This is a genomic window from Vicinamibacteria bacterium (assembly GCA_035570235.1).
GTDB lineage: Bacteria > Acidobacteriota > Vicinamibacteria > Fen-336 > Fen-336 > DATMML01.
The window spans coordinates 1-52202 of the sequence record DATMML010000082.1 but is presented as its reverse complement, the minus strand read 5'-3'; the positions used below and the strand labels follow the sequence as shown (position 1 = coordinate 52202).

Below are 52202 nucleotides of genomic sequence, written 5' to 3'. Positions count from 1 at the left end.
GAAGCCTACTTTCTCCAAGCAGCCTGGCGGTCGGTCGACCCTGGGCCGCGGGGGTCCGCGGCAAACTCGAGTCGCCTTCCTCGACGTGTCGGGGCACAAACCCGTGAAGCACGATTGATCAGGGACTTGAGGGAACTGCCTCGAGCCACCAACACCGCCGCTCGTGCGCGCAGGCTGGATGCCCCCACGACACTGCCCGGATGCAGCATGAGCGCATATCGGTTGACCGGGAGCGACCGAAATGCCAGTGACTGCGTCTAACCCACTGACCCTGCGCCGGCCAGATCCAAGGCATTGACCACGCGCATCTCTGCGGAGCCCCTTACGGAAGAGGGGAGGGGCGAATGGCTTCGTCGGTGAACTACCTGACGCGTCGAACCGTGACGCACGCGTCGTGGATTGGATTGCTCGCCCTCTCGTCAATCGCGGGAACAACTCCGCCCGCGGCTCGGCACGGCGAGGACATGACGGCGGCCTTCCCGTCCCTCCGCCCCTTTGTGGTTCGACACGCACACGTCTTCGATGGCCAACGCTTGATTTCCGCCGAGGAGGTCTTGGTCGAAGGCGGAAAGATTCGGGAGGTTGGGAAGGGCTTGAAGGCACCGCTGGGGACCGAAGAGATCGACGCCAGAGGGGACACGCTTCTACCTGGCCTGATCGATTCTCACACCCACGATTGGGGCGATTCGGCGAAGCAGGCGATCTTGTTTGGTGTGACCACGGAGTTGAACATGGGCGCACCGCCACAGTTCGTCGAGACGCTCAGGCGAGCTGAAGCCGCGGGGAAGGCGTTGGACTCCGCGGACCTGCGCTCGGCGGGCAATGTGGTTACACCTCCCAAGGGTCATGGCACCGAATATGGCCTGCCCGTGCCGACACTTACCGGCGCTCAGGAAGCGCAAGCGTTCGTAGATGCGCGCCTCGCCGAAGGAAGCGACTACATCAAGATCATCCTGGAAGATGGGCACGTCTGCCACCTCGAATTCACGCGGCTGTCCGACGAGGACCTCGCCGCCGTCGTGGTTGCGGCGCACAAGCGCGGCAAGTTGGCCGTCGGCCACATCAGCTCTCAAGAGGACGCCCGAAGAGCGATCTCTGCCGGGGCCGATGGCATCGCTCACCTGTTTTCCGACGGCCCTCCGCGGGCGGAGGTCATTTCTCTCTTGCGTCGCCGTCATGCGTTTGCCATCACGACATTGACCGCGATTCAGTCTGGCCTTGGCACACCGAGCGGCACCACGCTGCTGACCGACAGACGGCTCTTGGCATTCCTCTCCCCGGAGGCTCAGGCACACATGAAAGAGCCCATACCTTTCAAATGCACCGGAGAGCTGGCGAATGCCTTCGCCGCGGCGAAACGGCTGCGGGATGCCGGAGTTCCAATCCTCGCCGGGACAGACGCGCCCGCTCCGGGGAGCTGGAATGGCGCGAGCCTGCACGGAGAGCTCGAGCTCCTCGTGAGGGCTGGTCTTTCACCATCGGACGCCCTGGCCGCCGCGACCTCTGTTCCCGCGAGCACATTTCGCCTCAGTGATCGAGGCCGCATCGCTCCGGGCCTGAGGGCCGACCTACTCCTGGTCCATGGCGACCCGACCAGAGAGATCAAGGCCACGCGGGACATCGTCGCAGTGTGGAAGGCCGGTTTCCCCGTTGAACGTGGCCGCGCTGCTTCCCCGACTGCCAAGTGAGGGACGGAGTGCAGCTCCATTGGTTCCCTTGATCGAACGCGACTCAGCCGGTTGGGACCGAGCAGAGGCTGCCCAAGGCTACTGAGCTAGCCAACCCCCGTCGACAGGGAGAGTCGCGCCCGTCAGGTTGACCGCCGCCGCGCTCGTCAGGAAAGCCGCCAACGCACCGATCTCCTCTACGGTCGTGAAACGCCCCGAGGGGTGCTTTTCTTCGACCAGCTCTTTCTCCGCCTGCGCCAGCGGGATGCCGCTATTGCGGGCCCGGCTCTCGATCTGCTTCTGGACCAAGGACGTGAGCACCCAGCCGGGGCAAATGGCGTTGCAGGTGACTCCCGTCTTGGCCGTCTCCAGGGCCACGACCTTGGTGAGGCCCACGAGACCGTGCTTAGCCGCCACATAGGCGGACTTGTTGGCTGAAGCCACGAGACCATGGGTCGAGGCGATGTTGATCACGCGCCCCCAACCCCGCTTCTTCATCCCGGGTATCGCGGCGCGGATGGTGTGAAACGCCGAGGAGAGATTGACGGCCAGGATGGCGTCCCAGCGGTCCACCGGGAAGGTCTCGATCGCGGCCACATGCTGGATGCCGGCATTGTTGACCAGCACATCCAGCCCCCCGAAGCGCGCTTCCGTCTCCGTGACGAGATCGGCGCAGGCCTTCGCGTTCGAGACATCGGCCTCGTTGTAGAGGGCCTTGACTCCGAACTCGCTGGCCAGGGAAGCCCGCAGCTTCTCGATCTCGCCCGGCTCCCCGAAGCCGTTGAGCATGATGGCGCTGCCCTCCCGGGCCAGCGCCCGGGCAATGCCCAGGCCAATTCCGCTCGTGGAGCCGGTCACGAGGGCGCTGCGTCCTTTCAGCATCACCGACCTCCTCTGACTACCTGGCCTATCCGAGGCCGTTTCTCAATCGCGGCTCCCGGCTAGGCTCCGGTAGAGACCTCCCAATTCCCCGACGATTCCCCGCCGGAAGGAGAGAACGCAGACGACGAAGATCGCTCCCATGATCACGTTGACGAAGGAGCCGACTTTGTCCGCCAGCTCGTTCTGGAGGGTCACGATGCAGAGGGCTCCCACCACCGGTCCCAACGCCGTGCCCATGCCCCCGAGGAGCGTCATCAGCACAACCTCCCCCGATGTGCGCCAATCGGCGTCCGTCAAGGTGACGAAGGAGAAGACGATCGCCTTCGTCGATCCCGCCAAGCCCGAGAGTCCGGCCGAGAGAACGAAGGCCAGGGTCTTGTACCGATCCACGTCGTATCCCAGGGACACCGCACGCGGTTCGTTCTCGCGGATCGCTTTCAGCACCTGACCAAAAGGGGAGTGAATGGCGCGATTGATCAAAGCGTATCCCGCCACGAAGATGGCAAGAACCACGTAGTACATTTCGAGATCGTCCTCCAGGTTGATGACCCAGAGGAGCCGACCCCGGGGAATGCCCTGGAGGCCGTCCTCACCGCCGGTAACGGGAGCCTGCAGAAAGAGGAAGTAGAGCATCTGGGCCAGGGCCAGGGTGATCATGGCGAAGTAGATTCCCTGGCGACGGATGACGACGCTGCCGATGACAAACCCGAGGGCCAAGGCCGAAGCCGTGCCGGCAAGAATCCCCATCCCCGGCGTAAGGCCAACGATCTTAACCACATAGGCGGTCACATATGCGGCGGTCGCGAAGAAGGCGGCGTGGCCAAACGAGAGGAGCCCCGCGTACCCGAGAAGGAGATTGAAGGCGCAGGCGAAGAGGGCAAAACACAGAGCCTTCATGAGGAACACGGGATAGACGATGAAAGGCGCCGCGACCCCTATCGCGAGCAGAACCGCCCAGCCCACGAGCTCCCCGTGCTTCATTCCTCGGAGCGCTTGACCGAACGCGACCCCCGGCAGCCGGTTGCGACCAGCAGAGGCTGCCCAAGGCTATCGGACCTGCCTCGGCGGCGGTTCGTGGTACCGTGGCATCCTGACTCGCCCACATGACGGGCGCTACGGCCAGGAGGGCCGAAGGTTAAGCACGTGGAGCGTCGAGACCCCCGCCGACGTTTGGCGGACGCCGCGGGAAGCGTGAACGGCACACTCAGGACGCCGACTCCGACCTGCCAAAGAGACCCGACGGTTGCACGAGGAGAACGAGGGCCATGATCAGGAAGATGATGGTGTTGGAGGCCTGCGAGTAGAACACCTTCGTCAAGCCCTCGATCAAGCCAAGGCCAATTCCGGTGACGATGGATCCGAGAATCGACCCCATGCCCCCGATCACGACCACGGCAAAGACCACGATGATGAGGTTCGATCCCATGAGGGGGCTGATCTGCGTTGCAGGCGCGGCCAGCACCCCCGCGAGCCCGGCGAGCCCCACGCCGATCCCGTAGGTTACGGTGATCATGGCGGGAACATTGATCCCGAAGGCCTGCACCAAGCGCGGATTCTCGGTCGCCGCGCGCAGGTAGGCGCCGAGAGTGGTCCGTTCGATCACCAGCCAGGTGCCCAGGCACACGCCCAAGGATGCGCAGACCACGAAGGCGCGGTACTTGGGAAGGTACATGAAGCCCAAGTCCAAGCCTCCTTGGAAGGCCTCGGGGATCGCATAGGGGAGCCCCGACACGCCGTACCGATACCGGCAGAGTCCTTCCATGATCAGGGCCAAACCGAAGGTGAAGAGCAGACCATAGAGATTGTCGAGCCCATACAGTCGACGGAGCATGCTTCGCTCGATGGCGACCCCGGCCAGGCCGACCACGAGCGGCACCAGCAGCAACGATCCCCAATAACCGACCCCGAACTGATTGAGCGCAATCCAGGTGAGTACCGCACCCATCATGTACATCGCCCCATGGGCGAAGTTGATGATGTTGAGCATGCCGAAAATGATGGAGAGGCCCAGGCTGAGCAAGGCGTAGAAGCAGCCGTTGACGAGCCCCAGCACCAGTTGGGCCAAAAGGGCCGGCAGCGGGACGCCGAGGATCTCCCTCATGTCAGATCACGGACGGGCCCTCCGGTGGACCCGCTAGTGGCTCGTGACGAGCGGGCAACGGGACTGGGCAAGGGGCTGGAAAGCCTCCTCGCCGGGGAGCGTGGTCAATAGCTTGTAGTAGTCCCAGGGGTACTTGGATTCGCTCGGCGCCTTTACCTCGAACAGATAGAAGTCGTGAACCATCCGCCCGTCCCGCCGGATCTGGCCGTTCTTGACGAAGGCGTCGTTCAGGGAGGTCTCCCCCAGTTTCTTCCTGACCGCGTCGGCGTCGTCGGTTCCCAGTGCTTGAACCGCCTTCAGGTACTGAAGCGTTGCCGAATAGGTGCCGGCCTGAACCATGGTCGGCATCTTGCCGGACTTCGCTTGGAAGGCCCGGGCGAACTTGCGCGTTTCGTCATTCATGTCCCAGTAGAAGCCGCTCGCAACGAACATTCCTTGCGTGGCCTGAAGACCAAGAGCGTGGATGTCGCTGATGAACACGAGCAGGCCCGCGAGCGTCTGTTTCTTGTTGATCCCGAATTCCGCGGCCGTCTTGATCGTGTTGATCGTGTCACCCCCCGCATTGGCCATGCCAATGACCTTGGCATTCGAGGCCTGCGCTTGCAGCAGGTAAGACGAGAAGTCGGGGGCGTTCAGGGGATGAAGAACCGAGCCCAGGACCTGCCCTCCCGCCGCCTTGATCGCGTTGGCAGTGTCGTCCCGCAAAGAGTGGCCGAAGGCGTAGTCGGCGGTAATGAAGAACCAGCTGGTGCCGCCCCGCCGCACGACCGCCTGACCCGTGGTGCGGCCGGTCGCGTAGGTGTCGTAGGTATAGTGAATGGTGTAGGGGTTGCAATCTTCGTTGGTCAGCCGCGTCGAGCCGGCGCCGGTGACGATGAAAACCCGGTGCTTCTCGTTGGCGACTTTGCTGACCGCGATGGCCGCCCCCGAGTTGGGGACATCGACGATGAGGTCTACCCCCTCCCGGTCAAACCATTCGCGCGCCCTGTCCGCCGCCACGTCGGCCTTGTTCTGGTGATCCGCGGAGACCATCTGTATCGGTTTTCCCAATACCTTGCCGCCGAACTCGTCGATCGCCATCTGCGCGCCGACGACCGACCCGGGGCCACTGAGGTCCGAATAGAGTCCCGACATATCCGTGAGCACGCCGATCTTGACCATGTCGCCGGAGATCCCGGGCTTGCCCTGGGCCGATGCCAAGGTCGCCACCAGGAGCGCAACTGAGCCCATGCCTGCGATTCGTTCCATTGGAGTCTCCTTCCGCCTCGCGGGGTGACGGGATTTCCGTATCCCCCCGCGGGCGCTACACGCCCAGTAGTTCCCTCAGCAGCTGGCGGTTACCCTCCACCTCGTCCTTTCCAATCTCGGCGACCACATGTCCTCGCTCGATGACGTACATTCGGTCCGCCAAGGAGGCCGCGAAATGGAAGTTCTGCTCCGCCATGATAATGGTGAACTCCTTCTGCCGAAGCTGCAAGATCACCTCACTCAGTCGCTTCACGATGACGGGCGCCAACCCTTCGGAGATCTCGTCCAGGAGCAGCAGGCGCGCACCCGCGCGGAGAATCCGCGCCAGGGCCAGCATCTGCTGCTCGCCGCCCGAGAGCAGATTCCCACGGACGCCACGCTGCTCCTTCAGATTCGGGAACAGCGCGTAGATCTCCTCGTCGCTCATTCCCTCGCTGGTCACCTTCGGCGGCAGCCTCAGGTTCTCTTCGGCGCTCAAGCTCGAAAAAATGCCTCTATCCTCTGGGCAATACCCCACCCCGAGGCGGGCAATGCGGTGGGGGGGCCACTCGACGATCTCTCGGCCATTGAGCATGATGGAGCCGCTGCGCTTCTCGACGAGCCCCAGAATGGCCTTGATTGTTGTTGTGCGGCCGGCCCCGTTGCGACCGAGGAGCGTCACCAGCTCGCCCCGCCCCACGCGGAAATCCATTCCGTGGAGGATGTGGGACTCGCCGTAGAAAGCGTGCAGGCCGGCGACGGTCAGGCACTCGACGGCCCCCCCGCTAGCCACGGGCCGCGCCCATGTAGGCCTCGATCACCTGGGGGTTCGTCGACACCTCCGCATAGCTCCCTTCCGCGATCACCACTCCCCGCTGGAGGACTGTGATCCGGTCACAAAGATCCGACACCACGCTCATGTTGTGCTCGATCATGAGGACCGTTCGTTTGGCGGCGAGCTTGCGGATCAGGCCCTTCACACGGTCCACGTCATCGTGCCCCATTCCCTGTGTGGGTTCATCGAGAAGAAGGAGCTCGGGATCGAGGGCCAAGGTGGTGGCGAGCTCCAACGCCCGCTTCCGTCCGTAGGGCAACTCCACCGCGACGACGGTTGGGTACGACTCCAGGCCGACCTCCGTCAACAATTCCATTACCCGAGCGTCCAAGAGCTTGAGAGAGACATCGCTCTGCCAGAAGCGAAAAGACGTGTTCGACTTGCGCTGCAGGCCAACGCGGACGTTCTCCAGGACCGTGAGATGCGGAAACACGGCCGAGATCTGGAAGGAGCGCGCGATGCCGCGGCGGGCCACCTCCGCCGGCAACTCGCGCGTGATGTCATGACCGTTGAAATGGACGCTTCCCCGGGTCGGCGCGAGGAATTTCGTCAGCAGGTTGAAGACGGTCGTCTTGCCGGCGCCGTTGGGTCCAATGAGCGCGTGTATCGCCCCTCTCTGAACCCTGAGGTCCAAGCCTCTCAGTGCCGCAAAGCCCTTGAACTCCTTGACGAGCCGTCGGGTTTCGAGAATATAGTCAGCGGCCATGGCGCTCACGACTCCGCTTCTTCCAGCGGGCCTCCGCAAAGCCCCGGCAAGGATGTCTATCTGGCTGCAGCGGGGTCAGTTACGCAGCCTTCTTCCCCCCCCTCCGCAATGGAGGCGGCGTCACGTTCCCACCACGGGAAGGCGTCGTCAACTCTCACCTTACCTTGGAGCGCTTGATCGAACGCAACCCCCGGCAGCCGGTTGCGACCGAGCAGAGGCTGCCCAAGGCTAACTGGACCTGATTTGGCGGCGGTTCGTGGTAGCGTGGCATCCTGACTCGCCCACATGACGGGCGCTACGGCCAGGAGGGCCGGAGGTTAAGCACGTGGAGCGTCGAGACCCCGCCGGCGTTTGGCGGACGCCGCGGGAAGCGTGAACGGCATGTCGAGGACTCCGCTTCGGGTGACCCGCGTGTCCTGGCGTTACGAGGTCGAAAGGTCAGCGATACCTGTCCGTTGAAACGAGCTTCACGTCTGTTCGTCAAAGCGGCCCGCACTCTGTGAGCCCCTTCCTCAAGCAACACGCGGTGGGCGCCTGGGTGCGACGGCTGCGTACCGAGCAGAGGATGTCTCTAAGGACGCTCGCCACTCGCACGCAGTTCTCCCCCAGTTTCATCTCCCAGGTCGAAAACGGCGTGGTGTCGCCATCCATCGCCTCGATGGAGAAGATCGCCAACGCCCTGGGCGTGACTCTGGGGGAGTTCTTCGTAGCCGCGAGAGAAGGCGAGGCGGGGCTGATCGTGCGCGCAGCAGATCGGCTTCAGATGTCTAGTCTGTGGTCGCTCGGACGAATCGAGGCCCTGGGTCCGATGACGGGCCGACGGCTGGAGCCCGTCCTCATCACTCTCGACCCGGGCGGACGCAGTGGGAAGCACCCCTATGCCCACACCTCGGAGGAATTTGCCTTCGTCCTCGAGGGAGAGCCGACCCTGACCCTCGGTCCCGAGGAACACGTGCTCGCACCCGGCGATGCGGTGACGATACGCGCCCAAGAGTTGCGCCGCTGGGAGAACAAATCCAGCACGGTAGTCCGCATTCTGATCGTCTCGGCCCGCTGATTCGCCAGCCCGGGCTCCTGTCCAGGCCCACTGTACAAGCGTTCAGGGCCCTTGCTACCCCTGTTGCTGGGGGCTATTCTGCACGTCGTTTGATATTGCCTTCGCGCATCCCGACGACCGTGTCGCTCGGGATCGCCACCACGCCATAGAAGACTTGCTGCAGGCCACCGCAATACGCGTCCTCGGCCTGCCCAGATGGTAGCCCTACCTCTCAGACTAAGAGTTGGCCGTGGCCGTACACCAGACCCGCCCCTGACTAAGTCCTCCGCTTCCGGAGGCCTGGACCCTCTCCCCGGGGACTATCGCATCTTGGGGTCACCAGCGGCTCGTCGTTCGCGCGTCCTTGGCGCAGCCGTTTTGTTGACCTCGCTCGCCGTGTTCCTCGCCATCGCCCATGCCTACGGGTACACGCGAATCGGCGGCCTTCGACACTGGGTGCTCCACGACGACTTCATGATCGCGCAGCGGTACGCGAGGAACTTGGCGCAGGGCCACGGCCTCGTCTTCAACCCGGGGGAGAGGGTGGAGGGCTTCAGCGACCCCTTGATGGTCCTGACCGTCTGTCTTCCCCTCGAATGGCTGCATATCGAGGGACGCAAATTGGGGTTGTTCGTCTGGACCGTCAACGGAGTTTTATCCAGCTTGATCGCCCTCGGTCTCGTCTTCGGTCTGCGCGGCCGCGGCCGCCCGCGAGTGGCGGGCCTGATCGCAGCAGCCGTCTACGTGAGCTTGGCCCATCACGGCTTCTTCGCTCGCGCGGGAATGGAGGTCTACTTCCAGGCTTTGTGTCTCATGGTCGTGGTCGCGCGCCTGCGTGACGGTGGCCTCGCCTTCTATCTGGCCTTGGCCGCGCTGCCAGTCGCCCACGCTATTGACCTGCCCTTTTGGGGCGGGGCTGCGCTCGTGCGGTTGTGGGAGGAGCGACGGCGCTGGCGCGACGAAACCCGCGCTCTGGCCCTGGCCGCGGCCCCCATGTTCGGCTATTTCATCTTCCGCCTCTCATACTACGGGCAGATCTTTCCCAACACCTACTACCTCAAGGCGGGAGAGATCATGGCCCCGATGCATGGCATTCGATACCTCCTCGATGGCGCCGCCTGGATCGCTCCCCTCCTGGGCCTCTTTGCCCTCGGCTGTTGGAAAACACGGGGGCAAGGAGCACTGTCGCTCCCCGCTCTCGGCCTCGTCTTCGGCCCCTACCTTCTCTTCGTGATCAAGCTGGGGGGCGATAACTTCCAGTGGTACCGCTTCGTATTCATCCTCGTCCCTGCCCTCCTCGAGCTCACGGTGGAGGCGCTGGGGTCGCTCGAGAGCGTTCCGTGGGCCGCAGTGCTGCTCACCGGCGCCGGCCTCCAGCTCGTGGCCAACGGATGGGGATACCTTCGCGCTCACGAGGACAACCTGTGGCTCCTCGCCTGGGACCGGGGCCGTGTGGCCTTGGGCTACGGCATCAAGGACAACACCGAGCCCGGCCAGACCGTGGCCCTTTTCGGGATCGGGAACGCCGCCTATTTCGGCGAGCGCTACGTGATCGACATGCTGGGGAAGACCGAGCCTCACATCGCGCGCAGGACTCCGAGGAGGGGATGGCGGGTGGGCCACCAGAAGGATGACCCCGACTATGTCATGAGCCGCCGGCCCGATTTCGTGGAGATGACCTACACGGCCGAGGAGCTGGCGGATTTGGGCCACCTGGAGCAGGAGCGACACGGCCGTTGGGGATACTTCTCCGACCTCGCTCTCAACCCGACGTTCCGCCGGGACTATAGCCAGGTGGGGTCGGACCTGGGCCTGATGCCGATCTACGTCCGGAACGACCTGCTTCCCGAGCGCTGGGTCGCGCTGCCCGAGCTGGTAGGCCGATGACGGGGGGACCGTGCCCTAGGCGCCGGCCCACCTTCTGAGCCTCGTGTCAAGATCAACTGTACAAGTGTTCAAGACTCTTGCTAGGCCCCTTGCTGGAGGCTATTCTTCGCGTCGATTGAAGCATCGGTTGCGACCGGTACCGGACTTGTGCCGCGCCAAGGAGAGACGACGGTGACTAGCAACTCCGCGATGAGCGAGGTCGTGATCCTCAGCGACATCCCGGAGAAGCATCCCGGCAAGGCCGCCATAGAAGACAGCCTTCACGCCGCCGCAAGGCGCGTCCCCGGCCCGTGGAAGGTCGAAGTCCTGCAGGTTGCTTCGGGATCCTGGTGGCTTGTCTGCTTCGAACGCCCGACCGATGGCTTCCGATCGACGATCCTCCTTTCCCCCTGGGAACATGATCTCGAGCACATTTCCCGGGACGTTGGCGAACTTCTAGCTCGAGCATGATCGATCCGTTTTTCACGCCCGATAAGGCCGGCCACCGGATCCAGGAGAATGACGCAAGCCGGGAATCTGGGCGACAATTGTCCGCAATGTCTTGGTTAGGAGGCTGCTGATGGTTCGTCGACGCTACTCGTTGGTCGGGTTGGGAAGTACCCTCGCGCTCGGCTCTATCCTTGCGGGCTGCACTGGAAGCACCCCTTCAAAGGCGACCCCCGCCCCCACTCCCGCCCCCACCGCGACCCCCGCTCCCGCAGCCACGCCGTCCGCCTTCGTCTGCCCCCTGGGCCCCAGCAGCAATCCGGACGCGCTCGTCAACCCGTGCCCCGTACTGAATCCGCGGCTTGCCGACCTCGTGGGCGGGGCGATCGACCTTACCATCGCGAAGCATCCGGAGCTCTTCAACCTGCATGATCTCGCCGGCGGTAATCCCCGCGTGCTAGACCGTCAGAAGTACCACGAGGCGGTCGCGGCCGCCATCGATGCCGCTGGCGGGTGTGTCCTCATCGAAAAGGAAGAGCTCGCGGTCAAGAACACCAACGACTTCAGCGAGCAGTGGAACATCTACACGTCCGTGGGCTTCGTCCGCCGGAAGTACGTGACCACCTGCAGCCCGGCTTGGTTCTGATTCCCCGCCGGCCAAGACCGCGGCCGGGGCGGGACTCAGGGACCGACGGCCTTGCCGCGACCGCGCCTCCCCGGGAGACGAGCGATTTCCTCGCGGGCCCAGGCGAACGTCGGCACTCCTCCTGCTGCCATGGCGGTGGTCACGAGGAGGCCTGCTGGCGTCCCAAGCGCTATGAGAGCACCAAGGGCAGGGTAGGAACGGGACCTCGGTGTCGATTGCAGCAGGCCCGATGGCCGACCGAGGTTCTCTTGAGCCTGCCGACCGGCACGGCCTCCCTTAGCAGCGGTGGTCGTTAGCATCTAGGCTTCCCGAACGCCATAGGTGGAGCGCATGCCCCCGCCGAAGGAGGTCGCCTTCTTCAGCGACCTCCTTGCCATCAGCGGCGAGCTCTTTCCACCGGCCGGCCAGTCGCTGGCACCGGCTCCGCTTCGATGTCATCGATTACATTCGCGATCGAAGGAGTGGAATTCGTGGCCGCCCAGAAAGCAGCGCAGAAGGCCAAGCTCACCAACAGGAGACCGGTCCAGGGGAAGCCATTGAGGATGAAGAGGACCCAAACGACCGACATCGACAATGCCAGTGTGACCACGCGGCCCCGTCGGTTCAACACCGAGTTTTTCACGAACGCTCCCTCCGCCACGAAAGAGTGGCTCTGGCTGAGAAGAAACCGTGATGAAATTGCGTCCCCAAGCTTCCTACTGTGCAATCGGTCGCGGTGGCGGCAGGATCGCGGCCGCTTCGGACGGCGTCAGCCGGGAGCGATCGCAATAGCCGTGCCCGCTCAGACACGCCGTGTGGTTCCGGGTACGCTCGGCGGCAGCCAGTGTGTAGGCCTCGGATCGACTCAGGAGCGAGTAGTCACAGGCGTCCCGGCCGTCCGTGCAATCCGACATATTGCGGCGGTGAATCGCAATCTCCACTGCCGCCACTTCCCCCTCCGTCAGCTTGGACCGCTCGCAACCATCCCAGCCGTAGCTGCATTGCGAGACGTTCCGTTGGTGCTCTTCGCGCGTTAAGTCTGCCGCCTCCAGCGGAGTCAGGCTCGAGTGGTCGCAGCTCGCAAGGCCGGCTTTGCAATCGGAGACCATGCGCTGCCGTTGCGCACGGGCTATTTCCGCGACTTGCGCGCCAGTGAGGGTGGAATCGTCGCAGGTTCCGATGCCATCCTTGCAATTGGAGATCTGTCGCTGACGCTCGGCCAACGCTACTTGACGGGCATCCGATCCCGTGAGCCGTGAACGATCGCAGGCGGCGATGCCGTCCCTGCAGTTCGAGACATTGCGATCGTACTGGGCAACGGCCACGGAGATCGCCTCGGCCTCGGTCAGCTTTGAAGGCTCGCAGGAATGCGCGCCGTTCCGGCAATTCCTAACATTACGGGCGTGCTCGGCTGTAGCCACTTCCGTCACTCCCGCCAGTGTCAACTGAGAGCGGTCGCAGGATGGCCAGGCGTTCTTGCACGCCGACAGGTTTGCCGCCGAATCGAATGTCCCTGCTAGCAGGAGACCGGGCCACAAGCTCAGGCAGACTAGTTGTGCCCATACACTTCGCGAAAGATTGCGGTTCATACTTGATCGCCTTTCATGTAGCCATCGTCCACCCTTTTCGGTGGACGATGGCTGTCCGAATTGCTCGACCGCCCTCGCGGGATGAAGTCCTCAGTACATGTCGCCGCCGCCGCCTGGCATCCCGGCCGAGCCTTTCTCACCCTTGGCTTCCGGGATCTCGCAGATGATGGCCTCAGTGGTGAGCAGCAGCGATGCGATAGACGCCGCGTTCTGCAGGGCGGAGCGGACGACTTTGGTCGGGTCGATCACGCCCGCATCGACCAGATCCTCGTACTTCTCCGTTAGGGCGTTGAAGCCCTCGTCCGCCTTCATCCCCCGGACCTTGCCCAGGACGACCGCCCCTTCGTGACCGGCGTTGCCGGCTATGAGGCGGAGTGGCTCCTCCAGCGCACGCTTGATGATGTTCACCCCGACGGCCTCGTCGCCCTCGGCCTTCAGGCCCTCGACCGCCTTGACGCAGCGCAGGAGAGCCACGCCTCCGCCGGCGACGATCCCCTCCTCGACGGCTGCCTTGGTGGCGTGCATGGCGTCCTCGACGCGGGCCTTTTTCTCCTTCATCTCCGTCTCGGTGGCCGCTCCTACCTTGATCAGGGCGACGCCGCCCACCAGCTTCGCGAGCCGCTCCTGGAGCTTCTCGCGGTCATAGTCGGATGTCGTCTCCTCGACCTGGGTGCGGAGCTGCTTGACCCGACCCTCGACGTCCTTGGTCTTGCCAGCGCCTTCGATCAGGGTGGTGTTGTCCTTGTCGATGGTGATCTTCTTGACCTTGCCCAGGTCGTCGATCTTGAGGTTCTCGAGCTTGATGCCAAGGTCCTCGGTGATGGCCTTGCCCCCGGTGAGAATCGCGATGTCCTCGAGCATGGCCTTCCTGCGGTCACCGTAGCCCGGCGCCTTCACGGCGGCCACGTGCAGCGTACCGCGCAGCTTGTTCACGACCAGGGTGGCCAGGGCCTCGCCTTCCACATCCTCAGCGACGATGAGAAGGGGCTGGCCCAGCTTCGCAACTTGCTCCAGAACGGGGAGGAGGTCCTTCATATTGGAGATCTTCTTCTCGTGGATCAGAACCAGGGCATTCTCGAGCACGCATTCCATGCGCTCAGGATCGGTCACGAAATACGGGGACAGGTAGCCGCGGTCGAACTGCATCCCCTCCACGACCTCGAGCGAGGTCTCCATGGACTTCGCTTCCTCGACCGTGATGACGCCGTCCTTCCCGACCTTCTCCATGGCCTCGGCAATGATGTTCCCGATCGTCTCGTCGTTGTTGGCGGAGATGGTGCCCACCTGGGCGATCATCTTTCCCTTTACGGGCTTACTGAGCTTCTTCAGTTCCTCGGTGACGGCCGCCACCGCCCTCTCGATGCCACGCTTCACCTCCATAGGGTTGGCGCCGGCGGTCACGTTCTTGCTGCCCTCGCGGTAGATCGCCTGGGCGAGCACCGTCGCGGTGGTCGTGCCGTCGCCGGCGACGTCGGAGGTCTTGCTCGCGACCTCCTTCACCATCTGGGCACCCATATTCTCGAGTGGCTCCTTGAGCTCGATCTCCTTGGCCACCGTGACACCGTCCTTGGTGATCAAGGGGGAGCCGAACTTCTTGTCGAGGACGACGTTCCGGCCCTTGGGGCCGAGGGTCACCCTGACCGCGTCCGCCAGGCGGTTGACCCCACGCAGGATCGACTGCCGAGACTCGTCTCCGTACGTGATCTGCTTCGCCATGTGCGGATCTCCTATGTCTTTTAAAGATGATTACGCCAACACCGCCAAGACTTCGTCCTCGCGGAGGATCAGGACCTCTTCGCCGTCGATCTTGATCTCTGTTCCGGTGTACTTCCCGAAAAGGATCTTGTCGCCTACCTTGACGTCCAGGGCGATCTTGGTGCCATTTTCGAGGATCTTGCCATTTCCGACGGCCAGGACTTCGCCTTCCTGGGGCTTCTCCTTGGCCGTGTCAGGGATGATGATGCCTCCCTTGGCCGTCTCTTTTTCCTCGATGCGGCGAACCAGCAGGCGATCGTGAAGCGGACTTACTTTCATGGTCTGTCTCCTTTCGATCAGAGAAACCCCGCCCGGGAACCTGAAAGGGGCGGATCGTTCCGCCCCTCAGAAGGACAGGACTTTACTGGGTCGTTGGTGTCGGGAACCTCGAAGGTGTCACGGCAGCGGGAATCTTGTGGAATGTCGAGTTGGAGACCTCATACGTTTCGATCTCAGGGGTTCCCTCGACGACCGTCGCCAGGAGTTTCGCGACTTCTGGATAGGCTCCCCGACCGTAGGCGGCCGCATCCTCGGTCCGATCCCACAAACTGATACCGAAGGCATCCTTGCCTCCGGCAGTGATGAAGGTGATCTCGTCCTGAAACCCCTTCTGTTTCCGAAGCAGCGGAATGATCTCCTTGTCGAGCCGCCGCGTGAGTTCAGCAACGCTATTGGGCTTCAGGTGCATGGAGACTTTACGTGCGAACATTTGAACCTCCTTGGTCGTGGCCAAGGGGGCATTCCAGATAACCAGCTTCACTTGAATGATCTGAAAGACGCCCTCAGGTAATTAACCACTTTAGTGAACTTTACTTGCTATGTCAAGTCAATTCTGAGATCATGCTCTTTAGTTAATTAGATATGGTTAACCGAGCATCAGGGCCCATTTACGAGCGCGTTCAACCTCTGGGGTGCTCCCCCAGCTCCCCGCACCTGAGCCGAGTCCTTCCGTGGACACACAGATTTCGCGAGGGGGAGTCCGGACCCGAGTACCTAGACGGTCAGCTCAGTCGAGGACTATGGCCAACTCAACGCGCCAATCCGTCCTCGTGTTACCAACACCCAGAGCTCGCCCCTGGAGGTATCCCGTGGACGTTTGTTTACTGATTCGACAGAGGCTTCTGGAATTGGGCCTCGAGCAGAAAGACCTGGCCACCGCCGCCGAGGTTACAGAGTCCTACATCTCTCAGCTCCTGGCGCGCAAGAAAATGCCCCCCGCGCCTGACCGAACGGATATCTACGAAAAGATGGCCCGATTATTGAAGCTCCCCCCGGACAAGCTGTCGAAGCTGGCTGATCTCCAGCGCAAGGGCGAGCTCAAGAGAAGTTTGGGTGACCCACCTGCGCCCTTGTTCAAAGAGGTTCGTGAATTGATTCTCCGCAAATGCGCGCCCGCAAAGGAGGGAGAGATCCGCGGGATTTTCGAGAAGCAGCCCTTCGGCGAGCTCGAACGTCTGGTCACGCAAAAGCTGTTGGACGTAGCCAAGAGAGTCGCTAAGGAAGAACTAGATAGCGAGAACTGGCTCCACCTGGTGGCCCGGCTCAGCCACCGCAGCTACGAAGACATGCGCGTCAGCGTCCTCGAGTTCCTCGACACCGACATCTTCAACGTGTCGGTCGAAAACTGCGTTTCTTTCCTGGATCCGCTGATCGAATCCTGGGATGTCGACCTTGCGAGCTTCAGTGTGGAGATCGTGCTAAACCGGCGGCTGGCTCCCGGCTCATCCAAGAGGTTCGAGTTCGTGGAAAGGGAGCTCGACCAGCCCTCCGCGGAGGAGCCAGGATTCAAGGAGTTCCTTCGCGATCCTCACATGAGTGGCGATGCTGCCCAGCACGAAATCGAGTTCTTGCGGGGGCTGAGGTTCACGGGAAAACGGCCGACCGCGCTCTATTACTACCGGGAGCTTCAAAATCTCAGAGACCCACTTCATTTTCATGGAGCTACCGCGGGCAACGCGGCCCGCGGGGGCTGAATGGCCCCACTCCTCGCCGCGTCCGCTGGTACTGATCTCGATCTTGGCCCTTGACCCGGCCTCCAACCGCCGACTCTCGAGTGGACTGGCGTGACCGTGGTTTTCTCCTATCGCAGGAGCTCTTGGAGCGGGCAGGAGCACTCTACCCTGGGGGTGCGTTTTCGGGCTGGTTGGTGCATCCCGAGGGGTCATGGACGGGGGCTCGCGCTTGTCTTCTTGCCGTGAAGTCCGGCGCGGTCGTCTCGAGCGGTGCTACGTGACCGCTTTGGGCTTCCAATAGTAGATGGCAAGCGCTACGGCCGTGATTTCAGATCCTCCCGAAAGAGCCCTTCGAGCTCGCCGAAAGGAACCGCACCCTCGAAGCCTGCGAAGCTGCCTTTCTCGGCCAGCGCCCGCGCCGCGCGGATGAAGCCGGTCCAGGCGGTGCGCGCGAGCGCGGAGCCTACGCTGATGCGTCGCACACCGAGCTCCGCGAGCTGCGACACTGCAATACCAGTGTTAGAGCTGATCAGGACGTTGACGGGCTTCGGCGACACGGCCAGGACGACAGCCCTGATCGCGTCCGGCTCGCCCAGGCCTGGCGCGAAGAGCACGTCGGCGCCGGCTTCCGCGTAGGCCTGCAGGCGCCGGATCGACTCTCTCAGGGGCTCCCGCTGGCCTACGAGGTGGCACTCGGCGCGACCGGTCAGGAGGACGCCCGAGCCCGAAGTGTCGATGGCCTCGCGCGCCGCCTGTATGCGCTCGACGCCGAGCGACAGCTCGTAGAGCGGTCTACTCTCGTCGCCGGTCGAGTCCTCGATGGACAGCCCCGCGACGCCCGTTTGGACGCAGAGTCGAACGCTCTCTGCGACACCCTCCGGGGAGTGGGAGTAGCCCGCCTGGAAGTCGGCACTGACCGGAAGGTCGGCGCCGGCCACGATCTCAGCGATGTGGGCCAGCATCATGTCCCGGGTCACGGCGCCGGTATCCGGCAGACCGCGCGAGAAAGCGAACCCGGAGCTGGTCGTGGCCAACGCTTTGAATCCTAGATGGCGCAGGTAACGGGCGCTGCCGATGTCCCACGGATTCGGTATAAGGAAGCAGCCGCTTTCATGGAGCTTGCGGAAAGCGGCGCGGTGCGCCATCAGGTTTGGCACGGTCAGGCTCCCTTCCTGTGGCCCTGCAGCGCGGTCACGGACGGGCCACGGCCCCCGGACCCCCCGACTCTAAGCGTGGAACAAACCCCGAAGGGAAGGGGGTGTCGCATCATCGATATACTATTACGCAGCAACGCATTGGCGACTGCCGTCTTGGCCGGATACTGGGGGATGGTCATGCCTTCATCGCGCGCCGCTCTCCGCAAGCGTCCGAGGCTGCCCGTAGAGCGGCTTCTCGGGACCCGCAAGATCATCGCGTTCGTCGCTACGACCGATCCCCGCCGCGCCAAGGTTTTCTATCGTGACACGCTTGGTCTCCACCTCGTGAGCGAGGACTCGTTCGCGCTCGTGTTCGACGCCCACGGAACCATGCTACGTATCACGACAGTTCAAGAGGTTGCCAAAGCGCAGTATACGGTCCTTGGCTGGCAAGTCCGGAATATCATGGCCATGGTGAAGAGCCTCCAGTCCGCAGGGTTGGTATTCGAGCGATATCCGAGAATCCCCCAGGACGATCTGGGCATTTGGACCTCGCCGACAGGTGCGAAGGTGGCGTGGTTCAAGGACCCCGACGGCAACACGTTGAGCCTCACGCAATTCTGAGATTGACTGGCTGAAGCCCCGTCCTCTCGAGGCTCGGCGATCGCGGTGGCCACGAACCAAATTGAAACAGCGGGACTGGGAACCGTGCATCTGCCCCGTCGCATGATTCTGGTCTTGATCGCGCGTGCCTGAATCCCCGATACTTTGGGGAGCGGGTTTCCGCGGCCTTAGCGCCCCGACCAGGCGGGGAAGCGGAGGTACCGAGGGTAGACCACGGATCGTGACGCGCCGCGTCGCGGAAGACCGGCCGTCCGCCTAAGACGTGCGGGGGAAGGTGACATGCAAAGGGTGAGAAGACCATTGGGCTTACTTCTCTTTCTCATCGCCCAGCTTCCTGGCTGCGGTGCGGGGGTGCTCGGGTCGTCGTGGGTACAAGTCCGGGAACAAACGGCCTGTGAGGCGATGGACCCACGCTACTGTGTTGGCCACTACGGCTTCACGGTTCACAATGACGGCACCTTTCTCGTGGGGCCTGCCGACAACGGTGTAACCATGGGCGGTGGGCTTTCGGCGACTGAGCTTGCTCAGCTCTCTTCAGATGCGGGTGCCCTTTCCAGCTCCAATCTCCGCGGCGCTCAGGAGTGCGATTCCGGCCGAATCATCCCGGGAACGGGTCTCAGCGTCGATATGACTCTCAACGACCAGACCACAGTGACCGTGGTCGACAACCTCTGCTATCGTGGTGGTCGAGACCGCGCGGTCAGACTCCGTGATGATGTCAACGCGTTGACGCAAAAGTACCACCCTCGGCCGTTCCCCCCCTGAACCGTGGCAGAGAGCCAGTCGCGCCCGCCGGTTTGAGCACCGTGCCCGGCACCGCCTGTCGATGACCAGCCCTTGACTGCCTCGCGTCTGCCTCGGATACTCCCGGCGTACGACACGGTCCGGCTGGCGATTGCCTCGCTGTGGGAATCGCCCCGTTTCATCTCCCGCTGCGACTATGAGAGGTGTCTGCAATGAGAGTTGTCTTTGCCGTCTTAGTCGCTCAGCTCGCATCCATGGCCGCTTTTGCCCAAACGCCCACGATCGACAGCCTGATCGACCAACGACTCCCCGCGCTTGTGTCAACCTACAAGATGCTCCATGCCTCCCCCGAGCTGTCCCACCACGAGGAGAAGACCTCCGCTCTCCTCGCCCAGCAGTTGCGCGGGCTGGGTTACGAGGTGACGGAACACGTGGGCAAGTATGAAAAGCCCGAATGGCAAGGATTCGGCGTCGTTGCCGTCATGCGAAATGGAAACGGCCCCACCGTGCTGCTTCGGTCGGACATGGACGCGCTCCCCGTGGAGGAGCAGACCGGGCTTCCCTACGCGAGTCACGCCCGGACCAAGAACGAGGCCGGCCAGGAAGTCGCGGTGATGCATGCCTGTGGCCATGACATCCATATGAGCTCGCTCCTCGGCACCGCGATGGTGTTGGCGGGGCTCAAGGACCGCTGGCACGGGACTGTGGTTCTCGTCGGTCAGCCCGCCGAGGAGATGATCGACGGCGCAAGAGCCATGCTTGCCGACGGTCTGTACTCGCGCTTTCCCAAGCCCAACTACTGTCTGGCCCTTCATGACTCGGGAGACCTCGAGGCGGGAAAGGTCCGTTACACCCCTGGCTATGCCCTCGCCGCGAGCACCTCCGTCGACGTCATCATGCGGGGGCGTGGCGGCCACGGTGCCCGGCCGGAAGCAACCAAGGATCCCGTCGTTGCCGCGGCGGAATTCATCATGGCCATCCAGACCATTGTCAGCCGAGAGACTTCGCCCCTGGACCCGGCGGTGGTGACGGTGGGTTCAATCCACGGCGGCACCAAGAACAACATCATCCCGGACGAGGTTCGCCTGCAACTCTCCGTTCGCACCTACAAGGAAGAGGTGCGGCAGCGCATCCTGGCGTCCCTGGAGCGTATCGCGCGGGGGATTGCTCTCGCGCGCGGCATCCCGGAGGACCGCGCGCCGATCGTGCGGCCGAGCGACACCGAGGTGACGCCGGCCCTCTACAACGATCCCGCCTTGACAGAGCGCGTGGTGGGCGCATTGCAGAAATCCATGGGCTCCGAGAACGTCCTCGAGGGCCCTCGCGAAATGGTCAGTGAGGACTTCGGACGTTTTGGCCTTGAGGACCACCAGATACCCGTCTGCATGCTTCGTATCGGAGCCATCGACGCCGCCCGAATCGCGAAGAGCAAAGAGAGCGGAACGCCCCTCCCGTCGCTCCATTCGAGCCTCTTCTGGCCCGCTCCGGAGGCAACGATCCGGACCGGAGTGAAGACTCTCACGGTGGCCGTACTGGATCTCATGAAGTGATGCCGGAGTCTTGCCTTGAGTCTCTGATCGGGTTTTGTGGTGCCGATGCGGAGGGATCGATCCGCGTGTCATCCGGGCCTGTCGCTTGCGAGGGGGGATTTCGGCCTGCCTGGCGTACGCCGACGCCTTAGCGGCCTCTCCTGCCGGACTAGGGCGTGCCACGCTGCGCCAGCAGCCACCGAGGAAGCCTCGGGTCGCCGTAGGCGGTCGCACACTCGTGCTGCCCGTCGGGGACCTCGGTAAACCGCACCGGCGCCTGAAGAGCCCGGAGCGCTTGGACGATCTGCCGGGAGTCTTCGACCGGGACTACGGGATCGCTGGCCCCGTGAAAAACCCAGACCGGCGTGCGCCGAAGCAGCTCGGCGAGGAGCGAGCTGGGATTCTCGGCAAAGATCAGGGTCGACGTCTGGGGGGGGACGTCCACCGGGAGGGACACGCGGCCTGCTAGGACCACGCGGCCATCGACGGGCACCACGGCCGCAAAACGCTGCGGCGTCTCAGCGGCCATGTACCAAGCCCCCGAGCCACCCAGGGAAAAGCCCGTCAGGAACACGCGAGACGAGTCACCGTCAAACTCGGCCAGGGTGTTAGCGAGTGCGCCCAGGGCCACAGCCGTGTTCCGTCCCATCCAGCGTTGATTGAAGGGAATCTGCGGAAACACAATGAGGAAGGGCCACCGCATCGGATCAGCTCGCACTGCCGATCCGATGCAGCCCTTGGTCGGCAAGAGCCCGTCACTGCCCCCCGCGTCCGCACCATGCAGGTACAGAATGACGGGCAGGCCCCGCGAGAGAGGGTACGGCCGGGGCACATACACCTGGTAGCGGTAGAAGGATGAATCAACGACCACGGAGCGACCGAGAAAACCCGTCTCTCGAGCGGGCGGGCGGCTGGCGCCAAGGAAGACGCCGCACAAGCCCAGTCGAAGGAAAGAAAGCCACACTCGCCTACGGAGGTTACGCCTGGAGACAAGCACCCTTGGCCCTTTAGGTCTTAAGGCGGGTGCGGCTCCTGAGGCTTTCCGCAGAGCGGTACGGTGCAGCCTCGGAGTGCGCCGCCGGACCAGGGGTGGTTGAGGAGAAACGGCGGAATCCGTGGCCGGCAAATTGGGCGGTAGGCACGCTAGCCTAGCTTACTCGGGAGGTGGCGAGGGCGGTCCTTTCGCGAGATGTACCCCCTGGGCCTTCAGGTAAACGACGCCATCGATCGTCTCCGGTTTCCCGGTGACTTCTAGCCAGCGGATGGTGTCGCTCTTCAGCGTCACGTCCAGGCTCCAACCGGACCCCTTGGGCTCTTTGCCGACGACCCAGACCGCGTATCGGCCATCTTTGATGACCCAGTCTAACGGGCTGCGCTCGCTTCTTGCGGGCAGGTCGCCGTACAGATTCCGGCCCCTAAACTGCCCGAGGACCCGGACCTTCCGGTTGACAAACTGACCGGGGCTGAAGACGAGGGACTCCAGCGTCAAGTAGTCCTGGCTCCCGGGCAGGACTCCCCGAAAATCGGTGAGGTCGACGATCTTCCAGAACGTGATCGACTGGGCGGGCATGCTGCCCTGATGGTCGGGGAGGGCGGTCAGGAGCGGGTCCTCACACTTGCTCTCGGGCACGCAGTGGGTGCCTTCACATGGCAGACACGCCTGCTTGTCCGGGAGGGGGCGGACCAAGCCAACGATTTCCACCTCGCGGCCGAGGAAGTTGTTGACCTCGCTCGCCATCTCGGGGACCGGGATCCCAAGCACACTCACGGCTCCTGGCCCCTTGAGGAGGTAGTACCCGCCCCCGAACCCATCCACGACCGCCTTGGTGCGGACCGCTCTCTTCCGGTAGTTGCCTACGCCGCGCGCGATTTCCTCCAGCCCCATCGCCTCGGGCATGCCGTAGGTCGAGTCGTAGCTCCCAACCGCGCCTGGCGCCTTTGGTTGGGCCTTGCCCGGAAGGGGGTTGGCAATCGTGAGAGCCAGGAGCACAGCCGCGAAAAAGGCGGGCCGCGCGGTGAGCGTGGCGGCTTCCTTGGGGGCCTGGGTACCGAGCTCCTGAGCGAACTCTTGCGGGTTCTTAGTGGTCTGGGTTGGGACCCTGCGGGGTGTCGTCGGCGTCCCGTCCTGCACTCGGATTCCCTTCAGGGTCCTTGGCTCTCTCGACTCGCTGTCGGCACACCTGCTCACCGACTCTTGCATTTCTGCTTCGCAATGTCGAGCGCTGGCCCAGATCGGCTGCCGCAGTTCAGCAATGCGCTCTCTTGAGACCCGCGGAAGGTCTATTTGCGCGGGCGGGCGGGGGCGCTTGGCCGAGGGGCGATCCGCGGAAGGCGCGTGAGGCCCAGAAGCGGCGCGATCGCCTTGCCTTCCGTCACGATCTCGAGATGACCGTACTGGGAGCGGAGATAGTCGACCCGGGCCAGCCGTTCACGAGCGGTGAACGCCGAGGCGCTCTCCGGAATCGCACCGCGGCGGACGGCAGAAGGAAGCCCCTGGATCAGCCGCTCGGATTCCTCGGCGGTGTCGGCGGCGACCACGATCAACCGCCCCCGGCTGGTCCGGAGCCAATCCCTCACCGCGGTCACCGTCTCGCTGCCGTAGACAGCGTCCAGGAGGATCACGTGACTCACCCGCGGGTTCTTGAGCCAGGGGACGAGGGTCCGGTGGGCGCCGCTGTGCCCCACGACCACCACCGGTCCTTGCGGCAAGGTCCGGTGGATGCCCGCACCCGCGGCGCTCAATAGCTCGTTCAGGCTCGGGAAACGGACGGTGTCCTCAGAAGAGGCCGGGGCCTCGGGGACGAGGAAGACGGCGTTGCGCCGGCTCGCCTGAAACTGCCGCGCGAGCTCGTGCCGCTCCCAGGCCTCGTCAGCATCGACGGCGTAGCCGTGAACATAAACGACGGTCCCCGCCGTGCCGCGATCGTAGAACGCGGGGCACCAGACATGGACCGGCCCGCGTGATGTCCGAACGCGCCAGTGTTCGCCGCCGGCGATCTTGTCCTTGGCGATCCCGCTGCTCGCGGTCCTTCCTGAAGCAGCGGGAACTAGGACCATCACCAAGGCAACGACCGGCCCCCGCGTCAGCCGCCAGATCGATCCCCCCGCGTTCGGAGTCAGCACGGTGGGCCGACATATGAAGAGCCGTGGGAGTGCGGTCCTGGTTCAGGAGTCAGGAGGGGGGAACTCCTTGGAGTAGGGCGTCTCCGGTCTCGAGTCGCTCAATATGCGAGGCCAGACCACTTCCCTATTGTAAGGGAGCTCGGGAAGGCGTCCGGGTCGGGTTTGGACTCGCCAGGGTAGTTCAGGATCGCATCCAACCTGTCTCGTGAAGATCGCGAACACTGAGGCGTTCCTAGAAAGAGGCGCTGGCTCAATGACTTCCCGCCTCATTGGAGCGCTCGGCCGAACGCGACCTCCGGCAGCCGGTTGCGACCAGCAGAGGCTGCCCAAGGCTATCGGACCTGCTTCGGCGTCGGTTCGTGGTACCGTGGCATCCCGACTCGCCCACATGACGGGCGCTACGGCCAGGAGGGCCGGAAGTAAGGTACGTGGAGCGTCGAGACCCCCGCCGACGTTTGGCGGATGCCGCGGGAAGCGTGAACGGCACATTCAGGGCGCCGACTCCGAGTAATGACTCACGGACATCAGGGGGGGCGTTGCGGCCAGGAATGCCGGACTTACCGGCTTACCTGGAGCGGTGCTGGACTTCTACGAGCCGAGAAAAAGGGCGAGGGCGGGAAGCGAATATCCAATAAATGACGGCAACGCACGGGGTCAGTCCTCTTATAACGAAAACCAGGAACGACGACCTGTGAGGCCGCGCACAGTTCGCTGACCGCGCAGGCCGGATCCTATACAGGATGAGTGTGTCATGACCCACCAGCCCTACTCGGCGATGTGGCGTGTGCCCCTGCAGGCGGGTTGTCGCCTCGAGGGGGGAGGCTCAGCTGCCGCGGGTGCGCTCTGCAATCTCAGCCTGGGAGGCGCTTACGTTGCCGTCAACCCAGTGCCAAGAGTGGGTGAGAACGTGCTGCTCTCCTTTGCGCTCCCGGGCAAGGCGGGGCCGATAGCGGTAGAGGCGGTGGTCTGCTGGGACAATTCGGGACGCCAGGCCCCAGGGCTGCCGTCCGGGTGTGGCCTCGAGTTCCTCGCTCCGGCGTGGGCGGACCGCTCGCGCATCGAGGCCGCTGTGAGAGCCTCGACGGGCTCGGATTGGCAGATTGCCGAGGCTGGGTCGACGCTCCAGGACTAAGAGTTCGGGCGCTCCCGAGCGCGGCCCAGGGACAGCATCCCGGGCGTAGTGGTCAGGACCCACTACCAAATTGGATCACCGCTTGCCCCGGTTCCCGCAACTCGGTTAGGCTGGCGCTGAATGCACGTTGTCCGCCAGAGCGTGCTCGCCGTCCTTGTTTTATCGGCTACGACCGCCTGCGGCTCGTCCGACATGGCAGCGTCGCCGCCGGCGACACCTCCCTCCTCCACTCCTACTCCGGCGGCCTGGACCTTGGTCTGGAGCGATGAGTTCGAGGGGCCGGCCGGCGCCACGGTCGACCTGACGAAATGGAACTTCGATATCGGAGGAGGCGGCTGGGGGAATCAGGAGCTCGAATCGTACACGGACCGGAGCCGGAACGCGTTTCTCGACGGCAACGGGGCGCTCGTCATCGAGGCATTGAGCGAGCCCTACAAAGGGCCGGACGGGATCGCGCGGGACTATACTTCGGCCCGCCTGAAGACCAAGGGGCTGTTCGCACAGGCCTACGGGCGGTTCGAGGCGCGCATCAAGATCCCGTACGGCCAGGGCCTCTGGCCCGCCTTCTGGATGCTAGGCGCCAATATCGATAGCGTGGGTTGGCCCGCCTGCGGCGAGATCGATATCATGGAGAACATTGGCCGCGAGCCGTCTACCGTACATGGGACGTTCCACGGGCCTGGCTACTCCGGTGCCGGCGGCCTAGGCGCACCGGACTCTCTCGCCGGGGGGCAGCGCTTCGCCGACGATTTCCATGTCTTCGCCGTGGAATGGGAGCCGGCGGCGATTCGGTGGTACGTCGACGGCACCCTCTACGAGACGAGAACGCCGGCGGACCTCCCGGCCGGGACACACTGGGTCTTTGACCACCCCTTCTTCATTATCCTGAACGTAGCCGTGGGGGGCGGTTGGCCAGGCCCCCCGGACGCCACCACTGTGTTCCCCCAGCAGATGCTCGTCGACTACGTACGGGTCTACCGTCACTGAGACATCCCGCGCGCCGCACAGTCTGGGGGCCAGGCTCCGGCTTCACCACGCTTCCGTGAGCCGGTGACTCTCAGAGCTTGAAGCGGACTCCTCCGTAAACCTTGAGTTGGCTGAGGTCACTCACGATGTCGTACCGGGCGTTGGCGAAGTAGTGGAGGCTCGGTGAGCGTCCGAAGGTCGCGCCCGCCAGGAGGTGGACTCCGAGCTTGGTCGCGCTGTCGGACGCAGTGAACCCGAGCACTCCTGCCTTGCCGGACAGGAAATGGAGGCCGAGACCCGCACCAACGGAGAACCGGACGGAGGCATTGTGCGAGGGCGGGCGGTAGAGCACGTTGGCCCCCAGGTTAAAGTCCGAGATGGAGACGTCCAGGATCGGGGGGAAGGCCATCGTTTTCGTCCAGTAACCCAGCTCGGGCTCGAGGACAACCCTCTCTGCTAGCTTGAAGTGAGCGTTGGCGGTGAACCAGATCGTGCCGTCCACATTGGAGGGCTTCACGTACCCAACCCCTAGACCGATGCTCCGATCCTGAGCCCACGACGAGGATACGGAGCCGGCGACAATCAGGAAGACAAGCGTGGCGAGCATGCGTCTCATGGTGCAGCCTCCTTGTGTTGAGCCTCCTTCAACAGGCAGCCGACGCTTCAATGACGTGTCGTGCTCGGAGATCCTGGCGGCGGCTGTCCTGCCCGGAGGGCTTCCTCCGCAGAGCGGCGGACATGCGATGCTAGCCTATTCCTCCGGAAGCGATGTGCGCCCGGTCACGGCGGGACAAACGGTAGCCACCCCACAACCCACAGAAACAAATGCCTTTCCGGGCCTTGAGCGAGATAGCCAGTTGAGGATCGGGCCAAGGAGGGCTGCTACCCCAGGGAGGGTCTCCCGAGGGGCCCCTGAGCCTGGTTTCGGCTGCCCCCTCCTCCCGCCTTGGCAGGCCGGCGGGAAGCGTCGTTGCCCCGAGCGCAAAACCGCTGGCTCGACGTATCATGGAGCCCGGAGCCGGCTTCCACGACATGGAGGTCTCATGAACACGGCAAGGCGTGCGGTCTGCTTGCTATTGACGGGCTTGCTCACGGCCTGCGCCAGCGGACCGAGGGCGGGGCGCGATTGGGAGTTGCTGGGGCGACGCGAGGTCGACTTCCAGGTCGATCATGACGTCGTTCAGGTAGGCCGGGTCCAAGGCACGTTTCGCGAGCTGCGGTTCGTGGTCCGCGGCGGTGCCATCGAGATGTACGAGATCAAGGTGGTCCTCGGCGATGGCGACACGTACCGCCCCGGCACACGGTTCGTTTTCGACGAGGGTGAAGGACGCTCCTTCGAACTCCCGGGTGACCGACGCGTCGTGCGCCGGGTCGAGTTCGTGTACCGCTCATTGCGCGCAGGGGGCCGCCGCGCGATCGTCTCCCTTTTCGGCCGGTAGATAAAGGCCCCCGCGCTGGGGGGACGTGCCGGGCCGGTTTTTTGGACATCTGCCAGCGGGCGAGCATTCGAGTACGCTGGGCCCATGAGAGAGCTCGGCCATTGAGCGAGTTCCCTCGGGTGAGCCCCGTTATTCACGGGCGATGCGCCGCACCCTGGTCGTGGTACCATCGGTCTCCGATGCGGCGACACATCGGCGTACTCGCCCCTGGTCTTCTCCTCGCCGTCTCCTGCGGCCCCTTCTTCCCTACACCGATCCGGAGCATCCTGGACACTCCCGCGAAGTACGAAGGGACGACTGTACTCATCTCGGGTGAGGTTGAGGAGTCCGTCAACGTGCTTGTCCTAAAGTATTACCTGATCCGCGACGACAGTGGAAAGATTCCCGTGGTGACTTCCGGAGCTGTGCCCCGCCGCGGGGCCCGCGTGAGCGTCCGGGGCGTCGTTCGACAGGCGTTCGCCATCGGTGACAACAGCTTGACCGTTCTCATCGAGAAGCCATAGTCACTCCACCACGTTCTCGCGGTGTCCGGATCCTAGGAAGGGTTAGGTGGCCAGGGCTGGCGTGAGCTATTTTGCGATGGGGAGCAACTTCGTTCCCATGGGCAGGAGCGTCTCCCCCTCAATGTAGGTTATGGCTCCTGCACTGCCCTGAACGAGCGCGATCGCGTCCTTCTCCGACTTCACCGAAGGCGGCAAGCCGCGAGCGGAGAAGATCTGCTGCTGCCTATAGTTGAGCACGCTAAGGGGCAAAGCCACGAAGCTGGGTACGTTTCGCTGCTCGGATCACGCCTCTGAGTACGCTCTCTCCAGAGCCGCCACGTCCAGCTTAACCATCTTCATCATCGCGCCCATCACAGCTTGCACCTTCTTGGGGTTCTTGTCGCCCATGAGTTCCATGAACCGCTTCGGAATGATCTGCCATGAAAGGCCGAATTGGTCGGTGATCCAGCCGCACTGGTTCGGAGTGGCGCCGGCCGTGACGAGTTTCTCCCAGTAATCGTCAACCTCCCTCTGATCCTGGCAAGCGACGAAGAGCGAGATGCCTTCGGAGAAGCCGAAGTGTGGACCACCGTTGTAGCCCATGAAACGCTGTCCCCCGACTACGAATTCAGCCGAGGTCACAGGGCCGTCCTTGCCGGCCCGGGCGACGCTCTTGATCTCCGAGTCCGGGAACGTGGCGGTATAGAACTCGATGGCAGCTTCGAGTTGGTTGTTGAACATCAAAAACGGCGTCACTCTGCTCATCGCGATTTCTCCCTGTTTCGTTTGTTGTGATCGTGCCCGATCGCACTCGATGAGTGTGGCGAGCCCGTTTTCCCGACCCATCGTGGCCCGCTGCGCCTAACCTCGCCGTCTATCCCGTCGAAGGTCACGACCATCTTCACACCGGGCCTTGTCGGATGGAGTGGGCTGCCGGCGAGACGCCCCACCCTGGCGCGAAGCCGTCGAGCATTGGCCGGCCTAGATCACGCCTTCTAGCCGGACGTAGCTCGCTTCCATGCCGTGCTCCATGCCGGTTGCGAGCATGGCAGCTCGCGTTTCGCCATCGGGCAGGGTCATGCGCATTGTCATCAACGTTCCTGTGCCATCGGGATCGAACCTCGTTTCCACGCGGTTGTCCGGCGTCACGTTGGGCAAGTGCATCCGCTCCACATGAACGATCCTTTTGTAAGGCTCCAGTTCCAGATATTCGCCAGTCAGATAAAATCCGCCACCGGTGCCGTTCCTCCACTCGTAGCGGATCTTCCCGCCTGGCCGCGCCTCGTTGATGCAGACGGGCATCGTCCATCCTTCGGGGCCGAGCAACCATTTCTGGATCAGCCTCGTCTCCGTGTGCGCGCGGTAGACCGCCTCCGGAGGCGCCGCGAAGCGCCTGGTCACGACAACATGTCTATCCCCTTCGGTCTTCAGGGTCATCTTGCTCATTTCAGGTCCTTTCCGCCTTCAGACTTCATGTCCGCCAGAATCTGGTCCAGCCTGTCGTAATTTCGCGCCAATGCTTTCCGCAGCATCGCAAGCCACTGATCGATGGCTTCCATACCGGCCTTTGCCAGCCGACAAGGGCGCTTCGTGCCCTCGACTCGACGGACAATCAGGCCCGCGCCTTCGAGCACTCTCAGGTGCCGTGAGATTGCGGGCTGTGTGATCTCGAAGGGCTCCGCCAGTTTCATCACCGTTGTTTCACCCAGCGCGAGACGGGCTAGGATCGCCCTACGCGTTGGGTCAGACAGCGCGGAGAAAGCAGCGTCAAGGCTGGGCACTGTGCTTCCTTTCATAACTATAATATTATATAACTTATTAATTATGTCAAATGAAAAGAGTCTAAGGAAGCTAAGGCTTTGCCTCTTAAGTACTTGGCCACGGCAACTCATCGGGCGCCAAGGGGGTGTCGTACCCAGCTACAGGCCGACCTCTGCGGTCGGCCTGTAGTCCTTCCGCACCAGGGCCGCTCGAATGGCCAGGGAGGGATGCAGCGCCGCGTCGGCCGGCTCGGTCGCAGCCTTCTTACGAGCCGGCCTGTTCGTGCCAGCGAAGGACTCGCAGGGCGCGAAGGGTGATCCAGTGGCTCAATCGGCCCTCGCCTTCACCCGTCTCGACCGGCACCCGCCCGGGGTGCCGGGTCTCGAGCGGCCACCGGCCGTCGCCGTCACGCTTCGACGCGACTAGGTCGATCGCCTCGTTCACGCGCTCGTCGGGCGGGACGCCGGCGCGGCGCATGTACTCCAGCCCCCGCAGCACGTCGTAGTGCCACCACGTCGGGAAGGCGAATCGGGTCCAGGCGTCGTCGACGACCTCGCCGGTCGACCGCCGGCGGAAGAGGCGGCGATCGAGGAGGTATTCCTCCCCGCGGAGCCGGGCCTCGGTCACCTCCGGATTGCTCCCGACCGTCCGTTCGTGCTCGAGCAGGGCCTCGAGTACACAGATCGTGGTGTTGAACGACGACCGCGTCGAGCCGTTGGCGACCTCGCAGTTCCAGCCGCCGTCGGGCAGCTGCTCGCCGAGCAGCCGGTCGACTATGCCGTAGACGTCCTGGCCGAAGTAGGCGGCGCTCGACGCCACCTGGCCGTTGATGCACGGCTCGATCTCGCCCGTGAAGAAGGGATTGCGGTCGCATTCCCGCGGGCCGCATCCCTGCCACGTCACGCGGTCGCGGACGAGGCCCACCGCGCGCCGTGCCTCTGTGCTCGCGGGGTCGAGACCCATTTCCCGCAGCAGCGACAGGACGTGCATCGTGGAGTCCCACCCGCGGTTCCAGGCCGCGCCACCCCACCGGCCGTCGGCCGCCTGGAGGGCGAGCAGCCGCGCGCCCGCGCCCTCGGTGGCGACCCGGGCGCGCTCGGCCGCGACCTCCTCCGCGGGCGCATCGATCAGATCCCGCATCACTTGCCAGCGGACCGACGGGTCCGAGTCAAGCAGCCAGTCGACGACGGTCACGGATCTCCCTCCGACGGTGTGGCGCACCGGCCGGCTTGTATTATGGATTGGGGTTTGGGCGTTGGCGGCTAGCTAGAACGCTGTCACAGTTCGCTAATGCTTTCTCTATGCTCACCCGGTTTTCGAGCTCCGCGAATTTCAGCTTCCCTTCTGCCTCCAACCGCCGAAAAACAGGCAGAGAGTCTTGGAGCCATGGTCGGGACTCGCGACAACGCAAGGTGCGCTCCGCCGAGCCGACCGGGCTCCTGCCTGCCAGCTCTACGTATAGCTCCCCGATGTTCGATTGCGCATCTGCGACCTGAAAACGAATCTGCTCGTTGGCGGGATCCCCTAGCGCCAAAGCTTGCCGGATGCTCAGCCCTTTTTTGAAGGATTCAAGGGCACCAGCATACTCGCGTTTCTCTTGCAGAAGGCTACCGATGTACGAGTAGGAGTTGGCAAGGCCGGCACTCGCTCTGGTGTCTCGGGGATCAGCGGCAACAATGGCGCTCCGGACATCGAGGGCCTTGTGATAGTAGGAAAGGGCAGCCTCTATGTCTCCGCGTTTGCCCAAGATAAAGCCGGTGTCGCTGTAGGTGTAGGTGATGGAGTAGCGCGCCTGGAGGTTGTCGGGATGGGCGGCCAGCTGCGCTTCATCAATAGTCAGAGCCTGCCGATAGTGCTCCAGCGCTTCATCGAATTGCTTCAATACCGCCAGGAGGGCCCCAAAGTGTTTGTGCGCAGACGAACCAAGTCTCTGATACTCGTCATTGGTGGGATCAGCCTTGACGACCCGCGTGTAGATCAGTAGTCCTTTCTCATAGAGCTCCCGCGCACGCTCGTTGTCGGCCCCCGTGAGAATGTCAGCGTTCCCTACATAAGCCGTCGCCAGCGCGGATTGCACCCGCTGATCGCTCGGGCTCGAGACGCTCAGCGGATCCAGAATTAGTAGCGCCTGTCGCAGGTATTCGCCCTGACCCTTCTTATCGCCGGTCAAGCCCAAGAGTTTGGCGAGACCCATGTACCCGTCCGCCAATTCACGACGGCAGTCCACATTTTGAGGGCCGAGAGCAAGAACTGCTTGCCGCAGCTCAATGGCCTGGCGGTAGTTCTGGAGCGCTTTCGTCGTGTTGCCGAGGTTGGCCTCCCTCGGGTCTCCCTGCAGATGCGCGAGCCTTTCGTATGCCGTTGCCAGTTCCCGAAGCAGCGCGGAATCAGTCCTGGACTCGCGGGCAAGGTCATCCAGGTACTCCTGCGCGCGTTCTAGAATCAGACCTCTCGCCACCGTCGCGCCTGGCAAGTCCTTGATCGAGTCGTGGACCTCGAACAATAGCGCATTCGCGAGCTTGCGCACGTTGTTGAAGTTCCGTTCAGCACGGGCCTGCTGCGCGCGAGCGATGCGCGCGGCGCGCGTGGTGAGAACGATCCCCAGAATTAGGGTCAAGAACACGAGGAGCGCGGCCGCCACGGTCGATCGATGCCGGAGCCCAAACTTCCGGAGGCGGTAGGCCACGGTTTGTTTGCGGGCCGCGATCGGCAAGCCCGTCAGATGGCGACGAATGTCTTCCCCAAGCTGCTCCGCGGAGGTGTACCGCTGGCCGGGGTCCTTCGCGAGCGCCTTCATCACCAGGGTGTCCAAGTCGCCGGCCAGGCGGCGGCGCAGCTTCTCGGGAGAGCCGTCGCGCACCCGGCCCACGGATTCGGGCGTCACGGTAGTGAGCCCCTCCTCGTGGTCCTGGACGTCTTCGACCCGGCCAATCACGCTGCTGGGCCTCTCGGGTTCGATCTCGCAGGCGGCTTGAACGATCTCGCGAAGCGAATGCGTCCCCAGGCGATAGGGCGAGTGGCCGGTAAGCACTCGGTATAAGACAAGCCCCAGGGAGTAGACATCGCTTGCGGTAGTGATGGTCTGGCCCCGCAGCTGCTCCGGGCTCGCATACTCGGGAGTGAGCTGGCGGACGCCGGTCGCGGTCGCCTGAATGGCCCCCGCGTCGTCCGTGGTCAGGATCTTGGCGATCCCGAAATCCAGCAACTTGGGCACTCCGTCCGCCTTCACGAGGGTGTTGCCGGGCTTGATGTCGCGATGGATGATGAGCCTCTGATGGGCGTACTGCACCGCCGAACATACTTTCAAGAAGAGCTTCAAACGCTCCGCTGTCGGCAGTTTGTGGGCATCGCAGTATTCGTCGATGGGCATGCCCTCGATCAGCTCCATGACTAGGTAGGGTGTGCCCTCTTCGGTAGTGCCCCCGTCGAGCAGCCTGGCGATGTTCGGATGATCGAGGTTGGCGAGAATCTGCCGCTCGTTCTTGAAACGGCTGATCACGAGGGTCGAGTCCTGCCCTGCCCGTATGAGCTTGATCGCGACGTCCTTCCGGTACTCTTCGTCGGCACGGAAAGCACGGTACACCTCGCCCATGCCCCCAGCGCCGATCTGCTCCAGGATCTGGTAGGGGCCTAGCCGGCGGCCGAGGAGGCGATTGGGAACCGAAGGCGATTCCAACATCCCTTCCGGCGCGGCAGGCCTGCTCAAGAAGTGACCGCCCGCCTCCTCGTGAGACGCAAGGAGAGACTCGAGCTCCGCTCGCAGGTCCGGGTCTCTCGACCCGATTTCAGCAAGATAGGCCGCTCGCCGGTCTGACTCCAGCTCAAGAGCGGCCGCCAGTCTTTCCTTGACCTCGCTCCAGCGCTCGGGCGTCACGGGCGCGCCGCTCCCCCGCTCATCTCGCGGTGCAACCATGCGCGAGCGGTGGCCCACTCCCTCTTCACGGTCGCGGGCGAGATGCCCAAGATCTCGGACGTTTCCTCAATTGACAACCCGCCAAAAAAGCGCAATTCCACGATTCGGCCCTGGCGGGGGTCCAAACGGGAGAGCTCGTCAAGGGCGTCGTCCAAGGCAAGGAGGTCGACCTCGCGCTTTTGCGGGAGGGCGACCGCTCGATCCAGCGTTATCTTGCAGCGGTAGTCCCGCTTGGCTGCGCGGCGGCGGCGAGCGTGGTCGACCAGGATCTCGCGCATCAGACGCGCGGCGACCGCGAAGAAATGCGCGCGGTTCTGCAGCTGAAGCGGGCTCTCCACGAGCCGCAGATACGCCTCGTGCACCAGGGCGGTGCTCTGTAAAGTGTGGCCAGGGCGTTCGTTCCGCAAGTAGTGGTGGGCGATCCGCTTGAGCTCGTCGTAGACGAGCGGCAGGAGAGCCTGCAAGGCCTCCTGGTCGCCGCCTTTCCACCGCACCAACAGTTCGCTGATGGGCTTCGATGGAACGCTGCTCAAGGTCTCACCCTGCACGGCCGGAAGTTGCTGAAAAATAGCATAGTTCCGCGCTCCCGCCTAGCGAAGCAAGCGTCAGCCGGCAGCCCCACGACAGGATCGGTGCGCGGCCGCCGGGAACAATTCGAGCCGATTTGTCCTCCGTTTGCGCTTATGTACCTAGGGACGGGTCCGCTGTCTGAAAGGATGGGTTTGCCATGAAAGCTGTGACCAAAGCCTTCGCTTGCGCGGTCGGTTTCGTGTGTCTGGCTATGCTGCCGGCCCACGCCGATGACCTGACTATCGTCTCGACGGTCAGGGCGAAGGATCACACGGCGACCGCCACGCAGTACCTCTCGAGCGACAAAACGCGCACGTCGAATGGCGACATGGACACAATCGTGAACTACTCCACGGGGGCCATGACCATGATCGACAACCGGAAGAAGGAGTACTACGAGACGTCGGCGGCGGAAATGGCGGCAATGTTCGACCAATTCCGCCAGGCGACCGCCAACAGCCCCTTGGGAGGGCTCATGGGCGGCAAGGTCTCGGACGTGTCGGTCCAGAAAGTGGAAGGCGCCAAAAAGGTCGCCGGCTACGACTGCGACCACTACATCCTTTCCATGGGCGACGACATGAAGTTCGACATCTGGGCGGCCCCCGACCTGAAGGCACCCCAGCAGTACTACGACGCTTCCAAGGCGCCGTACGCGGCCATGGGCCCCATGGGGGCGCGGTTCGAGAAGATGTTCGAGGAGATGAAGAGGATCAAGGGCTTCCCCCTGTCCACCGGCATCAATGCCAAGGTCATGATGCTCAAGATCGATACCCTGTCGGAGGCCACCGAGGTGAAGACGGGCTCCATTCCAGCGTCCGCCTTCGACATCCCTGCCGGATACAGGAAGAAGGACTCGCCCTTCAGCAAGAAGAGGTGAGATCCGGATAGTCCCCGCGGGTAGCCCACGCCGCTCGGGAGCGGCCCCCCCAAGGGAGGCGCGACTCCAAGAGTTCTCGAGGCCGGGCGCCCGTGTGTCGGCGACCTCCACGAGACTCTCTGCGGTAGTACGATCAGCCGCATGGCAGGTCAGGCAACGCAGAGGGTCCCGGTGGCCTGCGTTTTCGACGCCTACGGCACCCTATTCGACGTGGGGTCCGTCGTCGGCCGGCACCAGGCCCGGCTGGGGGCTTCGGCCCAGCGCGTTTCGATGCTCTGGCGTCAGAAACAGCTCGAGTACACCTGGCTGCGCAGCCTGATGGGCCGGTACGCGGACTTCTTGACGGTTACGCGGGAAGCGCTTCTCTACAGCCTCCGGGCTTGTGGAATCGAGGACGCTAGGTTGGCCGAGGACTTGCTCGCGGGCTACTGGACGCCGGAAGCGTACCCAGAGGTTCACGAGTCGCTGGGCACACTCCACGAGAACGGCCTGCGACTCACGGTCTTGTCGAACGGCTCGCCCCCGATGCTCGAGGCGGCGGTCAAGGCGGCGCGACTCGACCGCTTCTTCGAAGCGCTGCTCTCCGTTGATGCCGTCAGCGTGTACAAGCCGGACCCACGTGTCTACCGGATGGCGACGCAGCACTTCGTGGCGGCCCCGTCCGACCTGGTCTTCGTTTCCGCCAACGCGTGGGACGTAGCCGGGGCTAGCACCTTCGGGCTGCGGGCCTTCTGGGTCAACCGGACGGCACAGCTTGCCGAGCATCTCCCGGGCGAGCCGGAAGCGAAGATCACCTCCCTTGCCGTGTTGCCGGAGCTGCTGCTAGCCGGACCGGGGCACTCGGGGAGTGGGGCAGAGCGTTCAGACCGCAGGGCGTGAGTCCGCTTGGGCTGAACAGCGCACAGCCCGTCAGAGTCACCGGAACCCAGAACGCTGGTCCGCTCGGCCGCGGGCGGCGCTCATGTCCCTCCGCGCCGAAAGGATTGCCCTGCTACCTCTGGGCAGTCGCAGACGTCATTTCGAGTCGGCCACGAAAAGCCCGTTCCACTCGTCCGGAGGGGGAGTCCTCAGGAACCTCCGACAGCGCTCCTCGAGAACCTGGCTGGGCGGGTCATCCTCTCGCCCTGCCAATAGTTTCAGGGCGTCGGCGAATCTTCTTTGCTGGTAAGCCTCTAGCGCGCGCTCGTAGGCCTTTATGCGCTCCTGCTGGCTTGCGGCTCCGGGCCCGGCACAGATCAGCTCGTAGACCCGGATACCCTGGCTCTTCCCTTTCACCGCCACAACGTCTACCAGACGAAAGGCAAACGCCTCCCCTGCGCTCTCGCGGATCGCCTGGCTCACGAGAATCGTCGTACCGTACGTCTTGTTCAGACCTTCCAACCGTGACGCCACGTTCACGCCGTCTCCCAGGGCAGTGTAGCTGAGCCGGTCGGGAGCCCCGAAGTGGCCGACCATCACTTTGTCTCGATGCAGACCAAAGCGCGTGCGGAAGGGCGGGAGCCCGGCCCAGTCCCGTGAGCTCATGAGTGCTCCCGTCGCCTCCAAGCACTCAAGGGCGGCTGAGCAGGCGTGAGTGGCATGATCCCTTTGAGCTTCCGGGGCGTTCCAGAGAGCCATGACCGCGTCGCCGATGTACTTGTCGACCGTACCCCCCGCCGCGTGGATGGCCGCCGTCATGACGGCGAAATACCGGCCCAGCGCGGCAGCCAGCGTGTCCGGGGGAAGGCGTTCCGAAAGCATCGTGAAGTCTTGGATGTCCGTAAACATGAGGCTGACGTCGAGAAGCTCGCCGCCCAGCGTCGGCTCCTTCCGGGCCCGGTAGAGCTGCCGAACGAGGTCTATGGGTACGTACTTCCCCAGCGCCCGGAGAGCCGTTTTCGCCTGTTCCATGTCGGTCATCACTTCTGCGACGTCCCGGAACGGTGATGTCGCGGGGGCGGGGGCAAAGTCGAACTCTCGCATCCGCGCCGCCGACGCCACCATTCGGGCCAGACTGCCCCGCACGCTCCTCAAGGCCAGAATCCCGAACAGCAGGAGGACTCCACCCGCCGACACCGACACTAGCAGCAGCACCACGCGGACCCGGCGGAAGGCGCCCAGGTAGTGGTCTTCCGGCACCACGATCCCCACACGCCACCCTTGCGCCCCCCGCAGGTTCAGAGCGGACACCAGGAACGCCCGCCCCCCCACATCGAAACGGCCGAATCCCACGGGATCTTCAGGGCTGACCCGACGCAGAGCCGGATGGGCCAGGGCGACACGCATTTCCTCCGGCAGTCCCTCGGCCGCGGCTCGAAGGTCTCCTTTCTCCTCTTCGAACTTCTGCTCCGAGTGGAGGCGCGTGATGAGACGACCGTCCGCGTCCGCGAGAAAGACCCGATGCGGGTCGGCGGGATCGTTCGCGTCCACCCGGAGACGGGCCACCCGGTCGAGGGCGGTCGTGAGGAGCCCCACGCGGATCACGCCCAGGAAACGGCCCGCGTCGTCTTCGAGCACCTTCATGACCGTCACCACGACGCGGCGGTCCGCCTCCGGAAGCCGAGCGTCCAGCTCGGCGTAGTGCAGGTCCGTCCACAGAGGGTCGGAGGAAAAGCGATGGTGCTGTAGCGTCGAGGCAAACGTCGGGTGAACCGTGGGGTCCTCCCCGGGGCTGGCGGCGCGGGCAAAGGCCACCGCCCGGAGAGCGTAGGAACCCGGAGGCCGCGCCCGAACGTCGACCACGAAATCCTTCCCCTGCCGGTGCGAGTGGGAGGTGACGATGCGAGAAGCCTCGTTCCCTTCACGGAACACCGAGAGCTGCCATCTCTCTTGGGCCGCAAGCGGTGCGCTGGCGTCATCCGCGGTCCTTCTCGCGCGGGTGAGAGTCACCTCGGCCAGATCGGCGTTCGCCATCAGGTCAGTGAACAGGCATCGCTCGACTGAGAGCGGATCCTCGACATCCATGGCGCCGCTCCGGGCCTGCTTTGTTACGTCTTCGAGCGCGGCCTCGGCGCCTCCCAGCGTCCGTCTGACCTCGGCCTCCGCACGCCCGCTCAACGCTTCGCGCAATCGCTCGGAGGCGGCGAGAAGAGAATCCCCCCAACGCTGTAAGAGGAGACCGAGGAGCAGGCCGACCACCAGGGCTACTCCCGCGAGAGAGAGGGTGAGCGCGCGTCCCAGTGTAAGGCCCTTGGGATGTCCAGCGGGGTGGACGGGGCTCACTCTTCGGAAGGCTTCTCGGCTTTCTTCGTCCGCCGGATGACGGCATTGTGCACGAGCTCGGTCAGGCTACCCCTCCTGACACGCATCGCGTCGCGGCCCTCTTCTACGGGAACATCGAGAGGAATTTCCAGGCCGGCGGACTTCGTAAAGCCGAGCTTCTGGCTGGCGTAGACGCTCCTATGGCCCACGATGAGAAAGGCCGTGCCCGCGCACAGCGCCGCATAGACCCCCAGCTGCGTGGGAAGGAGCTCCATTCCCATGACCGCCGCTGCGATGGGCGTATTGGCGGCCGCGGCCAGGACGGAGACGAACCCGAAGGCGGCGAAGACACCCGAAGGCAGGCCCGCGGCCTGGGCTAGGGCGGCCCCGCTCGTAGCCCCGATGAAGAAAAGCGGGGTGACGATGCCACCGCTACCCCCTGTCTCCAGGGTGATGGCGGTCGCGAGGATCTTGAACAGGAAGGCCGCGACCACGACCTTCGCCGTTCCCGCGAGCGAGGACTCGATGACCTGGGTCCCCAATCCAGCGTACTGGTCGCCGACGACGACGTAGAACAAGGCGAGCACCGCTCCCCCGCCCGCGGCGACCAGATACGGATGATGACTCACGCGGCGGAGCGCTCTCTCCATGCCCCTCATGCTCTCGATGAGAAGGAGCGCGATCAAGCCGAAGGCACCGCCGAAGGCGATGGAGAGGGGGACGATGGTCTTTTGGTCCAGCACGGACAGGTCGCTGTGCAAAACGGGGACAGGGGCGCTCACGCCGCAGACCAGGTGGGCCACGATACCGGACACGAGGCAGGGGAAGAGCACGGCGTATTCGATGCGCCCCAGGTAAAGGACCTCGATTCCGAAGAGGGCGCCCGAGACCGGGGTCCCGAACACGGCGGCAAAGCCGGCGCCGATGCCGCAGATCACGAGCCGCCGCCGATCTTCGTCCTTGAGGCGAAGCAGGTCGGCGAAAAGACTGGTGATGGCGGCACCGATTTGGGCGCAGGGCCCCTCCTTCCCAACCGAGCCCCCGAACGCCAGGGTGAGCACGGTCGCAAGCAGCTTGACGGGGGCCACCAGCCAGTCGACCTTGCCCGACCTCTGGTGGACGGCGGCGATCACGGCCTCCGTCCCGTGCCCGTGGGCCGACGGCGCGAAGCTGCGGATCAGCCAGACGCAGAGAGGGAGCGCGACGGGAAGCAGATAGTAGGGCTTGAAGCCGCCGGCGAAGAAATGTGCCGTCAGACGCGAGGAGGCGGCCAGTGACCAGAGGAAGACGCGCGTTCCCTCCCCGACGCAAACCCCGGCCGCCGCCCCCAGCAATGACCACTTGACCGTGCTGATGAGGAGAGCCGTGTGCTCGGTGTACCACCTGTTCTCATCGGAGAGGTGCGGCGGCTCTGGCTCGTCCGAGGGCTGCAACAATAAAGGATTCCCCGCTGGCGAGGGCACGAAGGGCTAAACGGATCCCTCCCGAGGCTCGATCGTACCACCTGCAGGGTCAGAGCAACGCTTGCCAGGGCCACGATCTATGCGGCGCTACACACCTAAATCTGATCGCCTTCGAGCGTGAGCCAATTGCCGCTCCTTTTGCGCATGTGCAAGTGAGAACAGCCGGTCGTGCTTTCTGGTGAGGTTCTGTCCGGGCCTCGTCCTTGGAAACGCCCCGGCCGGATCCAAGAGGAAGGATTGACCTCTAAAGCAACTGTGGGGCTCTCTACCCAACCAAGCTGCCAAGGGACGGCGGAAGGAGAAGAGCTGAAGAGTCGATGCCGGCTCCTCTTCCTCCGCTTCCTAAGGCCCCGACCGGAGCGGCTCAGGTCAGTGCGGAGGGAGGCGCCCATCGGTCTATTGCTTCCACGTCGTTCGAGAGAGCGCGTGAACTGTTGCACGGACTGGCTTCAGCCTAAGTCGGCGAGCCCCCGCACAGGACGGGTGGCTTTGCACGCGATGCTGATGTTGCTCATCGCGGGCTGGACTGTTACCGCGGACACCCCGACTCCGCCTCCCGACCCCAGCACCGACCCGAAGACCTTCCCCGCTGACATTGCCCGCTACCACCCGACCCTCAAGGAAAGCTATCGGATGAGCGCGGCCGGCGCGCTCGCCCATCTTCGTACGAACGATGGGCCGGCACAGGTGGCGCGCTTCTACGCGGATTTCGCCGCCCACGAACACTGGACGATCGATCCCGACCTCATCTCGGAACGCCCGACCGGAAACGTGCTGATTTACCGGAAGGGTGATCGGCTGCTCCGGGTGGACGCGTTCACCAACCCACTCCGGAAGACGACGGAGGTCTACCTGATGGTGGCGCGCGACTTGCCCTCGCCGACACCATCGGCCTCGCCCAGACCGAGGGGGACTCGATGATCGCGCTGACGGCAGGGCTAGCCCTCCTCCTCGCGGCGGGAAACGTCGACGAGATCACGATCTACATCGACTACAACGAGCAGGACGGAATGGCAGCCAGGTGCGGCACGGAGATCGACCTCTTCGGCGGGGGCGCTACCCTCTCGGGCGCGGGCGGCATTGCCGCTGGCCTGCAGGGGCTCCGCAGCCTCGACTCTCTCTTATCGGACGCCTTCTCCGGCAAAGTCGACAAACTCCCCAAGCTCCCCAAGACCACCGGCGAGACCGTCACCCAGATGATGTCCACGCCCGTCGCCGGGATGGCGGCGACGATCCCGCCAACCACCAGCTCCTACTTCGCCTCTGTCGAGGCCAGGCTTACGTACGACGACGCCCGCCGGGCGTATGTTGTCAAGTCGGGCGGACTGCAATGGAGCGCCTCGGGCAGCGGCAAGATGAAGGCCAAGGGCCACTTCCTCTACGACAACCTCTCTGGCGAAGGGAGCTACGCGCTCAAGAGAGATGACATCGTGGTCACCTTCAAGGACGGGAGCGCAAAAAACTCCTTCGATCCCGGCCTGTCAGCTCAGGACACCACCTACCGCCTCAAGCTCAACATCCGCCACCCGGCGACTCTTACCGGAGAGAGTGGCTGGATCGTGGATGGCGGCAGGGTGATGAGCATGAAGCACCGATACGGCGAGCAGTCCACGGATCTGAAGATCGTCGCTTTGGGCGAGTCCCCGCCCGTGCCTCCCGGGCCACCCTGCAGGGTCGACAAGGGGATCAGCTACGATGCGAGCGAGCGGGAGCTCAAGGACCGCGAAGGGAGCTACGACGAGACCTGGCTAAGCCCCGTGGGCTCCTTCACGTTCATCTCCTGGAGCATCACCGCTCCCTTCCAGCTGAAATACCACCAGACCGGGCTTGATGTAGCTCTGCTGAAGTACGGCGGCAACGAGATAGACGCCAAGGTCCTCGAGATGGTTGCCGGGGGCGGGAGTTCATGGCTGCCGCACGCGAACTTCCAGGGTGAGGTCCTGGTTGACGGAGTCAATCAAGTCAAGATTAACACCAGCCCCGGAAGCCCCACGGACCGTGACAACCTTGTGACGAGCTCGGGGTACGAGATCGATCGCCAAATCCGCGTGTGGGATCCGCCCGGATCGACGTCGAGTGCGTGGCTTCCGGACAATAAGTTCCCGACCCAGGACTGGCTCGACAATCCGGCTGTCAGCATCGCCCTTGGTCCCCCGGACAGCTGGGGGTCAAAGCCGCCCAACAAAGGCACACTCGACGAGTTCCTGGTCAAGGTGAAGGACCACCCCGAGTTCGGTTTCATGTACGTCGCCTTCGTTATGGAAATACGCGGGCAAGTGGGCAAACGCCCGCCGGGTTACCGCATCAAGTACTCCGATCCCGAATCGATCGACGCGAAGACGTACAAGCAGATCCGCGACAGCGGCCGCCTGCACGCCTCAGGCCTCCCGTTCGGCACTCCAGAGGAGGGCTGGGTCGACCTGGTCAAGACGGCCGATGGAAAGTGGACCGCAAAGCCGCGTCCTTGATCGGTCCCGCCCGCCCTGAAGGCTTCCCGCAACGCGGCGCGTCAATCTTGGGCTTCTGGAGTGACCGGCCTAGCCCCTCCCCACGAAAGGCATCTTCGTGGCCATGATCGTCATGAATTGGACGTTCGCGTCCAAGGGCAGGTTTGCCATGTAGAGCACGGCCCTCCCCACGTGTGCAACGTCCATCAACGGCTCAACCTTGATCGAGCCGTCGGCCTGCGGGACGCCTGTCCCCATTTTCGCTGCTAGCTCGGTCAGCGCGTTGCCGACGTCGATCTGGCTGCAGGCGATGTCGTGCTTCCGTCCCTCGAGAGAGATGCACTTGGTGAGCCCCGTGACGGCGTGTTTCGTCGCCGTGTAGGGCGCGGAATTCGGCCGCGGAGCGTGGGCCGCGATCGATCCGTTGTTGATGATGCGGCCACCCTGCGGGTCCTGGCTCTTCATCATCCGGATAGCCTCCTGCGAACAAAGGAACATCCCGTTCAGGTTGACGTCCACCACTCGCTTCCACTGCTCGTAGGTCAAGTCTTCGATCGGGACCGGGGGCGCGCCTTTGCCGGCATTGTTGAACAGCACGTCCAGGCGCCCGAAGGCATCCTTCGTTCGAGCGAACAGCTCGCTCACCGCGGAAGGGTTGGTCACGTCGGTAGGCACGGTCAGGGCGCGCGACGCAGCCGGGCCGGCGTCCCTGGCGGTTTGCTCCAGCACGTCCTGGCGGCGCCCAGCGAGCACCACTCGGTAGCCATCGTTGAGCAGCGCCAGAGACGAGGCCTTCCCGATGCCTGTGCCGGCCCCGGTGACGACGGCAACCCGGTTGTGGGGACTCATCGGTGTCTCCTTACGATCAGTGGCGGCAAGTGTCGGCCATGACAGCGCCATGATGGTACTTCAGGCGGCCAGGGGCAGGGTCATCCACGCGTTACAAGACGCATGCCCTCGCGTCTTCAAGCATCGGAGACCGCTGTCTGGCGGGCCTCATCCCCAAGAACCGCCTGGAGCCGCGTCTACGCAGGGAACCCGAGTCGGCGCAGGAACTCGCCGCCCGCGGGCGCGTCGTCTAGTCAGGGCGCGTCCGAGGGGGGCGCGCTATGCACGCGGTAGCAGCAGAGGGCCCCCGTGCCGACGCGGCCCGCCAAGTGCCGGCCGACGACGGGGTTGGCGACGGAGATCTCGTCGATCGCCCGCTTGATCGCCTTGCGCACTGCCGTCCTGGCCCGCTCCGGTACATCCGCGAACGACCGTATGCGGCCGCCAAGACCCGTGGCGCGGGCCAGTTCCTGAGTCAGGGCCGCCAGCTCCTCTTGCTCACTCGCCGAGAGTTCCGGCTGCTGCCTCAGCTGGCGGATCCGCCCCCTAACCTCCGCCGCCGCCCGGTGGTCGAGAAGCGCGTCCCGGGGGCCGGAGGGCGGAGCCTCCGTGCCCTGGGCGACCAGAGCCAAGGCGCTGATGCTTTGATCCGGGACCGCCACGAGGCGAGCGAGGTAGCGCATGCCGACCCGATCAGGTACGGTCGCGATCTGGCCTTCCAGGACCACGCGCCAGCGCCCGGCCTCCGCGAGCGTCATCTGTGCGGCATCGGGCTCGCGTCCCCGTGCTCCCGATTCCGCACGAGCCAGCGCCGCCCGCCAGCCTTCCACCCGCTTCGTCATCGCCATGGCCTTGCCGGCTGCCACCGCCTGCTGAAGGAGAGTGCGGCTGCGGGGGACGTCATCGCTGCCCCCCCGTCGAAGAAGCGCCAAGCCCAGCTCGGCCTTGACCAGAGCTACGGCCGGACGGTGCCCCCATCGCTCGTTGGCGGCCAGGGCGCCCGTAAAGTGCTCAATGGCGAGGTCGAGCTTTCCGCAGGCGAGGGCCGCCGCTCCTAGCGCGCGCCGGACAGATCCGAAGCAAACCACAGCGAGGGACGCGATGATGGGGAGGTCGGCATAGGGAAGCAGCCGGTTGTGGGCTGCCTCGGCAATCTCGCCATCGCCCAGAGCCGAGGCGAGTTCCACTAGGACGAGCATGGTGAGAAGCCAGGAGCTCGAGAAGGGTATGGAGGCGAGTCCGTTGCGTCTTACGCGCTCGAGCAAGGCGTGGGCCGGCTCCGGCCTCCCCGCCCGGAGGGCAAACAGCGTGGCCGCGGCGCCGAACGCCCGCTCCCGCTGCTCGATTAGAGTCGGTGAGGTGGCAATCGACGACACCAGGTCGGCGAGCTCGGCTTCCCGCCCTTGGAAGAAACGGATGGCGCACAGATGAGCGCCCCGGTAGGCCAGGGCGTCCGCATCACCCACCTCCCCTCCGAGCTCGAAACACGCCGTGGCCGCTTCCTCCGCCTCGTCGAACCGCCCGCCCCGGATGGCCAGCATGACCTCCATGGCACGCACGATGAAGAGGATGCTGCGGCAGCGTAGCGTATCCGCCCGCAGCCGCAGCTCTTCTAGGGCTATGCCGGCACTCGGATCTCCGAGCAGGAAGAGGTCCACCGTGCGCCAGCAGAGGCCGACCAGCGAGAGCAGTCCATCTCCAGCCGCGGCCGCGGCCGCGATCAGCTCGTTGGCCAAGGCTGGGCGGCACCAGGTGTGCTCAGGGGTCAGCAATGCGTGATGACACAGAGACAGTGCTTCGGCGAGAGCGTGACTGTCGCCGGTGCCCCGCGCCGCCTCCACGACCTCCAGGACCGGTGCCACCGAGCCGCCGCGGTAGGCCTCCTCGGCCGCCAGCCGAGCGGCCAGACGGGTACGCAGGGCGGTCTCCTGCAGAGGCAAGCCTTCGAGGGCGCCCCGTTGCAATGCCCGCACCCGCTCCCCGTCGTCCGCGAGCCGGTGCTCACCCACCCACACTCCACCCAGGCCCAGAGCGGCGCGGGCAAGGGCAACCGAATTCTTCTCTGCCCCCGCCACTCGCGCCGCCTGCTGAAAAAGCGGACGAGCTTCGGCCAGCCGGCCACAGGCCAGGACCGACTCCGCCCGCTCCACCACGAGTTCCGCGGCCGGATTTGTGAGCCCGGCGTCGTCGTGGATCTCGACTGCGCGCCCAAGGAGCGCGGCTGCCGGTTCGAAACCATCGGTCGCCCGCAGTGTTCGCGCCGCTTCGCGGGCGATCGCGACCGCGGTGCTGGCGTCCGCCAGCGAGCGGCTGGCGGCGGCCAGGGCATGGTGCACTCGGCGCAACATCTTCACGGGCTCGTGACCGCTCAGGAGAACGGTGGCGCGGGCGTGGGCGTCGAGGCGGTCTTTCTCAAGGAGTGTGGACATTGCCGTCTGACGGAAGAGGTCGTGCAGAAAGCCAAAGCGGCCGCTCTCCAGTTCCGTGACCAGACCGAGCTTGGTGGCCTTTGCCAGCAACTCCGCCGCCTCGGCGGGCGACGACATGGCCAACCGCGCCACCTCGTGGGCAGACACGTCTGGACCGAGCAGCGCGGCCAAGGCCAGGAGTTTTCGGTCCTCAGGACTGAGCCCTTCGAGGAGCGCGCCCACCACGTGGTCCACCCCGCCCACCACACCGCCTGCGTCAAGCTCGCTCCGGAGCGTGAGGCTGCGGAGGTGAAGGGGATTGCCCTTGGTCACGGTAGCTACGCAGCGCAGGAGCTGCGGTTCGGGGGGGGTGAGCCCGGACGCGGAGAAGTAGCTTCTGATCGCATCCTCGGAGAGGGCGGGCAGGGTGATCACCATCGCGTCACGACCCAGCTCCGAGAGCAGCTCCAGGACTTCCTTCGACTGCGGCGGCCCCTGGTCCCGCCGCGTCAGGAGCATCAGGAGGGGGACTCTTCGCCGCTCGCGAGCAAGAAACCGAGCCAGGAGGAGGGTCACGGAGTCGGCGACATTCACGTCGTCCAAAACGATCACGAAGGGAGCGTTGCGGGGGGCCAGTTGAAAAAACTCGAGGACGGCTAAGAATCTGGAGAACCTCCCGCGCGAAGCGTCACCTTCACGCTCCTCGAGAAGGCCATCGGGGGCCCGGAGGTCGCGCAAGATGTTGAGCCACGGCCACAACGGTGGCGCCTCGCCGTCTTCCCAGCATCGTCCGATCGCGACCCGTGCTCCGCGCCGCTGGGCACGCATCACGATCTCCTCGGCCAGACGGGTCTTGCCGATCCCAGCCGGCCCTTCGATGAGCGCGACCTGACCCTCACCATGCCTGGCGGCACCGAGCATGCGCATCAGCTGGTTGAGCTCGATTGAGCGGCCGACGAAAGCGGTCCTGGCGGCAGGACGCATTGCCTTGACCCCACGGAAGCCAGCCAAGTCCCCGCTTGTGCCGCCTCGGGGCACAGGGCAGTCACGGCGAAGGAGTCACAGCCGGCGCGCCACGACTAGTGGGACAGTCTACCAGCCATCCCCGGAGGCCGCCAGGGAGGGGCAACCTGATCCGGGCCTAAGAACCAAGTCGATTTGCCAGCGAGTCAGGAGGTCTGCAGGAGAGCCTCACCCCGTCGCCATGGTTGACCGGCACGAACGAGGCTGTTAAGCCGATCCCCCTCACCCTGGGACCTTCGCGGGCCGTCCCAGATGACCATTCTTCAGATCGAATCCCCGCGGCTCTCCGCCATGGCCGGTCTGGGCGGCGGAGTCGGCAAAGGGGTCCGGAGCGGGCAAGTCCGTCGAGCGCCTCGGTTTGGGCCCGTTCGAACCTGACTGTGCTTAGGCTGAGGTACCGGCCGGGGCCGGCCTTCGTATGGTGATGCGAAGGGAGCGTCTACCGCTCAGCGCTTGTGGGCTAGAATCCGGTCGGTTCTTCGTTCGCATCCGCATCCGTGACGGCGCACCCTCCCTTGGGGCGCTTGACCAAACGCGACCCCCGGCAGCCGGTTGCGACCGAGCAGAGGCCGCCCAAGGCTATCGGACCTGACTCGGCGTCGGTTCGTGGTAGCGTGGCATCCTGACTCGCCCACATGACGGGCGCTACGGCCAGGAGGGCCGGAGGTTAAGCACGTGGAGCGTCGAGACCCCCGCCGACGTTTGGCGGACGCCGCGGGAAGCGTGAACGGCACACTCAGGACGCCGACTCCGATCATAGGGTCGTCGGCGACCAAGGAGGCGCGTTTTGTTGTTCAGTGCGGGAGTGAAGGCGGTGGATTGAGGCCGCCGAGATCCCCCTGGCCGGTGCCCTCCCCGACGCCTCCGTCCTTCCCCTCCCCCGATCGCTCCGCCGCCTCGTTCAGCTCGTAGATGTCGATCCCGACATGTGCGACATGGACGAGCTCGTGGACGACGTGGATGGTCTCGACGACCTTAACAACGATGGCCGGCCCCTCCTCCGCTTCAGCGAGGGCGGCAATGTTCAGCCCGCGTTCCCACCACACCTTATGCTCGCCGGTGATGAGGTCCTTGCCCGTGAAGGCTTCGATCACACCCTTGACCTCCCCGACCACGGGAACGAGGTTGAGGAGGGAGCTCGCCAGCTTGGTATCGGCTTCCAGCACCGCCTGCGAAATGTAGGTCGGCGAGGCGTCCGCGCCCGCCGCGGGCGGAACAAGTACTCCGCCGTCTTGGGCAACGGGATCGCCAGGGGGAGTCGTGGGATCGAGGTGGGGGACCTCGAAGGGTGCCTCGATCGGATGCAACTCGAAGTCAGGTGCGCTCATGGGTTCGGGGGGCTCCTCCTCAGCCGGTGATGTTGTATGTCGCCCAATGGCCACGCGTATCGAACAACCCCTGCTCGAGCTTGGCCGCGCTCTGGGCCGCTTGTTGCTGCTGCTCCCCGATCATGTCGGAGGCCGCTTTCAATTCGCCCTCGTAGTTGGCCGCCGATTGGCCCAAGCTGGCCAGGACATCGGTCAACGCCTGGGCCTCCTTGTGGGAGGAGGCCAGCTGTGCGTCCATCAGCTGGCCCCATTTCTCGACGGTGTAGGATGCGATCTCCTGCTCGTGTGGCGCTATGCCTTCGAAGGCATGGTCAAGGAGATCATGGAGTTGCGCGACCTTGCTCCTCCAATCCGCCTCCCTGCCGTTGAGCAGCCCCTCACAGTCCTTCTCGAAATAGTCCACCAGCCGAGTCACCGATTCCTCGACCTGCCGCTTCCAGTCGGCGACCATCGTTCTTAGGCCCCCCCCGACGACCTGCTCCACAGCCGCGACCGCCTCTTCGAGGTGCTGGCTGACGGAATTGGCCCACTCCAGGGTGGCGTGACTGGAAGCTTCCGCTGCTTCAGCCAGGTCCTTGACCCGTTGACCCAGTTCGGAGAGAAGTCTGGAGCCGCCGGTCAGAGCCGCGTCTTCCCTGCCCAGCGTCTTCTCCCACTCTTTGACGGCGCTGTCTACGGCCTCCGCCACTCGACTTAGGTTCGTCGTAGCATCCGACGCTTGGTCGGAAAGCATCTGCTCGGTCTGTTCTGCGTCCTTCCGCATGGCATCCACGATGTCGTGCAGCGCGCGCCTGTCCCCGGTCAGCCGCCCACCCAGGCCTTCGAGATGGTGGATCGCCTCCTGACACTCCCTCTGGGCTTCGGATAGTGACTGGATCAGGGGCTGGAGTTGGGTCGCGGCCTCGTGGGCCGCGGTCTCGAGATCACTCATGGATTTGCCACCGATTGCTCCACCCCGAGCTTGCGTGCGGCTTCCTGGATCTGCCCTATGGCGGCCCGCATGGGCTCCATTTCGCCCTTGGCCCGGCCCAGGGCCGCACCGAGGTCCTGCTCGTGCTTGGCCAGAGTATCCTCCCCTTTGCTGGCCGCGGCTGCGAGTCGATCCAGCTCGCTACCCAGTATTCCCGCCGCCTCTACGACAGGCGTGGTGAGGTCGTGCTCGACCTGCTCGCCCGCTCCGTCCACCTTGTCCATGAGCTGCTGGCTGAGCCTGGAGAGGAAAGCCTGCGCCCCATCCCTGTAAGCGCTTCCCTTGGCGTGGAAGGCCCCCATGGCTTCCTGCGCCCCTGACTGTGCCTCCGAACTGATCGCGAGCAGACGTGTCAACAGAGCCTGCGCCGCCGTGGTAAGCCGCTGCTTAGCTGCCTCGGCGGAGCTGTGGAAGCTGTTCACCTCCTCCTGCATGGCCTGCAAAGCCTGGTGGAGCCGTTCGTTCGCTTCTTCGGCATCGTGGCGGAGCCGCGCCAGTGCCGCCTCCCCCACGGTCTGTGATTGGCCGACCTTTGCTCCCGCCTCGGCCAATATTTCGTGCAGCTTGTGCACTTCATCTATCACCTCATCCACCCGGCTTGCGACCTGTTCCTCATGCTCCGGGGTGGCTTCTTGCCAGGCCTCGGTCACCGTGGTGCCCGCCTCCTCGAGGCGCTTTTCATCCGCCTCGATCTGGGTGGCAATCTGGGGCAGTGCGTCGCGAAGTGCCGTCAGCTCCGTGGCTGCCTCATCCCGCTCGGAATCGACCTCGTCCAGCAGCTCCTGCGCCGCCGTCCTCAGGGCCTCCGCACCGTGCAGCACCTCGGCCACCTTGTTGGCGAGTAGGGGCACGGTGTCCGACACCGTCTGCAGATCTTCCTTGAGGCTCATTCCGCCATCGCCTCCGTGGCTGCCCGGATTCGCTGCAGCATTGCCTCCGCCTCGGGCACCTTGTTAGCCAGATCCGAAAGGCTTTGGACGTCCGGCTTGGCCTCGTCCGCCTGAACCGTGCTTCGCTCGAACTCGAGCTGGAGCCTCGCCAACGCCTCCTTGGTCCGTCCTAGTGCCTGATTCAGTTCGCTGGCTTGGGCGTCGACGGCCGCGGCAAGCTGTCGCGTAGTGAGGTCCACTTGTCCGCGCACGTGGTTGCCGTCCTCACCCACAGCCGACACGAGCTGGTCACGCAGACCGGCCAACTCCCGGCTCGCGTCCGGCTCTTCGCCCCGAAACCTGGGAATGGTCTCGTGCGTCACTTTCTCCGCCTCGGACTCGGGGTCGTTCCAATAGGCGTGGTCCATGAGCGGCGGCCCGCTCAGATCGTGTCCCGCCTCGGTGGCGTCTCGGGCCGCGTGCTCGACGTCACCCGCCAAGGTGCTGAAGAGATGCGCGAGCCCGGGGAGGACCTCGTCTACAACCTGGGTCCACTTCTCAAACTCGGCGTGCTCGTGGGCCAGGGCCGAGGTCAGCGGCTCCCAGCCTGAGCTCTTCATTTCCTGGAACACCGATTCCAGTCCCATCGCCTTCTCCTTGAGCTGCGGGCTCCACTGGCCCTCGAGGGTGGCGGCGGCCTTCTCAAGGTCGCCCAGTACGGAGGTCTTCGCTTGTTCCGCGGCCTGGCCCAGGTCTGAGCAGGCCTTCTCGATAGCCAGCCCCGACGCCTCCACCTCCTTCTGCAGGGCGTCCAACTCCGTGGCCAGGGCGGCGATGTCCAGCGAAAGCCTCGACTCCGTATCGCCCAGGTCGTGAGCTAGGCGCCCCAAGTCCGCCGCCCCCGATTCCAGCACCGGATTGCTTGTGCGCAGAAGCTCGCAGAAGGCCTGAATCTTCTCCGCCGGTTCCTCGATCGGCATCAGACCGTGGCGACGTCGGCGGAGTGACTGAGCGTCTGGGCGACCTCGCCCAGTTCGGCCACTGCCTTCTCGCCCTCTTGGAGGATGGCGTCGGTGGCAGACTGCAACTCGGAGTGGGCGGCGGGCTCCTGCATGGCTTGCAGGCGCCCCATTGCGTCACGCGCCTCATCGAACGCCCCCGTGAGGTAGGTCGAGGCCGGATCGGGTTCACTCTTCGACTCGTCCAGGTAGCTATGGCGCACGGCATCCACGAGGTCGTTGTGGCTTTCGATCGCGTTGTTAGAGTAGTCAACGAACCCGTTGGCCACCGCCGCCAGCATCTGCTCGAGGCCGTGTGCTGTGATGCTCGTCACCTTGTGGGCCGAGTGGCCAAGGTCGTCGAGCGTCTCGTACAGGCTCTGGTGGGCTTTCTCGATCGCCTTGGTGGCATCGTCGACCATCCCCTGGAAGTGGCTTAATTCCTGCTTCGCCTCGTCAAGCCGTGCGTTCATGTGCTCCTCGAACGCGTGCACTTGGGCGGCGAGGGAATGGAAGCCGTTCTCCGCCTCGAGCGCTGACCCTTGGAGGTCGTGGAACCCCCGGGAGCGCGCCTCGGCCAGGTTAGACGCCTCACCCTCCATCGCGACCAGCATGTCCTTCACCGCCGTCGCCGCCTTGATCGCCTCCGGTGTGACCGAGTTGAGCTCCTGGGCGGTGATGTCTGCGGCGTGACCGGACTGCTGGCCCGTCCGGCGGACGGCGGCGATGGCCTCGGTGTACTCGTGATGCAGCCGTTCCGTCGCCTCCACTGCTCGAGTGCCGAGAGCCTGAGCCTGCTCCAGGACTTCGTGCGCCGCCGAGACCCCGGCAGCCGCCCGCGCCGCTAGCTCGGCGCAGCACTGGACCGCCTCGTCGAGCAGCTGGTTCATCAAGGGAGTTCCCATCTTCGCGCCCTCCTCGCCGCGCTCCGTCTCGTAGTCCAGGGGGGCGAGGTCGCCCGTAATCGGCTGCCACCGTCCGCGCGGCCATTTCCTCGCGGCGAACCGGCCGGGGCAGGCGATCCCCTGGTACCCACCGACTCGTCCTCATGCACCCGGGGTCCGCCCCGGTGCCCCAAGACCCCCATCTCAGTTCCCTAGGCGTGACGCGGCTGTGCCACCCCACGGCACACCCCCCCGCGCACCCGCTTTGCGCCCCCCCGCCTGAGCTCGGCCAAGCTCGGAAGAAGGGGAGGCGTCAGGAAGGCCGGGGTCGTGGTCATCTACTCGTTCCGAGCCCTGTTATCGACGTGCAGTTTAATCGTGGACTAGAAGGTCACAGCCCCCTTAGTTTGTAGTTAAAGCGGTTCACATTCCCTCTAAACCCTGTGCTCCCAGGGATCATGGCGCATGCTGGAGAAGGCTTCCGAACACAGAAAGTGGGGAAGAACCGGGAAATCGTGGACTGCCCGTCCTTTTCCCCCCCCATCAATGAGATTCCACGAATTCACTGCCAGCCCCTCTTGCACTCCTTGGACCTCGCCTGACCACCTCTAGTGTAATGCTTCGGAGTTGGCGAGGGACGCGCCCGGGCCGGTTGGGAGAGCAGAGGCCCGGTGCGCCTTCTTGATGAAGGCTGAGCACGAGAGTGGCGATTTGCGCCTACCGGTTCCGGGCGTACCCGACGCCGCGGCAGCAGCGCCGGCTGGCCCGTGAGTTCGGGGCCGCGCGCTGGGTCTATAACCGTGGCCTGGAAACGATCTCC

General features: G+C 64.4%; 47 protein-coding genes and 1 pseudogene. 17 read left to right on the top strand and 31 right to left on the bottom strand.

Annotated features, from left to right (window positions below):
• Nucleotides 1-344 precede the first annotated feature (344 nt).
• The gene (locus VN461_14600; GenBank protein ID HXB56012.1) at nt 345-1688 is read left to right on the top strand and encodes an amidohydrolase family protein; all 1344 of its coding nucleotides are present in this window, start codon (nt 345-347) and stop codon (nt 1686-1688) included.
• Between the two features lie 78 nt (nt 1689-1766).
• Here the strand turns inward: VN461_14600 and VN461_14595 are convergent, their stop codons facing one another.
• The 6 genes from VN461_14595 to VN461_14570 all read right to left on the bottom strand — a co-directional run bounded on the left by VN461_14595 (nt 1767) and on the right by VN461_14570 (nt 7418).
• Entirely contained in the window at nt 1767-2549 is a 783-nt protein-coding gene (locus tag VN461_14595) for a 3-hydroxybutyrate dehydrogenase (protein HXB56011.1), read from the bottom strand.
• A 42-nt stretch (nt 2550-2591) separates the two neighbouring features.
• Nucleotides 2592-3530, bottom strand: coding sequence for a branched-chain amino acid ABC transporter permease (locus VN461_14590; protein ID HXB56010.1), 939 nt, complete (start codon nt 3528-3530; stop codon nt 2592-2594).
• 223 nt (nt 3531-3753) lie between these two features.
• Entirely contained in the window at nt 3754-4650 is an 897-nt protein-coding gene (locus tag VN461_14585) for a branched-chain amino acid ABC transporter permease (GenBank protein ID HXB56009.1), read from the bottom strand.
• A 33-nt stretch (nt 4651-4683) separates the two neighbouring features.
• Entirely contained in the window at nt 4684-5880 is a 1197-nt protein-coding gene (locus VN461_14580) for an ABC transporter substrate-binding protein (GenBank protein ID HXB56008.1), read from the bottom strand.
• A 73-nt stretch (nt 5881-5953) separates the two neighbouring features.
• Complete coding sequence (locus VN461_14575; protein ID HXB56007.1) at nt 5954-6670, bottom strand: ABC transporter ATP-binding protein; 717 nt, start codon at nt 6668-6670, stop codon at nt 5954-5956.
• Nucleotides 6663-7418: an ABC transporter ATP-binding protein gene (locus VN461_14570; GenBank protein ID HXB56006.1), complete on the bottom strand. Its 756-nt coding sequence runs from the start codon at nt 7416-7418 to the stop codon at nt 6663-6665. Before VN461_14570 ends, VN461_14575 begins: the two co-directional genes overlap by 8 nt.
• A gap of 499 nt (nt 7419-7917) precedes the next feature.
• Between VN461_14570 and VN461_14565 the strand changes: the two genes are divergently transcribed.
• The 4 genes from VN461_14565 to VN461_14550 all read left to right on the top strand — a co-directional run bounded on the left by VN461_14565 (nt 7918) and on the right by VN461_14550 (nt 11413).
• Nucleotides 7918-8475, top strand: a complete 558-nt coding sequence (locus VN461_14565) for a cupin domain-containing protein (GenBank protein ID HXB56005.1) — start codon at nt 7918-7920, stop codon at nt 8473-8475.
• Between the two features lie 360 nt (nt 8476-8835).
• Complete coding sequence (locus VN461_14560; GenBank protein ID HXB56004.1) at nt 8836-10341, top strand: hypothetical protein; 1506 nt, start codon at nt 8836-8838, stop codon at nt 10339-10341.
• 189 nt (nt 10342-10530) lie between these two features.
• Complete coding sequence (locus tag VN461_14555; protein ID HXB56003.1) at nt 10531-10791, top strand: hypothetical protein; 261 nt, start codon at nt 10531-10533, stop codon at nt 10789-10791.
• A 109-nt stretch (nt 10792-10900) separates the two neighbouring features.
• Nucleotides 10901-11413 carry a hypothetical protein gene (locus VN461_14550; protein HXB56002.1) on the top strand — a complete coding sequence of 171 codons (513 nt, stop codon included), beginning with the start codon at nt 10901-10903 and terminating at the stop codon, nt 11411-11413.
• Nucleotides 11414-12108: 695 nt separating this feature from the next.
• On the opposite strand, the gene VN461_14545 is transcribed toward VN461_14550, so the two are convergent.
• The 4 genes from VN461_14545 to VN461_14530 form a co-directional block, all read right to left on the bottom strand.
• Nucleotides 12109-12981 carry a hypothetical protein gene (locus VN461_14545; protein ID HXB56001.1) on the bottom strand — a complete coding sequence of 291 codons (873 nt, stop codon included), beginning with the start codon at nt 12979-12981 and terminating at the stop codon, nt 12109-12111.
• A 90-nt stretch (nt 12982-13071) separates the two neighbouring features.
• Nucleotides 13072-14697 carry a chaperonin GroEL gene (gene groL, locus VN461_14540; protein HXB56000.1) on the bottom strand — a complete coding sequence of 542 codons (1626 nt, stop codon included), beginning with the start codon at nt 14695-14697 and terminating at the stop codon, nt 13072-13074.
• A 30-nt stretch (nt 14698-14727) separates the two neighbouring features.
• Nucleotides 14728-15015, bottom strand: coding sequence for a co-chaperone GroES (groES, locus tag VN461_14535; GenBank protein HXB55999.1), 288 nt, complete (start codon nt 15013-15015; stop codon nt 14728-14730).
• Between the two features lie 82 nt (nt 15016-15097).
• A complete protein-coding gene (locus tag VN461_14530; protein ID HXB55998.1) occupies nt 15098-15496 on the bottom strand; it encodes a hypothetical protein in 399 nt (132 codons plus the stop codon).
• 289 nt (nt 15497-15785) lie between these two features.
• On the opposite strand from VN461_14530, the gene VN461_14525 reads away from it, so the two are divergent.
• Entirely contained in the window at nt 15786-16709 is a 924-nt protein-coding gene (locus VN461_14525) for a helix-turn-helix transcriptional regulator (protein ID HXB55997.1), read from the top strand.
• A 293-nt stretch (nt 16710-17002) separates the two neighbouring features.
• On the opposite strand, the gene VN461_14520 is transcribed toward VN461_14525, so the two are convergent.
• The gene (locus VN461_14520) at nt 17003-17833 is read right to left on the bottom strand and encodes an isocitrate lyase/phosphoenolpyruvate mutase family protein (GenBank protein HXB55996.1); all 831 of its coding nucleotides are present in this window, start codon (nt 17831-17833) and stop codon (nt 17003-17005) included.
• Nucleotides 17834-18022: 189 nt separating this feature from the next.
• Between VN461_14520 and VN461_14515 the strand changes: the two genes are divergently transcribed.
• Together VN461_14515 and VN461_14510 are read left to right on the top strand one after the other, a co-directional pair.
• On the top strand, nt 18023-18448 hold the full coding sequence (locus VN461_14515; GenBank protein HXB55995.1) for a VOC family protein: 426 nt from the start codon (nt 18023-18025) through the stop codon (nt 18446-18448).
• Nucleotides 18449-19404: 956 nt separating this feature from the next.
• On the top strand, nt 19405-20742 hold the full coding sequence (locus VN461_14510) for an amidohydrolase (GenBank protein ID HXB55994.1): 1338 nt from the start codon (nt 19405-19407) through the stop codon (nt 20740-20742).
• A 148-nt stretch (nt 20743-20890) separates the two neighbouring features.
• Here the strand turns inward: VN461_14510 and VN461_14505 are convergent, their stop codons facing one another.
• The 3 genes from VN461_14505 to VN461_14495 all read right to left on the bottom strand — a co-directional run bounded on the left by VN461_14505 (nt 20891) and on the right by VN461_14495 (nt 23844).
• Complete coding sequence (locus VN461_14505) at nt 20891-21592, bottom strand: prolyl oligopeptidase family serine peptidase (GenBank protein HXB55993.1); 702 nt, start codon at nt 21590-21592, stop codon at nt 20891-20893.
• A gap of 282 nt (nt 21593-21874) precedes the next feature.
• On the bottom strand, nt 21875-22852 hold the full coding sequence (locus VN461_14500; protein HXB55992.1) for a hypothetical protein: 978 nt from the start codon (nt 22850-22852) through the stop codon (nt 21875-21877).
• Nucleotides 22853-23001: 149 nt separating this feature from the next.
• Nucleotides 23002-23844: a hypothetical protein gene (locus VN461_14495; protein HXB55991.1), complete on the bottom strand. Its 843-nt coding sequence runs from the start codon at nt 23842-23844 to the stop codon at nt 23002-23004.
• Nucleotides 23845-24595: 751 nt separating this feature from the next.
• Between VN461_14495 and VN461_14490 the strand changes: the two genes are divergently transcribed.
• Together VN461_14490 and VN461_14485 are read left to right on the top strand one after the other, a co-directional pair.
• Nucleotides 24596-24976: a PilZ domain-containing protein gene (locus tag VN461_14490; GenBank protein HXB55990.1), complete on the top strand. Its 381-nt coding sequence runs from the start codon at nt 24596-24598 to the stop codon at nt 24974-24976.
• A 192-nt stretch (nt 24977-25168) separates the two neighbouring features.
• Nucleotides 25169-25951: pseudogene (locus tag VN461_14485) on the top strand (glycoside hydrolase family 16 protein).
• Between the two features lie 82 nt (nt 25952-26033).
• Here the strand turns inward: VN461_14485 and VN461_14480 are convergent.
• Entirely contained in the window at nt 26034-26558 is a 525-nt protein-coding gene (locus VN461_14480; protein HXB55989.1) for an outer membrane beta-barrel protein, read from the bottom strand.
• A 427-nt stretch (nt 26559-26985) separates the two neighbouring features.
• Here VN461_14480 and VN461_14475 point away from each other — a divergent pair, with 427 nt between their 5' ends.
• Both VN461_14475 and VN461_14470 read left to right on the top strand, forming a co-directional pair.
• On the top strand, nt 26986-27381 hold the full coding sequence (locus VN461_14475; GenBank protein ID HXB55988.1) for a hypothetical protein: 396 nt from the start codon (nt 26986-26988) through the stop codon (nt 27379-27381).
• Nucleotides 27382-27560: 179 nt separating this feature from the next.
• Nucleotides 27561-27884, top strand: coding sequence for a hypothetical protein (locus VN461_14470; protein HXB55987.1), 324 nt, complete (start codon nt 27561-27563; stop codon nt 27882-27884).
• Nucleotides 27885-27950: 66 nt separating this feature from the next.
• Here VN461_14470 and VN461_14465 read toward each other — a convergent pair whose 3' ends face one another.
• The 7 genes from VN461_14465 to VN461_14435 all read right to left on the bottom strand — a co-directional run bounded on the left by VN461_14465 (nt 27951) and on the right by VN461_14435 (nt 34070).
• On the bottom strand, nt 27951-28139 hold the full coding sequence (locus tag VN461_14465) for a hypothetical protein (protein HXB55986.1): 189 nt from the start codon (nt 28137-28139) through the stop codon (nt 27951-27953).
• A 27-nt stretch (nt 28140-28166) separates the two neighbouring features.
• The gene (locus VN461_14460; GenBank protein ID HXB55985.1) at nt 28167-28628 is read right to left on the bottom strand and encodes a VOC family protein; all 462 of its coding nucleotides are present in this window, start codon (nt 28626-28628) and stop codon (nt 28167-28169) included.
• A 216-nt stretch (nt 28629-28844) separates the two neighbouring features.
• Nucleotides 28845-29309: an SRPBCC domain-containing protein gene (locus VN461_14455; protein HXB55984.1), complete on the bottom strand. Its 465-nt coding sequence runs from the start codon at nt 29307-29309 to the stop codon at nt 28845-28847.
• Nucleotides 29306-29644: a metalloregulator ArsR/SmtB family transcription factor gene (locus VN461_14450; protein HXB55983.1), complete on the bottom strand. Its 339-nt coding sequence runs from the start codon at nt 29642-29644 to the stop codon at nt 29306-29308. The genes VN461_14455 and VN461_14450 overlap by 4 nt, the downstream gene beginning before the upstream one ends.
• A 244-nt stretch (nt 29645-29888) precedes the next feature.
• Entirely contained in the window at nt 29889-30818 is a 930-nt protein-coding gene (locus VN461_14445; GenBank protein ID HXB55982.1) for a hypothetical protein, read from the bottom strand.
• A gap of 40 nt (nt 30819-30858) precedes the next feature.
• Entirely contained in the window at nt 30859-33330 is a 2472-nt protein-coding gene (locus VN461_14440; GenBank protein ID HXB55981.1) for a serine/threonine-protein kinase, read from the bottom strand.
• Nucleotides 33331-33494: 164 nt separating this feature from the next.
• Nucleotides 33495-34070, bottom strand: a complete 576-nt coding sequence (locus VN461_14435) for an ECF-type sigma factor (GenBank protein ID HXB55980.1) — start codon at nt 34068-34070, stop codon at nt 33495-33497.
• A 194-nt stretch (nt 34071-34264) separates the two neighbouring features.
• Between VN461_14435 and VN461_14430 the strand changes: the two genes are divergently transcribed.
• Entirely contained in the window at nt 34265-34984 is a 720-nt protein-coding gene (locus tag VN461_14430) for a DUF4412 domain-containing protein (GenBank protein ID HXB55979.1), read from the top strand.
• Nucleotides 34985-35125: 141 nt separating this feature from the next.
• Entirely contained in the window at nt 35126-35863 is a 738-nt protein-coding gene (locus VN461_14425) for a haloacid dehalogenase type II (GenBank protein ID HXB55978.1), read from the top strand.
• 135 nt (nt 35864-35998) lie between these two features.
• Here the strand turns inward: VN461_14425 and VN461_14420 are convergent, their stop codons facing one another.
• Nucleotides 35999-38185: an adenylate/guanylate cyclase domain-containing protein gene (locus VN461_14420; GenBank protein ID HXB55977.1), complete on the bottom strand. Its 2187-nt coding sequence runs from the start codon at nt 38183-38185 to the stop codon at nt 35999-36001.
• Nucleotides 38182-39600 carry a chloride channel protein gene (locus tag VN461_14415; protein ID HXB55976.1) on the bottom strand — a complete coding sequence of 473 codons (1419 nt, stop codon included), beginning with the start codon at nt 39598-39600 and terminating at the stop codon, nt 38182-38184. The genes VN461_14420 and VN461_14415 overlap by 4 nt, the downstream gene beginning before the upstream one ends.
• A gap of 525 nt (nt 39601-40125) precedes the next feature.
• Here VN461_14415 and VN461_14410 point away from each other — a divergent pair.
• Both VN461_14410 and VN461_14405 read left to right on the top strand, forming a co-directional pair.
• Nucleotides 40126-40548: a hypothetical protein gene (locus VN461_14410; GenBank protein ID HXB55975.1), complete on the top strand. Its 423-nt coding sequence runs from the start codon at nt 40126-40128 to the stop codon at nt 40546-40548.
• Nucleotides 40545-42095, top strand: coding sequence for a hypothetical protein (locus VN461_14405; GenBank protein ID HXB55974.1), 1551 nt, complete (start codon nt 40545-40547; stop codon nt 42093-42095). Before VN461_14410 ends, VN461_14405 begins: the two co-directional genes overlap by 4 nt.
• A 69-nt stretch (nt 42096-42164) precedes the next feature.
• Here VN461_14405 and VN461_14400 read toward each other — a convergent pair whose 3' ends face one another.
• The 7 genes from VN461_14400 to VN461_14370 all read right to left on the bottom strand — a co-directional run bounded on the left by VN461_14400 (nt 42165) and on the right by VN461_14370 (nt 51403).
• Nucleotides 42165-42923 (bottom strand): SDR family oxidoreductase, encoded by a 759-nt coding sequence (locus tag VN461_14400; protein ID HXB55973.1) that lies wholly within the window; start codon nt 42921-42923, stop codon nt 42165-42167.
• A 233-nt stretch (nt 42924-43156) separates the two neighbouring features.
• Nucleotides 43157-46294 (bottom strand): AAA family ATPase, encoded by a 3138-nt coding sequence (locus VN461_14395; GenBank protein ID HXB55972.1) that lies wholly within the window; start codon nt 46292-46294, stop codon nt 43157-43159.
• An 833-nt stretch (nt 46295-47127) separates the two neighbouring features.
• Complete coding sequence (locus tag VN461_14390; GenBank protein HXB55971.1) at nt 47128-47661, bottom strand: pre-toxin TG domain-containing protein; 534 nt, start codon at nt 47659-47661, stop codon at nt 47128-47130.
• A 19-nt stretch (nt 47662-47680) separates the two neighbouring features.
• The gene (locus VN461_14385) at nt 47681-48592 is read right to left on the bottom strand and encodes a hypothetical protein (protein HXB55970.1); all 912 of its coding nucleotides are present in this window, start codon (nt 48590-48592) and stop codon (nt 47681-47683) included.
• A complete protein-coding gene (locus VN461_14380; protein ID HXB55969.1) occupies nt 48589-49521 on the bottom strand; it encodes a hypothetical protein in 933 nt (310 codons plus the stop codon). Before VN461_14380 ends, VN461_14385 begins: the two co-directional genes overlap by 4 nt.
• Entirely contained in the window at nt 49518-50480 is a 963-nt protein-coding gene (locus VN461_14375) for a hypothetical protein (GenBank protein HXB55968.1), read from the bottom strand. Before VN461_14375 ends, VN461_14380 begins: the two co-directional genes overlap by 4 nt.
• Nucleotides 50480-51403, bottom strand: a complete 924-nt coding sequence (locus VN461_14370) for a hypothetical protein (protein HXB55967.1) — start codon at nt 51401-51403, stop codon at nt 50480-50482. Before VN461_14370 ends, VN461_14375 begins: the two co-directional genes overlap by 1 nt.
• Before the next feature lie 682 nt (nt 51404-52085).
• Here VN461_14370 and VN461_14365 point away from each other — a divergent pair.
• Nucleotides 52086-52202, top strand: a 117-nt coding sequence (locus VN461_14365) for a helix-turn-helix domain-containing protein (GenBank protein ID HXB55966.1), incomplete at its 3' end; no start/stop codon positions are given.

Bases quoted from the DNA above. Each gene is read 5' to 3' on its own strand.
- VN461_14600 (HXB56012.1), top strand. From the start codon at position 345: ATGGCTTCGTCGGTGAACTACCTGACGCGTCGAACCGTGACGCACGCG.
- VN461_14595 (HXB56011.1), bottom strand. From the start codon at position 2,549: ATGCTGAAAGGACGCAGCGCCCTCGTGACCGGCTCCACGAGCGGAATT.
- VN461_14590 (HXB56010.1), bottom strand. From the start codon at position 3,530: ATGAAGCACGGGGAGCTCGTGGGCTGGGCGGTTCTGCTCGCGATAGGG.
- VN461_14585 (HXB56009.1), bottom strand. From the start codon at position 4,650: ATGAGGGAGATCCTCGGCGTCCCGCTGCCGGCCCTTTTGGCCCAACTG.
- VN461_14580 (HXB56008.1), bottom strand. From the start codon at position 5,880: ATGGGCTCAGTTGCGCTCCTGGTGGCGACCTTGGCATCGGCCCAGGGC.
- VN461_14570 (HXB56006.1), bottom strand. From the start codon at position 7,418: ATGGCCGCTGACTATATTCTCGAAACCCGACGGCTCGTCAAGGAGTTC.
- VN461_14555 (HXB56003.1), top strand. From the start codon at position 10,531: ATGAGCGAGGTCGTGATCCTCAGCGACATCCCGGAGAAGCATCCCGGC.
- VN461_14550 (HXB56002.1), top strand. From the start codon at position 10,901: ATGGTTCGTCGACGCTACTCGTTGGTCGGGTTGGGAAGTACCCTCGCG.
- VN461_14545 (HXB56001.1), bottom strand. From the start codon at position 12,981: ATGAACCGCAATCTTTCGCGAAGTGTATGGGCACAACTAGTCTGCCTG.
- groL (HXB56000.1), bottom strand. From the start codon at position 14,697: ATGGCGAAGCAGATCACGTACGGAGACGAGTCTCGGCAGTCGATCCTG.
- groES (HXB55999.1), bottom strand. From the start codon at position 15,015: ATGAAAGTAAGTCCGCTTCACGATCGCCTGCTGGTTCGCCGCATCGAG.
- VN461_14520 (HXB55996.1), bottom strand. From the start codon at position 17,833: ATGGCGCACCGCGCCGCTTTCCGCAAGCTCCATGAAAGCGGCTGCTTC.
- VN461_14515 (HXB55995.1), top strand. From the start codon at position 18,023: ATGCCTTCATCGCGCGCCGCTCTCCGCAAGCGTCCGAGGCTGCCCGTA.
- VN461_14510 (HXB55994.1), top strand. From the start codon at position 19,405: ATGAGAGTTGTCTTTGCCGTCTTAGTCGCTCAGCTCGCATCCATGGCC.
- VN461_14490 (HXB55990.1), top strand. From the start codon at position 24,596: ATGACCCACCAGCCCTACTCGGCGATGTGGCGTGTGCCCCTGCAGGCG.
- VN461_14480 (HXB55989.1), bottom strand. From the start codon at position 26,558: ATGAGACGCATGCTCGCCACGCTTGTCTTCCTGATTGTCGCCGGCTCC.
- VN461_14475 (HXB55988.1), top strand. From the start codon at position 26,986: ATGAACACGGCAAGGCGTGCGGTCTGCTTGCTATTGACGGGCTTGCTC.
- VN461_14470 (HXB55987.1), top strand. From the start codon at position 27,561: ATGCGGCGACACATCGGCGTACTCGCCCCTGGTCTTCTCCTCGCCGTC.
- VN461_14460 (HXB55985.1), bottom strand. From the start codon at position 28,628: ATGAGCAGAGTGACGCCGTTTTTGATGTTCAACAACCAACTCGAAGCT.
- VN461_14455 (HXB55984.1), bottom strand. From the start codon at position 29,309: ATGAGCAAGATGACCCTGAAGACCGAAGGGGATAGACATGTTGTCGTG.
- VN461_14430 (HXB55979.1), top strand. From the start codon at position 34,265: ATGAAAGCTGTGACCAAAGCCTTCGCTTGCGCGGTCGGTTTCGTGTGT.
- VN461_14425 (HXB55978.1), top strand. From the start codon at position 35,126: ATGGCAGGTCAGGCAACGCAGAGGGTCCCGGTGGCCTGCGTTTTCGAC.
- VN461_14410 (HXB55975.1), top strand. From the start codon at position 40,126: ATGCTGATGTTGCTCATCGCGGGCTGGACTGTTACCGCGGACACCCCG.
- VN461_14405 (HXB55974.1), top strand. From the start codon at position 40,545: ATGATCGCGCTGACGGCAGGGCTAGCCCTCCTCCTCGCGGCGGGAAAC.
- VN461_14400 (HXB55973.1), bottom strand. From the start codon at position 42,923: ATGAGTCCCCACAACCGGGTTGCCGTCGTCACCGGGGCCGGCACAGGC.
- VN461_14395 (HXB55972.1), bottom strand. From the start codon at position 46,294: ATGCGTCCTGCCGCCAGGACCGCTTTCGTCGGCCGCTCAATCGAGCTC.
- VN461_14390 (HXB55971.1), bottom strand. From the start codon at position 47,661: ATGAGCGCACCTGACTTCGAGTTGCATCCGATCGAGGCACCCTTCGAG.
- VN461_14385 (HXB55970.1), bottom strand. From the start codon at position 48,592: ATGAGTGATCTCGAGACCGCGGCCCACGAGGCCGCGACCCAACTCCAG.
- VN461_14380 (HXB55969.1), bottom strand. From the start codon at position 49,521: ATGAGCCTCAAGGAAGATCTGCAGACGGTGTCGGACACCGTGCCCCTA.
- VN461_14375 (HXB55968.1), bottom strand. From the start codon at position 50,480: ATGCCGATCGAGGAACCGGCGGAGAAGATTCAGGCCTTCTGCGAGCTT.
- VN461_14370 (HXB55967.1), bottom strand. From the start codon at position 51,403: ATGGGAACTCCCTTGATGAACCAGCTGCTCGACGAGGCGGTCCAGTGC.